Origin of the sequence: Natrinema sp. H-ect1 (assembly GCF_041821105.1) — an archaeon.
Classification (GTDB): Archaea; Halobacteriota; Halobacteria; order Halobacteriales; family Natrialbaceae; genus Natrinema; species Natrinema thermotolerans.
In genome coordinates, this window is sequence record NZ_JBGUBA010000001.1 from 279,796 (window position 1) to 335,062 (window position 55,267).

Annotated in this window: 56 protein-coding genes, 1 tRNA gene and 1 other RNA gene (2 of these 58 running past the window's edge); 23 read left to right on the forward strand and 35 right to left on the reverse strand. The window is 66.1% G+C overall.

The features are described from left to right. The 22 genes from ACERIM_RS01415 to ACERIM_RS01520 form a co-directional block, all read right to left on the reverse strand. Nucleotides 1–390, reverse strand: the 5' portion of a protein-coding gene (locus ACERIM_RS01415; protein ID WP_373630855.1) for a TOBE domain-containing protein. Its footprint begins 333 nt before the window's first position; the window shows 390 of its 723 coding nt (coding positions 1–390); its start codon is at nt 388–390; its stop codon lies off the left edge, out of view. 18 nt (nt 391–408) lie between these two features. After that, nucleotides 409–1,212 carry an ATP-binding cassette domain-containing protein gene (locus tag ACERIM_RS01420; RefSeq protein ID WP_373630857.1) on the reverse strand — a complete coding sequence of 268 codons (804 nt, stop codon included), beginning with the start codon at nt 1,210–1,212 and terminating at the stop codon, nt 409–411. A gap of 44 nt (nt 1,213–1,256) precedes the next feature. Next, nucleotides 1,257–1,928 carry an ABC transporter permease gene (locus ACERIM_RS01425; RefSeq protein ID WP_373630858.1) on the reverse strand — a complete coding sequence of 224 codons (672 nt, stop codon included), beginning with the start codon at nt 1,926–1,928 and terminating at the stop codon, nt 1,257–1,259. A 39-nt stretch (nt 1,929–1,967) separates the two neighbouring features. After that, nucleotides 1,968–2,891, reverse strand: a complete 924-nt coding sequence (locus tag ACERIM_RS01430) for a substrate-binding domain-containing protein (RefSeq protein ID WP_373630860.1) — start codon at nt 2,889–2,891, stop codon at nt 1,968–1,970. A gap of 196 nt (nt 2,892–3,087) precedes the next feature. Beyond that, a complete protein-coding gene (locus ACERIM_RS01435) occupies nt 3,088–3,903 on the reverse strand; it encodes a hypothetical protein (RefSeq protein ID WP_373630861.1) in 816 nt (271 codons plus the stop codon). Nucleotides 3,904–3,963: 60 nt separating this feature from the next. Next, nucleotides 3,964–4,749 carry a hypothetical protein gene (locus tag ACERIM_RS01440; protein WP_373630862.1) on the reverse strand — a complete coding sequence of 262 codons (786 nt, stop codon included), beginning with the start codon at nt 4,747–4,749 and terminating at the stop codon, nt 3,964–3,966. A 41-nt stretch (nt 4,750–4,790) separates the two neighbouring features. Next, complete coding sequence (locus tag ACERIM_RS01445; RefSeq protein WP_049964528.1) at nt 4,791–5,288, reverse strand: hypothetical protein; 498 nt, start codon at nt 5,286–5,288, stop codon at nt 4,791–4,793. Further along, nucleotides 5,285–6,397, reverse strand: a complete 1,113-nt coding sequence (locus tag ACERIM_RS01450; RefSeq protein WP_373630864.1) for a DNA primase — start codon at nt 6,395–6,397, stop codon at nt 5,285–5,287. Before ACERIM_RS01450 ends, ACERIM_RS01445 begins: the two co-directional genes overlap by 4 nt. Before the next feature lie 116 nt (nt 6,398–6,513). Next, nucleotides 6,514–7,791 (reverse strand): PQQ-binding-like beta-propeller repeat protein, encoded by a 1,278-nt coding sequence (locus ACERIM_RS01455; protein WP_373630866.1) that lies wholly within the window; start codon nt 7,789–7,791, stop codon nt 6,514–6,516. Nucleotides 7,792–7,793: 2 nt separating this feature from the next. Next, on the reverse strand, nt 7,794–8,165 hold the full coding sequence (locus ACERIM_RS01460; RefSeq protein WP_006649048.1) for a DUF3209 family protein: 372 nt from the start codon (nt 8,163–8,165) through the stop codon (nt 7,794–7,796). A 46-nt stretch (nt 8,166–8,211) separates the two neighbouring features. Beyond that, nucleotides 8,212–9,444, reverse strand: a complete 1,233-nt coding sequence (locus ACERIM_RS01465) for a CbiX/SirB N-terminal domain-containing protein (protein WP_373630868.1) — start codon at nt 9,442–9,444, stop codon at nt 8,212–8,214. A 1-nt stretch (nt 9,445) separates the two neighbouring features. Further along, a complete protein-coding gene (locus ACERIM_RS01470) occupies nt 9,446–10,150 on the reverse strand; it encodes a cobalamin biosynthesis protein (protein WP_373630870.1) in 705 nt (234 codons plus the stop codon). Continuing rightward, nucleotides 10,147–10,413 carry a ferredoxin gene (locus tag ACERIM_RS01475; protein ID WP_373630872.1) on the reverse strand — a complete coding sequence of 89 codons (267 nt, stop codon included), beginning with the start codon at nt 10,411–10,413 and terminating at the stop codon, nt 10,147–10,149. Before ACERIM_RS01475 ends, ACERIM_RS01470 begins: the two co-directional genes overlap by 4 nt. Before the next feature lie 25 nt (nt 10,414–10,438). Then, a complete protein-coding gene (gene cobJ / locus ACERIM_RS01480) occupies nt 10,439–11,473 on the reverse strand; it encodes a precorrin-3B C(17)-methyltransferase (RefSeq protein ID WP_373630873.1) in 1,035 nt (344 codons plus the stop codon). A 10-nt stretch (nt 11,474–11,483) separates the two neighbouring features. Further along, complete coding sequence (locus ACERIM_RS01485; protein ID WP_373630874.1) at nt 11,484–12,356, reverse strand: precorrin-3B C(17)-methyltransferase; 873 nt, start codon at nt 12,354–12,356, stop codon at nt 11,484–11,486. Next, on the reverse strand, nt 12,353–13,342 hold the full coding sequence (gene cbiG / locus ACERIM_RS01490) for a cobalt-precorrin 5A hydrolase (RefSeq protein ID WP_373630875.1): 990 nt from the start codon (nt 13,340–13,342) through the stop codon (nt 12,353–12,355). The genes ACERIM_RS01485 and cbiG overlap by 4 nt, the downstream gene beginning before the upstream one ends. 1 nt (nt 13,343) lies before the next feature. After that, a complete protein-coding gene (locus ACERIM_RS01495) occupies nt 13,344–14,264 on the reverse strand; it encodes a cobalt-precorrin-4/precorrin-4 C(11)-methyltransferase (protein WP_373630876.1) in 921 nt (306 codons plus the stop codon). Next, on the reverse strand, nt 14,261–15,064 hold the full coding sequence (locus ACERIM_RS01500) for a cobalt-factor II C(20)-methyltransferase (protein WP_006649056.1): 804 nt from the start codon (nt 15,062–15,064) through the stop codon (nt 14,261–14,263). The genes ACERIM_RS01495 and ACERIM_RS01500 overlap by 4 nt, the downstream gene beginning before the upstream one ends. Continuing rightward, nucleotides 15,061–15,666, reverse strand: coding sequence for a precorrin-6Y C5,15-methyltransferase (decarboxylating) subunit CbiT (cbiT, locus tag ACERIM_RS01505; protein ID WP_373630877.1), 606 nt, complete (start codon nt 15,664–15,666; stop codon nt 15,061–15,063). The genes ACERIM_RS01500 and cbiT overlap by 4 nt, the downstream gene beginning before the upstream one ends. A gap of 184 nt (nt 15,667–15,850) precedes the next feature. After that, entirely contained in the window at nt 15,851–16,633 is a 783-nt protein-coding gene (locus ACERIM_RS01510; RefSeq protein WP_373630878.1) for a 3-oxoacyl-ACP reductase family protein, read from the reverse strand. A gap of 117 nt (nt 16,634–16,750) precedes the next feature. Beyond that, nucleotides 16,751–18,139 (reverse strand): RDD family protein, encoded by a 1,389-nt coding sequence (locus tag ACERIM_RS01515; protein WP_373630879.1) that lies wholly within the window; start codon nt 18,137–18,139, stop codon nt 16,751–16,753. A gap of 202 nt (nt 18,140–18,341) precedes the next feature. Then, entirely contained in the window at nt 18,342–19,691 is a 1,350-nt protein-coding gene (locus ACERIM_RS01520) for a cobyrinic acid a,c-diamide synthase (protein ID WP_373630881.1), read from the reverse strand. A gap of 110 nt (nt 19,692–19,801) precedes the next feature. Here ACERIM_RS01520 and ACERIM_RS01525 point away from each other — a divergent pair, with 110 nt between their 5' ends. From ACERIM_RS01525 to ACERIM_RS01535, 3 genes are all read left to right on the forward strand, one after another. After that, complete coding sequence (locus ACERIM_RS01525; protein ID WP_373630882.1) at nt 19,802–20,368, forward strand: DUF1802 family protein; 567 nt, start codon at nt 19,802–19,804, stop codon at nt 20,366–20,368. A 57-nt stretch (nt 20,369–20,425) separates the two neighbouring features. After that, nucleotides 20,426–20,593: a hypothetical protein gene (locus ACERIM_RS01530; protein ID WP_162834884.1), complete on the forward strand. Its 168-nt coding sequence runs from the start codon at nt 20,426–20,428 to the stop codon at nt 20,591–20,593. A gap of 117 nt (nt 20,594–20,710) precedes the next feature. Beyond that, on the forward strand, nt 20,711–20,932 hold the full coding sequence (locus ACERIM_RS01535; RefSeq protein ID WP_006649062.1) for a hypothetical protein: 222 nt from the start codon (nt 20,711–20,713) through the stop codon (nt 20,930–20,932). 59 nt (nt 20,933–20,991) lie between these two features. On the opposite strand, the gene ACERIM_RS01540 is transcribed toward ACERIM_RS01535, so the two are convergent. The 3 genes from ACERIM_RS01540 to cobN all read right to left on the reverse strand — a co-directional run bounded on the left by ACERIM_RS01540 (nt 20,992) and on the right by cobN (nt 26,480). Next, nucleotides 20,992–21,783 (reverse strand): cobalt-precorrin-7 (C(5))-methyltransferase, encoded by a 792-nt coding sequence (locus tag ACERIM_RS01540; RefSeq protein ID WP_373630884.1) that lies wholly within the window; start codon nt 21,781–21,783, stop codon nt 20,992–20,994. Further along, complete coding sequence (locus tag ACERIM_RS01545) at nt 21,780–22,526, reverse strand: precorrin-8X methylmutase (protein WP_373630886.1); 747 nt, start codon at nt 22,524–22,526, stop codon at nt 21,780–21,782. Before ACERIM_RS01545 ends, ACERIM_RS01540 begins: the two co-directional genes overlap by 4 nt. Before the next feature lie 63 nt (nt 22,527–22,589). Then, nucleotides 22,590–26,480 carry a cobaltochelatase subunit CobN gene (cobN, locus tag ACERIM_RS01550; protein WP_373630887.1) on the reverse strand — a complete coding sequence of 1,297 codons (3,891 nt, stop codon included), beginning with the start codon at nt 26,478–26,480 and terminating at the stop codon, nt 22,590–22,592. Nucleotides 26,481–26,514: 34 nt separating this feature from the next. Here cobN and ACERIM_RS01555 point away from each other — a divergent pair, with 34 nt between their 5' ends. From ACERIM_RS01555 to ACERIM_RS01585, 7 genes are all read left to right on the forward strand, one after another. Continuing rightward, the gene (locus tag ACERIM_RS01555) at nt 26,515–28,740 is read left to right on the forward strand and encodes a VWA domain-containing protein (protein ID WP_373630888.1); all 2,226 of its coding nucleotides are present in this window, start codon (nt 26,515–26,517) and stop codon (nt 28,738–28,740) included. A 100-nt stretch (nt 28,741–28,840) separates the two neighbouring features. Then, a complete protein-coding gene (locus ACERIM_RS01560; RefSeq protein ID WP_373630890.1) occupies nt 28,841–30,394 on the forward strand; it encodes a uracil-xanthine permease family protein in 1,554 nt (517 codons plus the stop codon). Between the two features lie 111 nt (nt 30,395–30,505). Beyond that, nucleotides 30,506–31,330, forward strand: a complete 825-nt coding sequence (locus tag ACERIM_RS01565; RefSeq protein WP_373630892.1) for an alpha/beta fold hydrolase — start codon at nt 30,506–30,508, stop codon at nt 31,328–31,330. A 147-nt stretch (nt 31,331–31,477) separates the two neighbouring features. Continuing rightward, complete coding sequence (locus ACERIM_RS01570; protein ID WP_373630894.1) at nt 31,478–32,131, forward strand: MaoC family dehydratase; 654 nt, start codon at nt 31,478–31,480, stop codon at nt 32,129–32,131. Between the two features lie 127 nt (nt 32,132–32,258). Continuing rightward, a complete protein-coding gene (locus ACERIM_RS01575; protein WP_373630895.1) occupies nt 32,259–33,584 on the forward strand; it encodes a PQQ-binding-like beta-propeller repeat protein in 1,326 nt (441 codons plus the stop codon). Between the two features lie 170 nt (nt 33,585–33,754). Then, on the forward strand, nt 33,755–34,066 hold the full coding sequence (locus ACERIM_RS01580) for a hypothetical protein (protein ID WP_373630897.1): 312 nt from the start codon (nt 33,755–33,757) through the stop codon (nt 34,064–34,066). 371 nt (nt 34,067–34,437) lie between these two features. Next, a complete protein-coding gene (locus ACERIM_RS01585; protein WP_373630899.1) occupies nt 34,438–35,184 on the forward strand; it encodes a DUF429 domain-containing protein in 747 nt (248 codons plus the stop codon). 409 nt (nt 35,185–35,593) lie between these two features. On the opposite strand, the gene ACERIM_RS01590 is transcribed toward ACERIM_RS01585, so the two are convergent. After that, nucleotides 35,594–36,001, reverse strand: a complete 408-nt coding sequence (locus ACERIM_RS01590; RefSeq protein WP_373631393.1) for a hypothetical protein — start codon at nt 35,999–36,001, stop codon at nt 35,594–35,596. A 58-nt stretch (nt 36,002–36,059) separates the two neighbouring features. Beyond that, complete coding sequence (locus ACERIM_RS01595; protein ID WP_373630900.1) at nt 36,060–36,725, reverse strand: helix-turn-helix domain-containing protein; 666 nt, start codon at nt 36,723–36,725, stop codon at nt 36,060–36,062. A gap of 190 nt (nt 36,726–36,915) precedes the next feature. Between ACERIM_RS01595 and ACERIM_RS01600 the strand changes: the two genes are divergently transcribed. The 3 genes from ACERIM_RS01600 to ACERIM_RS01610 all read left to right on the forward strand — a co-directional run bounded on the left by ACERIM_RS01600 (nt 36,916) and on the right by ACERIM_RS01610 (nt 38,175). Continuing rightward, nucleotides 36,916–37,560: a helix-turn-helix domain-containing protein gene (locus ACERIM_RS01600; protein WP_373631395.1), complete on the forward strand. Its 645-nt coding sequence runs from the start codon at nt 36,916–36,918 to the stop codon at nt 37,558–37,560. Between the two features lie 82 nt (nt 37,561–37,642). Next, nucleotides 37,643–37,993, forward strand: coding sequence for a HalOD1 output domain-containing protein (locus tag ACERIM_RS01605; RefSeq protein ID WP_373630901.1), 351 nt, complete (start codon nt 37,643–37,645; stop codon nt 37,991–37,993). Continuing rightward, a complete protein-coding gene (locus tag ACERIM_RS01610; RefSeq protein WP_117595406.1) occupies nt 37,990–38,175 on the forward strand; it encodes a hypothetical protein in 186 nt (61 codons plus the stop codon). The genes ACERIM_RS01605 and ACERIM_RS01610 overlap by 4 nt, the downstream gene beginning before the upstream one ends. Nucleotides 38,176–39,006: 831 nt before the next feature. Here ACERIM_RS01610 and ACERIM_RS01615 read toward each other — a convergent pair. Next, nucleotides 39,007–39,081: transfer RNA gene (locus ACERIM_RS01615), tRNA-Arg, on the reverse strand. A gap of 149 nt (nt 39,082–39,230) precedes the next feature. On the opposite strand from ACERIM_RS01615, the gene ACERIM_RS01620 reads away from it, so the two are divergent. The 4 genes from ACERIM_RS01620 to ACERIM_RS01635 all read left to right on the forward strand — a co-directional run bounded on the left by ACERIM_RS01620 (nt 39,231) and on the right by ACERIM_RS01635 (nt 41,852). Beyond that, nucleotides 39,231–39,413, forward strand: coding sequence for a hypothetical protein (locus tag ACERIM_RS01620; protein WP_006181914.1), 183 nt, complete (start codon nt 39,231–39,233; stop codon nt 39,411–39,413). Between the two features lie 127 nt (nt 39,414–39,540). Continuing rightward, nucleotides 39,541–40,395 (forward strand): geranylgeranylglycerol-phosphate geranylgeranyltransferase, encoded by an 855-nt coding sequence (locus tag ACERIM_RS01625; RefSeq protein WP_373630904.1) that lies wholly within the window; start codon nt 39,541–39,543, stop codon nt 40,393–40,395. A gap of 278 nt (nt 40,396–40,673) precedes the next feature. After that, nucleotides 40,674–41,306, forward strand: coding sequence for a recombinase RecA (locus ACERIM_RS01630; RefSeq protein ID WP_049964572.1), 633 nt, complete (start codon nt 40,674–40,676; stop codon nt 41,304–41,306). Nucleotides 41,307–41,441: 135 nt separating this feature from the next. After that, on the forward strand, nt 41,442–41,852 hold the full coding sequence (locus tag ACERIM_RS01635) for a CoA-binding protein (protein WP_373630907.1): 411 nt from the start codon (nt 41,442–41,444) through the stop codon (nt 41,850–41,852). 20 nt (nt 41,853–41,872) lie between these two features. Here the strand turns inward: ACERIM_RS01635 and ACERIM_RS01640 are convergent, their stop codons facing one another. The 3 genes from ACERIM_RS01640 to ACERIM_RS01650 all read right to left on the reverse strand — a co-directional run bounded on the left by ACERIM_RS01640 (nt 41,873) and on the right by ACERIM_RS01650 (nt 44,643). Then, nucleotides 41,873–43,003 (reverse strand): hypothetical protein, encoded by a 1,131-nt coding sequence (locus tag ACERIM_RS01640; RefSeq protein WP_373630908.1) that lies wholly within the window; start codon nt 43,001–43,003, stop codon nt 41,873–41,875. Between the two features lie 73 nt (nt 43,004–43,076). Then, nucleotides 43,077–44,057 carry a PLP-dependent cysteine synthase family protein gene (locus ACERIM_RS01645; protein ID WP_373630910.1) on the reverse strand — a complete coding sequence of 327 codons (981 nt, stop codon included), beginning with the start codon at nt 44,055–44,057 and terminating at the stop codon, nt 43,077–43,079. A gap of 241 nt (nt 44,058–44,298) precedes the next feature. After that, nucleotides 44,299–44,643, reverse strand: a complete 345-nt coding sequence (locus ACERIM_RS01650; protein ID WP_006649124.1) for a DUF5798 family protein — start codon at nt 44,641–44,643, stop codon at nt 44,299–44,301. 187 nt (nt 44,644–44,830) lie between these two features. Here ACERIM_RS01650 and ACERIM_RS01655 point away from each other — a divergent pair, with 187 nt between their 5' ends. Then, nucleotides 44,831–46,123, forward strand: coding sequence for a PQQ-binding-like beta-propeller repeat protein (locus ACERIM_RS01655; protein ID WP_373630911.1), 1,293 nt, complete (start codon nt 44,831–44,833; stop codon nt 46,121–46,123). A gap of 71 nt (nt 46,124–46,194) precedes the next feature. Here ACERIM_RS01655 and nadE read toward each other — a convergent pair whose 3' ends face one another. Further along, entirely contained in the window at nt 46,195–47,046 is an 852-nt protein-coding gene (gene nadE, locus ACERIM_RS01660) for an NAD(+) synthase (protein ID WP_373630913.1), read from the reverse strand. A 396-nt stretch (nt 47,047–47,442) separates the two neighbouring features. Here nadE and ffs point away from each other — a divergent pair. Continuing rightward, nucleotides 47,443–47,754: signal recognition particle sRNA (ffs, locus tag ACERIM_RS01665), an RNA gene on the forward strand. 455 nt (nt 47,755–48,209) lie between these two features. After that, on the forward strand, nt 48,210–49,001 hold the full coding sequence (locus tag ACERIM_RS01670) for an outer membrane lipoprotein carrier protein LolA (RefSeq protein ID WP_373630914.1): 792 nt from the start codon (nt 48,210–48,212) through the stop codon (nt 48,999–49,001). Nucleotides 49,002–49,004: 3 nt separating this feature from the next. Here the strand turns inward: ACERIM_RS01670 and ACERIM_RS01675 are convergent, their stop codons facing one another. The 3 genes from ACERIM_RS01675 to ACERIM_RS01685 form a co-directional block, all read right to left on the reverse strand. Then, a complete protein-coding gene (locus tag ACERIM_RS01675; RefSeq protein WP_373630915.1) occupies nt 49,005–49,934 on the reverse strand; it encodes a mechanosensitive ion channel family protein in 930 nt (309 codons plus the stop codon). Beyond that, on the reverse strand, nt 49,931–50,179 hold the full coding sequence (locus ACERIM_RS01680; RefSeq protein WP_006181924.1) for a YhbY family RNA-binding protein: 249 nt from the start codon (nt 50,177–50,179) through the stop codon (nt 49,931–49,933). Before ACERIM_RS01680 ends, ACERIM_RS01675 begins: the two co-directional genes overlap by 4 nt. 80 nt (nt 50,180–50,259) lie before the next feature. Next, entirely contained in the window at nt 50,260–50,538 is a 279-nt protein-coding gene (locus ACERIM_RS01685) for a ribonuclease P protein component 4 (RefSeq protein WP_006181925.1), read from the reverse strand. Between the two features lie 200 nt (nt 50,539–50,738). Here ACERIM_RS01685 and ACERIM_RS01690 point away from each other — a divergent pair, with 200 nt between their 5' ends. From ACERIM_RS01690 to ACERIM_RS01700, 3 genes are all read left to right on the forward strand, one after another. After that, nucleotides 50,739–52,562 carry an ABC transporter substrate-binding protein gene (locus ACERIM_RS01690; RefSeq protein WP_373630916.1) on the forward strand — a complete coding sequence of 608 codons (1,824 nt, stop codon included), beginning with the start codon at nt 50,739–50,741 and terminating at the stop codon, nt 52,560–52,562. A 5-nt stretch (nt 52,563–52,567) separates the two neighbouring features. Beyond that, entirely contained in the window at nt 52,568–53,431 is an 864-nt protein-coding gene (locus ACERIM_RS01695; RefSeq protein WP_006649131.1) for a phosphatase PAP2 family protein, read from the forward strand. Nucleotides 53,432–53,528: 97 nt separating this feature from the next. Further along, on the forward strand, nt 53,529–55,267 hold the 5' portion of the coding sequence (locus ACERIM_RS01700) for an ABC transporter substrate-binding protein (protein WP_049905619.1). The gene runs 34 nt beyond the window's last position; only the first 1,739 of its 1,773 coding nucleotides appear in the window; its start codon is at nt 53,529–53,531; its stop codon lies off the right edge, out of view.

Genomic DNA, 55,267 nt, shown 5'->3' on the forward strand with positions numbered 1-55,267 from the left:
GACGACCGCCAGCACCTCGCCCGCGTCGGTCGCGACGGTCGCGAGTTCGCCGTCCCGGTTGACGACCGGTCCGGACAATACCGTCTCGTCCACGCGGGCAACCCCCTCGTAGGCCGCGACCAGCCGGTCGAACCGCGCCAGCAGGTCCCGAGCTTGGTCGGTCAAGGAACTCCCGCCACCGCCGGCACCACCGCGGGTGCGCTCGACCAGCGGGCCGATCGCGTCCTCGAGTTCGACCACGCGCTGCTGGAGGCGGGGATAGGACCGCTCGAGGGCCTCGGCGGCCCCGGACAGCGAGCCGCGGTCATCGATCGCGCGCAACATCGCGATGTCGCTCCGATCGACGGTCACGTCGTCGATCCGCAGGTAGGGGTCGAACTCCTTCTCCATTCGACTCGCCCTTTGCCGTCACGCGAGAAGTTCGTTTTCATCGTACAGCAGGTCGCCGCGGACGAACCGTGCGGTCCGCTCGTCTCGTGGGTTCTCGAAGACCCGCGCGGCCGGCCCGGTCTCGACCAGTTCGCCCTCGAGCAGGAACGCCACTCGGTCGGAGATCCGCTCGGCCTGGTGCATGTCGTGGGTCGCGAGCAGGACGCCGTGGCCGCGTTCGCGCGCGCGGTCGATCGCGCGCTCGAGGATGGCCGTGTTCCGCGGGTCGAGATCCGAGGTCGGCTCGTCGAGGACGAGCAGGTCCGGCTCGGTCGCGAGCGCGCGGGCGAACGACACCCGCTGGGCCTCGCCGCCGGACAGCGACCCCGCGTCGCGGTCCCACGCGTCCCCGAGGCCGACGAGTCCGAGGGCCTCGCGGGTGCGGTCGTCGACCGTGGTCGTCCCGCGGACCAGACGGTTGAGGGACCGAGCGAGGAAGTCGCCGACCCGTCGCCGCCACCCGCGGCGGATCCGCCGTCCGACGTCGACGTTGCGCGCCACCGAGGCCTCGAAGAGACTCGCCCGCTGAAACACCATCCCGATCCGCCGGCGGAGCGCGAGTCGCTCGTCCCGGGACAGCGCCCACGGATCGGTTCCGTCACAGCGGACCGCGCCGCCGGTCGGTCGCTCGAACAACGCGGCGAGGCGCAACAGCGTCGTCTTTCCCGCGCCCGACGGGCCGATCACCGTCACGACCTCGCCCGACCCGACCGACAGCGAGACGTCAGTCAGGATCGATGTGTCGTCGACACCGTAGGAGACGCGCTCGAGTTCGAGATCCACGAGCCGGTCACCTCTTCGGCGGCTCGAGAGGGACCCGCACATCGTCATCGCCCCCCGAGCCGCATCACGACCCCATTGACGAGCAAGACGAGGACGAGCAAGACCATGCCGAGTACTAGCGCCGTCTCGAACTCGCCGCGGCGCGTCTCGAGGGTGATCGCGGTCGTGATCGTGCGCGTCTTCGAAGTGCCGTCGGCATAGGCGATGTTACCCCCGACGATCAGGACCGAGCCGACCTCGCTGATGGCACGTCCGAAGCCGGCGAGGACGCCGGTGATGACGCCGTATCGCGCTTCTTTGAGGGTGATCAGGGCCACGTCGGCGCGGGTCCCGCCGACCCCGTAGGCGGCATCGCGAACGGCGTCGTCGACGCTCTCGACCGCCGACAGTGCGACGCCGGTGATCACCGGCGCGGCCAGAACGCACTGGGAGATGATCATCGCCTGGGGCGTGTAGACCAGTTCCAGCGAGCCGAAGGGACCGTCGCTCGAGAGCGCCATCAGGACGAGCAGTCCGACGACTACGCTCGGAAACCCCATCCCCGTGTTGATGGCCGCCGTGATCAGTCGTTTGCCCGGGAAGTCCGCGAACCCGACGGCGAACGCGATCGGCAGGCTCAGCGCCGTACTCAGTAGGACAGCGGTCAGACTGACCGTCAGCGAGACCCGGATGATACTCCGGAGATACGTCGGATCAGCGAGGGATTCGAATGGCATTTCGTGTGGGTCGTTTCGTGGGGATAGTGGGCCTGACGATCACTCGTCGTCGGAGTCCGGCTGCCACCCCTCGGGAACGTACTGCCGGAAGTCAGGATCCTCCGACAGCGCCTCAGGGTAAAACAGCTGTTGCCCGTTGGCGGTGTAGTTCGAGACCAGGTCTTGGCCGGCCGGGCTCGTGAAGAACCCGATGTATGCCATCGCCAGCTGGTAGTTGACGTTGTTGTGGATCTCCGGGTTGACCGCCATGATCCCGTAGGGGTTCGCCAGCAGCTCGGGCCCGCCCTCGATCGGCCCCTGGAGCAGGATCTCGAGGTCGAGGTTATCCTGCATCGAGAGATACGTGCCGCGATCGGAGAGCGTGTACGCGCCGGACTCGGTCGCGTTGTTCAGCGTGTCGCCCATCCCCTGGCCGAGTTCCTGGTACCACTCGCCGCCGGGTTCGACGCCCGCTTCGTCCCAGATGGCCAACTCCTTCGTGTTGGTTCCGGAGTCGTCGCCGCGCGAAACGAACGTCGCCTGCGCGTCCGCGATTGCCTCGAACGCCGCCGTCGCCTGCTCGGTGTCGCCGACGCCCGCGGGATCGTCGCTCGGCCCGACGATCACGAAGTCGTTGAACATCAGGTCCCGCCGGTTGACCCCGTGGCCGTCCCGCATGAACTCGTCCTCCTGTGATCGGGCGTGGACGAGGATGACGTCGGCGTTCCCGTTACGCGCCGACTCGATCGCGGCACCGGTCCCCTGTGCGTTCGCCGCGACCTGCGTTCCGAACCGCTCCTGGAACGCGGCGTTGATCTCGTCGAGCAGCCCCGTATCGTACGTACTCGTCGTCGTCGCAAGCGCGAGTTCCTCACCCGCGATCGACCCCTCCTCGTCGTCGCTTCCCAGGCCGAGACACCCGCTGACGGCCGTCGCGATCCCCGCCGCGCTCGCTCCGAGTACCTCCCGCCGTCGATATTCCATACTGGGAACAACGATGGCATACATTGGCATAAACGTACCGCATGAGGAACCGAAGATCGGGTGCGTGACACGTTTGAGAAGCGTCTCACGGCGGTATCGTACTTTCCGAACGGATATCTGGATAGGGTCGATGCAGTCCCGACGCGAGCCGGTCAAACGGAGTCGGCTCGCGCGGGATATCCCGTAGAACGGGCGTTTACCCGTGCTTGTCCGGCATCGTCGAGTGACGAGCAGTGCCTCGCATGTCCGCCCGCTTGGACGGCGGCGGTGCCATCGTGGAGTGGCGACTCGGCCCACCCGTAGCCGTGCCTCGCTCCCCATCGCCGCCGAGTCCCGGGTCCAACAGTCTCTCGTCTTCGTCCTCACGTTCGGCCACAGGCTCATCGCTTGCGGCCTCGTCGGCATCGCTCTCGGCCGCTCCGGCGCTTCGGCCCTCGAGTCGCGCCTTCAGTTGCGACACCTCGTCGCCGAAGTCGGCAAGCGAGTCACTCATCGCCGACCGGAGCCTGTCGCCGAGGTCGTCGGTCGTCGACTCGGCCTCGCCGGCCGCCGAGTCGTCCCTGTCGGACCCGGCCGGCGTCTCACCGTCGGCCGCCCCTTCACTATCGTCCGCGTCGACTGCGCTCTCTGCGGTGTCGGCTGCCGACTCGGCCCGTTCGCCGATAGCGTCCTGCAGGTCGTCGACGGCGTCCCCGAGTCCCCCGTCGTCCGCCCGGTCGGCGAGCCTCGAGAGCCGGAGCAATCGCTGGAGGTCCGCGACACGCTCCTGCTCGCCCCGGGCGATCGCCTCGGGGATCGAGTCCGGCTCCGAGCCGTCCTCGAGCGTGTCCAGGCCGAGCGCTCCAAGCAGGTCGTCGGGGTCGGCCGACTCGAGGATGTCGTCGGCCTCGCGTGCGGTCTCGAGCAGGTCGGAGTCGGCGTCTACGTCGTCGCCGGTAACGAGCGAGCCGCTGCGCTCGTCGGCGTCGTGCAGTACCTCGCGGACACGGTCCCGTAGTGATGAGTCGCTCATGGATGCTGGATCGCTTCGTGGGTCGTCGTTCCCGCGCGGGGCGCGATGCGGTGTGTTCGACTACTCGGCCTCGGCCGCTTCCGTCTCCGAGTCGTCCGACCCCTCGTCGGTCACCGTCTCGACGATTGCCGCGGTCATCTCCTCACGGCTGAGGTTGGCCTTCACGCCGACGTCTTTCGCGACCGACTGCAGATCGCTGTAGGACAGTACGCCGAGGAAGTCCTCGAGGGTGTCTTCCCGCAGGTCTTCGATCTCTTCGACGGACGGCTCGGCGTTGCCGTCCGAGTCCGCCGTTTCGTCGGTTTCCTCGCCGCCCTCGGTTTCCGACTCGGTCTCGGCACTGTCCTCGACGTCCTCGTCAGCCTCGTCGGAGTCCGCCTCCGCGTCGACCGACGGTTCTTCAGTGTCCGACGCTGCCTCGCCCTCCGATTCCGCGTCGTCGGTGTCCCCGCCTTCGTCGCCGCCTCCCTCGAGCAGGCCCTCGACGCCGCCGCCTTCGGTGACACCTTTCGCCATCGACTCGAGGGAGTCACGGCCCTCGATCCCCCCGAGGGACTCGCGGACGGCGTCCGCGACCGCCGTCCGCACCTCGGCCGGGAGTTCGCCGAGTTCCTTGTCCTCTTCGAGGTTCTCGGCGACCGTCTCGTGGACCTCACGACCGACAGCGGTCCCCAGTTGGCGGCCGAACTGCTCGCCGAACTGGCGGCCGACCGCGGCCCCGATCTCGCCGCCGTCGATACTGTCCTCGAGGCTGCCGTCTCCAAGCATGTCGGCCACGTCGACCTGTTCTTTCACCTCGTCGGCGACCATCCCCTTCAGCCCGGACTCGTCACTCACGCCGATCACCGCCGCTCGAGCGGGCGTCGTAGCGAAAACGTCTCACGGACTTACTCTTCCTCCTCGGCTTCGGCTTCCATTTCCTCCTCGGCGTCCTCGTCGGCCGCGTCGTCGCCCTCCGCCGACTCCTCGTCGCCGGCATCGGCGTCGCTTTCGGCCTCGTCTTCCGCCTCGGTTTCTTCTTCGGTGGCTTCGTCTTCGGACTCGGCACTCTCCTCGTCGGGCGACTCCTCGCCCTCGGATTCCGACTCGTCGGACGCCTCTTCGGTGGCTTCCTCCTCGGAGGCGCCGCTTTCCTCCTCGGCTTCCGACTCTGACTCGTCGCCGCTGAGCAGTTCCTCGACGACGATGGTCCCGATCGTCCGGCCCAGCGATTCGCCGACTTTGCGGCCGACGAGCGCGCCGATCTGGCCGCCCAGCGCCGCGCCGAGGGGCATGTCCCCGTCGATCTCGTCTTCCCACTGGGTCCCTTCGACGAGCTGGTCGACGTCGATGTTCTCCGTGATCGCCTCCGTGTCGATCCGCTGTGTGATGGATTCGTCGCTCATGATGTCGCCTCCGTTTCCGCTGCCGATTCCGGCTCGCCGCCGGACCTCTCTTCCTCGCGCTCGGGCTCGAGTTGCTCGATCAGTTGTTCGATCACCTGCGAGACGACGGCCGCGACGATCTCCTCGATGGGGAGGCTGGGGACGAGCCCGGAGAGTTTCTCCCGCAGCCAGCCGCCCACTCTGGCGAGCGGGCCGGGCGATTCCTCGTCCGCTTCGTCCGCGTCTCCCTCGCTGTCCGTCTCGTCGGCCGCGTCGCCTTCGTCCTCGCCCTCGGCCGCCTCATCGTCGGCTTCCGCCTCCTCGCCGCCGATACCGAAGAGACCGGTCAGCCACTCTTTGGGCTTGCTCACTAACCCGCTGAGGAACTCCGTGGGCTTCTCGAGCAGGGCACTGAGCGCCTCTTTGGCCTTTCCGGGGACCGTCTTGAGCAGCTCGAGCGGCTTTTTCAGCAGCGATTTCGCCTTGTCCAACATAGCCCCGGGGCCGTCGAGCAGCCCCGTCACCGCCGACAACAGGTTCCCGAGCAGGTTGTTCGATCCCGGCCGCGCCGAGACGTCCAACTGCACCGGGTTCAGGTTCACCTCGAGGCCGAGGACGTCGAGGAAGAGCCCGTCGAGATCGAGGTGGAGGACGCCGGCGGCGTCGTCGCCCTCGTAGACGTCCTCGGCGTCCGCAGCGTGGCCCTCTTCGCGGTCGTCCTCGACGAGGTCGCCGGTATCGGCCCGTTCGTCCCCGTCTTCGCCCGCTTCCGCAGCGTCCGCGCCGGCCGACATCTCGTCTCCGGCACCCTCTTTCGCGTCCTCGGCCGCTCCTTCATCGTCTTCCGCCGACTCCTTGCCCTCGTTTCCGTCGTCTTCCGTCGCTTCCTCGTCCGCCGTTTCCTCGTTCGGCACTTCACCGTCGTCTTCGGCCGCCCCGGTCCCTTCGCCACTCTCGGAGCCATCCCTCTCGTCGTCCGGGTCTTCCATCTCCGCCTGGCCGCCGTCGGTCAGCACTCGGCGCGGCGGCCCCGTCGGCCGCTCGTCCTCGCCGGGACGGCGCGCGGAGCGCTCGCCCCGTTCGGGATCCGAACGCTCGCTCGGGCCGCCGTGTTCGAACTCTGCGGTCATTGTACGGCAAAACGAACGGCAGTGAGCGTTGTGGGGGTTGGCCTTGCGTATGCGACACGGCGGGTTCAACGGCCGAATACGGGTAAAAATCGAACCGGGTGTCGACCCTCGATGCGTTACTCGAGCGAGCCGACTCGGAGCGCGTACTCGCCGCGGGTCTCGCCGTCGTCGTGGTAGGCGACGGGCTCCTCGATCGCGGCGAGCGTTCCATCCCTGACGGCGGCAGCCGTGGCGATTCCCTTGAGCCGTTCGACCCCGACCGGACCGGACTCGAGGTCGAACCGGCGGACGGCGTGGGTGTCGGGATCGCGGACCCGGAAGTTCTGGGCGCAGGGGGTGACGAGTCGGTCGCCGTCAGCGGCCAGGCCGTGGACGAAGCCCCGAACGTCGTCGTCCCACAGTGGGGTCCCGCCGGCGTCGAACGCCGCGACGCGGTGTTCGTTCGGGTGGCGGCTCTCGGTCTCGCGGCTCTCGACGGCGTAGGTGTTGCCGGTCACGAACGCGACCCGGCCATCGTCGGCGTAGACGTGGTTCGGATAGGCGTACAGGGTCTCGCCGTCGATCTCCGTTTCGACGGCGAGATCGACGCTCCAGCGCTCTGCCCCGCCGGGTCCGAGCAGGTAGCCCCGCTTGTCGCCGTGGCTCGAGACGGCGATCGAATCCCCGTCGAACGAGACGTCGCCGACGCGGCGGTCGCCCTCGGTGCCGGGGTCCCACGTCCACTCGAGGTCGCCAGTCTCGGCTCCGAGGACGACGAGCCCGGTGTCGTGGTCGCCCATACAGCGGTTGTAGCCGACCGCCAGCCGCTCGCCGTCGGCAGAGGGATCGAGCGCGATCGGCGAGGCGTCGGTCTCGTAGGTCCACCGGACCGACCCCGCGGAGTCGAACGCGTAGACGGTGCTGTGCCACTGTCGGGTCTCGCCGTCGCGTTCGTACCGTCGCGCGGCGGCGTAGAGCCGCTCGTTGCCGTCGGCGTCGGTCCCCGTCTCACAGGCGACGACGTAGGGCAGGTAGAAGACGGTGTCTTTGACCGCCTCGCCGACGTCGTCGGCGGTGTCGTAGCGCCACTGGCGCTCGCCCGTCGCGGCGTCGTAGGCCGCGACCGTCCCCGTCTCGCCGCGGCCGGCGACGACGATCGTCTCGTCGTCTTCGAGTGATGCGACCCCGACCGCGTGGTCCGGATGAGCGACCGTCCATCGGGTCTCGAGCGAGTCGGTCTCGCGGGCGGTGACCGTACCGTCCCACTCGCCGGTGACGACGAGATCACCGGACTCGGCGAGTCCGACCGCCGAGCGGGTCCACATGTGGCGGCTGCGGGCGGGCTCGATCTCGCCCAGCGAGGCGGTCCGAACGTCGAGGCCGTCCTCGCGTTCGGTGTCGACAGTCTCGGTCATCGTCATTCCTCTACCGGAAAGGTCTCGTGGAGGGTGTCGTGGGCGTCGCCGAGCCCGTCGACGATGCTCGATCCCTGTGTACGAAGCCGCTGGACCGCTCGCTCGGCGTTGCGGACCTCGAGCAACCGGCCGCGCGTGTAGTCGAATTCGGGGTCCTCGCTATCCAGCGCGGCGACCTCTTCCTCGAGGTCGACCAGCGCCGCGTCGAGGTGGCGTTCGATCTCCGTGAGGCTCTCGGCCTCCGCGAGGCCCTTGATCGGCCCCTCGAGATGGCCCTCGAGTTCCTTCTCCGCGTGATCGCGGGTGCTGTCGTCCCCGACGCCGAGGACGGTCATCAGTCCGAGTCGTAGTGCTTCGATTTCGTGGCAGCTCATTGGTGTGTCTGTATGACTTATCGGGTTCGTGTATTTCGAAACGGCGTTACAGCGTCTGATCGACGAGATCGCTGACGATGCGGTCCCGGTCTAAGTGGTCCGAGACGATCCGTTCGGCGTCGCCGTCGTCGACGCCGCCGTACCAGACCCCGTCCGGATAGACCGCGACCATCGGCCCGTCGCCACAGCGACCGAGACAGGACGATCGCGTGATGCGAGCGTCGCAGTGATCCGAATCCCGGACCTCCTGTCGAAGTCGCTCGAGGACCGCCGGCGACCCCATCTTCGCGCAGGTCTGGTTGGTACAGACCGCGACGTGTTTCTCGGGCGCATCGTGGCTGTCCGGCTCCGCGTCGACGTCGTCGCGGTCGGCGTGGGCCTCCTGGTGGGCAAGCGCCCGCAGCATGGCGCGAGCGCCGCCGACGTCTTCCTCGTAGCCCTCGAGGTCGACCTTGTACTTGCAGGTGTCACAGGACATCTCGACGCTGTCGGTCCGGGCCTCCTCCCAGCGGTCGGCGAAGACGTCCAGCAGCCGGGAGTCGGTCCCGAGCGGGTCGCCGGCCAGGGCGTCGACGTAGGGGTAGTCCTCGTCGAACTCGGCGGTCCAATCGCGCACCCGCTGGGTGAGGACGCCGTCGCCGAGCATATACGGCAGGACGACGACCGCGTCGGGGCGGTGCTTCGAGAGCCCGTGGAGGGTGTCCTCGAGCGTCGGCTCGGTAACGCCGATGAACGAGGCCTCCACGCGGTCGAACGCGCGCCCCTCGTAGAGCAGTCGCGCGAGCTTGTGGACGTCACCGTTGGCGTCCGGATCGCTCGATCCCCGGCCGCAGACGACGACAGCCACGTCGTCGTCTGCGCGGTCGACGCCGAGTTCGGCCTCGACTGCCGCGGCACGGTCGTCCAGCAGATCGAGGATAGCGGGATGGACCCCCAGATGCGAGCCGTTGTTGATCTCGATGTCGTGTTCGGCCCGTGCCTGCTCGATCGCCAGCGGCACGTCGTTTTTGACGTGGCTCGCGGCGAACAGCGAACAGTGGACGACCGTCACCTGCGAGGTGACGGGCGCGAGTTGGGCAAATGCCTCGTCGATCGCCGGCTCCGCGAGTTCGAGGAAGGCGGCATCGACTGGGATTCCCAGTCGGGACTCGAGGTCGGCGGCCAGTTCGCGGACCTGTTCGTTGGACTTCTCCCGTCTGGAGCCGTGGCCGATCAGGAGGACGGCCTCGTCGTCGAAGCCGGCAGCGGGCGCGGCCGTGGTGTCGTCGGGTGTACTCATATTACTCGTCGTAGGCGTCGGCCTGCTCGAGACTACGCTCTAACTTGCGTCGGCGACTCGGCGCGAACAGGCCCGTTTCCTCGCAGTCCTCGTAGAGCCACGTGCCAAAGTCAGGCGCGACGGCGTCGTCGACGCCGAACCAGTAGCCGCCCGACGAGGTCTCCGAGAGGTCGCCCGTCGGTGCGTCGACCGGACAGTCGGCGATCAGCTCTTGCGCGAACGCGAGCAGGTCCTGATCGTCGTGGACGAACGAGATCCCAACGGTGCCGCTCGAGGATTTGAAACAGACGGTGCCACAGCCCTCGAGCAGTCCCCGCAGGAGTTCGCGCTCGTGGCCCGCAAAGGCACCGAACCGGTAGTTGCTGCGGCCGTCGACGGGCAATCCGAGCGCGCCGCTGCGGCCGAGCAGCCCCGACTCGCCGTCGTCGGCGTTGATCGTCAGGACGTACTCGTCCTCGGTGCGCGTGATCGACGTGTCGTGGGCGTAGTCCCGGGTCGTCGTCTCGCGCTCGAGGTCGCCGCCCGCGACGGCGGCCAGCACCCCTGCGGACGCTTCGTCGTTGGCGACAACTTCGATCCGGTCGTCCGTGACGTCGCCGCTGCCGGCGACGTGGCCCCAGAAGTACGCCGTCGCAGCGTGGCCGGCCAGCGGGTCCGATGGGACCGACACCTCGAGGGCGTCGGCGTTCGATCGAGCGTCGCTCATTCGCCCACCTCCTCGACGATGATTGCGTCCGTCGGACAGGCCGCGGCCGCCTGCTGGGCCTCGTCGATGCGGTCGTCGTCGAACGTCGCGACGACGCGCTCGGCGTTGTCCGTGACCTCGCCCTCGCAGTCGTAGACCGGGTCCGCGGTCGGATCGATCGTCGCGAGGCCGTCCTCGCCCTCGATAAATCGCGGATCGCGGGTCAGACAGGCGAAGATGCCGTCGCAGGCGTCCTTCTCGATGGTGACTTCGTATCGTGGCATGGTGTTGGAATCCGGAAACCGCCGTTCAGTAGTCGTACTTCGTCTCGTAGCCCCGGGGCGTGACCATCCGGTCGTCCCAGACGTAGGTGTCCTCGGTGCCGACGACGATCGTCGTCGTCATGTCGATGATCTCGCTCTCGCCTAACTCCTCGAGTTCGCCGAGTTCGGTGATCATCACCTGCTCGTCCTCGCGGCCGGCGCCGTGGACGATGCCGACCGGCGTGTCGGGCTCACGGTGCGTGAGGAGGATCTCACAGGCCTTCTCGAAGTTCTCGCGGCGCTTGCGGCTCCAGGGGTTGTAGATGGTGATCGTGAAGTTCTCGCTGGCGACGGAGTGCAGTCGGGACTCGATCTCGGGCATCGGGACGAGGTGGTCCGACAGCGAGACCGAGACGGTGTCGTTCACGAGCGGTGCGCCGAGGCGGGCCGCACAGGACTGTGCCGCGGGGACGCCCGGCACCACTTCGAAGTCGACCATCGAGGCCGTCGCGCCCTTGGACTCGAGGATCTCGAGGGCGAGCCCGGACAGCGCGTAGACGTTGGGGTCGCCGCTGCCGACGATGGCCACGTCGTTGCCCGCCAGCGCGCGGTCGATCGACTCCTCGGTGCGGGAGACCTCGCCGCACATCGGTGTGTCGTAGATGTCCTCGGCCTCGTCGGTGATCTCGTCCGGAATGAGGTCGATGTAGGTCGTGTATCCGACGATGTGGTCGGCCTCGAGCAGCGCGGCCTTCGCGCGGTCGGTCATCCCCTCGGGATGGCCGGGACCGAGGCCGACGGCGATCAGCTGGCCGGGCTCGGCGTCGAAGTCGTCGACCGTCGCGCCGACCTCCTGTTCGTTCGAACTCTCGTCGTCGGAACTCGAGCCACCACAGCTCGAGGACGAGGAACTCGAACTCGAGGACCCACCGCACGTGGAGCTGCTCGAGTCGTCGGTACTGCTCGAGGCACCGCATTTCGAACTCGAGCTGTCGGTGCTGGCCTCGCTACTGTCGCTCGAGGAGGCACCGCAGTTGGAAGTCGATTCCGCGTCAGCGTCCGCGTCGGTGTCAGTACTCATGGTTGTGGGTTCAGAAATCGTCGACGTCACGCCCGCCGCGCGGGGTGACGAGGTACGTTCGGTCGTCGTTGCGCCAGGTCTCGGTCTCGTGGTTGCCGATGATCAGCGAAGTGCCCATGCCGGAGACCTTGTCGTCGTGGTCGGCGGCCTCGCCCAGCGTGGTGATGAACTGGCTCTCGCCGTTGCGGCCGGCGTCTTCCCGGCCGGCGTCGTTGACGATGGCTACGTAGGCGTCGTCGGTCCGCTCCTCGCGGACGATCTCGACCGCCTCCTCGTAGTTGCGCCAGCAGTTGTAGAGGACGATCACGAAATCGGAGATCGCCGCCGCCCGAAGCTTCTCCTCGATCTCGTCCCAGCCGCGCCACTTGTCCGACAGCGAGACCGTACAGAAGTCGTTACACAGCGGCGCGCCGACGTTCGCCGACCCGCCCAGCGCCGCGGTGAGGCCGGGGACGATCTCGATCGGAATATCCGTCGCGTCGTCCTCCTCTGCCATCTTGAAGATGAGGTCGGACTTGCCGTAGACTGACGGATCGCCGCCGGAGACGTGGGCCACGTCTTTCCCCTCGCGGACGTGGTCGAACGCCGCGCGGGCGAGTTCGATCTGGCGGCCCATCGTCGAGCGGACGATCTCCTGTTCGAAGCCGTCCTCGCGGGTCGCGGTCCCGTCCTCGTCGGTTCGTTCCTCCGAGGGAATCGTGCCGTCGTCCCGCAGGAACTCCTGATAGAGGCTCGAGGCGATGACCACGTCCGCGGACTCGATGACCTCCTTGGCCCGCTTGGTCATGTGGTCGGGCAGGCCGGGGCCGATGCCGACGACGTAGAGGGTGCCGTGGTCGTCGGGGGTGCCGTCGCCGCTGGGAGCTGCGTCCTCCACGCTCATCGGCCGATCGCCACCGTGACCTCGTTCTCGTAGCCCATCTTCTCGAGGACCAGTTCCTGCTCGCGCCCGCCGGCGATCGCGCTGGCCTCGGAGACGCCCGGCCAGCCGATCAGTTCCTTGGACTTCGAGGGGGTCGGCCCCTCGTGGTCGAGCAGTGTCTCCTTGTCGAAGGCGACGACGCCGAGGTCGAGTTCCTGGGCCGCCTCGAGCAGCCCTTCCTCGTCTTCTTTCCGGGTCGCAGTGCCGACGAACTCGACGTCGTCGAAGTCGTAGTCGGTCTGCTCGAGGGCTTCCTCCCACGCTGCGAGGAAGGCCTCCTTGCTGGCCCCCGAAACGCTACCGGTCCCGAGGACGACGCCGTCGTCCTTGTTCCGTTTGAGGACCGTCACGTCGTCACCGACGAGGACGGCCTTCGGACCGTCGAGTCGGGCGACGGGCCCGAGGTTCTCGTCGAGGACGGCGAGGTTCGTTTTGACGGTCGAGTCGCCGTTGACGACGTGGGTGTCCATCGCCTTCGCGCGGGACTCGACGCCCTGCTTACCTGCGGCCTCGCTGGCGGTGGTCATCGCCGGGACGGCGCCCATCGTCGCCAGGTCCTGTGCGACCTGGTTCGCGCCGTGGTGGCCGCCCGTGATCGGGATGGCCCACGTCAGCTCCTCGTCGACCACACAGATCGCGGGGTCGTCCCACTTGTCGTCGAGCAGGTGGGCTGTCTTGCGCATCGCGATCCCCGAGGCCATCAGGCCGATGAAGCAGTCGTACTCGCCCCAGTGTTCCTCGAAGACGTCGCCGTGGTACTCGATGATGTCGATCGCCTCGTAGCGATCGCCGATCTCGGCTTTGATCTCCTCGGCGGTGTCCATCTTCCGTCCGAAGGAGATGATCGCGATCTCCTCGGCGACCTCGCCGTCCGAGTCCGCGGTCGAACAGTGGCCGCCGTCGGATCCCGACTCGTCGTTCGCATTGTCAGCGTTGTCCGTACTCATATCAATCGTCTCCCGCTTGCGTTTCGTTCGCCTGTGCGTCCGATTCGTTCCCGTCGCTCGAGTCGGGGCCACGGTTGGCCCAGTCCCCGTAGAGGAACGAGCGCTCGTAGCCCGCACCGGTCACCGCGTCGCCGATGACGACCAGTGCCGAGGCGCGATAGCCCGCCTCCTCGACCTTGTCCGCGATGTCGCCGATCGAGCCGATAATAACGTCCTCGTCCGGCCACGAGGCGTGGTAGATCACCGCGACCGGCGTCTCGGGGTCGTGGTCGTCCGCGAGCAGGCGGTCCATCGTGTCCCGGACCGCGTGAGTCCCGAGGTAGATGCAGGTGGTCACGTCGCCCATCTCGACGAAGTCGGAGATGTGGTCCTCCTCCGGCGTCAGGGTCTTGCCCTGTGGCCGGGTGAACGCGACGTGATTCGACACTTCGTTGAGCGTCAGTTGCGTCCGCAGCGTCGCGCTGGCCGCGAAGGCCGACGTGACGCCCGGCACGAAGTAAGTCGGGACGCCCTCGTGTTCGAGCGCGTCCATCTGCTCGAGGGCCGCGCCATAGATGGCGGGATCGCCGCTATGGAGCCGCACGACGTTGTCACCGTCCTCGTAGGCGTCCCGCATCAGCGGGATCAGTTCCTCGAGGTCCTTCCCGACCGAATTCACGAGTTCCGCGTGGCCGCAGTACTCGTCCAGCAGTTCGCTGTTGACCAGCGAGCCCGCGTGGACGACGAGGTCGGCCTCCTCGAGCAGTTCCTTGCCCGCGACGGTCAGCAGACGCGGGTTTCCGGGGCCGGCACCGACGAAGGGGACTCCCTCCTGGTCGTCGCCGGCGCTGTGGTCGAAAATTCGGTCGTCCAGCTCCTCGCGGCGGCGCTCGCCTTCGGAGTCGATCGCGTCCTGCGGGTCGTTCGGTGTGTCGTCAGTCATCGGTGTCCTCCACAGTCGCCGCCCTCACGGCCCTCGGCGCGCTCGAGGTCGACCAGCGTTCCCCCGTCGGTCACCGGCTCCCCGTCCGTCGTCGCGTCCTCCGACCCGGACTCGTCGTCGGCGAAGGCGGCCGTCGCCTGCTCGACCTCGAGATCTTCCTTCTCGGCATAGGCGAGCGTGTAGTAATCGCGCTCGTCGATGTCTTCGGGGTCGTCGGTGACGAGGGTCTCACCCTGTTCCATGAAGAGTCGGCGGCCGTAGGTAACGTCATAGCCGGCCTCGACGAGTCCCTCGTGGGTGGCCGGTGCGTCGGTGACCTTGAACAGGATCATCCGATCCGGTCCCGTCGGGCTCGCACCGCTCGCGGCCTCTCGCAGCGAGAGGCCCGCGCCGGCCTCGATCTCGACCCCCATCGCGGTCGCGAAGGCCGTCACCGCGCTCACACCGGGGACGATCTCCAACTCGACCTCGGGGTGGAACGCGTCGATCGTCCGGCGCAGATGGCCGAACGTCGAGTAGACGTTGGGGTCGCCAAGCGTCACGAAGGCGACGTCGCCGTCGCGGGCGTTCGGGGCGATCTCCGCGGCGGCCTCCTTCCAGGCCGCCCGGAGCTTCTCCTCGTCTTTCGTCATCGGGAAATCGAGGTCCCCGATCTTCGACTCGTCGACGTGGTTCAAAGCGACGGTCCGGGAGAGCCGGCCCGGCGAGTAGACCACGTCGGCGTTCTGGAGGACCTCCTTCCCGCGAACGGTCACGAGGTCGGCCTCGCCGGGACCGAGTCCGACGCCGTACAGCGTCATCGGTCCACCTCGCCGCCGTCCGCTGCAATCTCGTCGCCGTTTTCGTCCGTCTCCGGCGTTGCACTTCCGACCAGCATGTAGACCGGGTTGTCCGAATCGAAGCTCGTCGCCCCGGCGAGTTCGTAGCCGTGGCTCACCTGAAACTGGACGACTTCCTCGAGCAGGTCCCGCTCGCGGAAGGCTTCGGTGGCCTCGCCGGCGACCTCGAGCCGCGAGACGTTCATGACGACGCGGTCGATCTCGGTCTCGACGGCGTGGTCGAGGACGGCCTCGAAGTTCCGACTGCCGCCCAGAAACAGGGCGTCGGCGTCGTCGGGCAGTCCCTCGGGCGCTTCCGCGTTGCGCAGTTCGACATCGGCGCGGACGGACGCCTCGTTTGCCGCGAGGTTTTTCTCCGTCGTCTCGAGGCGTTCGGGTTTCCGTTCGAGGGCGGTCACCCGCCCGGCTCGCTGTGCGGCGTCGATGGTGACGGCCCCCGTACAGGAGCCGACCTCCGCGAAGTGGTCGTCCGGCCCGAGCGCGAGCTTCGAGCCGACGACGGCCCGGACCTCCGACTTGGTCGGGCCGGCCTTCGCGTCGTGTGGAAGCGCGATGGGTGGCATCATCCGTTGGAACAGAGTCCGTCCCTAAAACAATTTTGTTTGGGATAGGACAACTGCGTTTGCCCAGTTGGAGTTGTAGTAGGACAACGAAAATTGTCGACGGTGAGTGGAGTATCCACTCGTCGTGAACGCGACCGAAAACGGATGGTCTCGAGAACCGATTGTCAGCGACGACTCGCCGTCCTCACCATTCCATCCCGCCGTTGATGCCGAGTACCTGTCCGGTCATGTACTCGGCCTGATCGCTGGCGAGAAACCGGACCATCCCGACGATGTCCTCCGGTTCGGCGAACCGGTCCAGCGGGATGTCCTCGCAAATCTTGTCCTGTACCCGGTCGGGTACCTTCTCTAACATGTCCGTCTCGGTGAAGCCGGGGGCGACGCAGTTGGCCGTCGAGTCATGGCTGGCCAGTTCCAGCGCCAGCGTCCGGGTGAACGCGAAGAGTCCGCCCTTCGAGGTGGCGTAGTTGGCCTGCCCGTAGTTGCCTTGCTGGCCGACCACGCTCGAGATGTTGATCAGGCGGCCGTGATCGGAGGACTTGATGTCCTCGTAGAAGGCCTTCGTGCAGTTGAACGTGCCGTGGAGGTTGACGTCGATGACCGTCCGCCAGTCCTCGTAGGTCATGTCCTCGAAGGTCCGGTCGATGGTGATTCCCGCGTTGTTGACGAGGACGTCGATCTCGCCGAGATCCTCGCGGACCTCGGCGGCCATCCGTTCGACGGCCGCCGGGTCCGAAACGTCGGCCTGTACCGGGACGGCCGTCTCGCCGTTGTCCTCGATCGTCTCGGTCACTGTCAGCGCGCGGTCCTCCGAGGAGCGGTAGTTGACCGCCACGTCGGCCCCACACCGGGCGAGTTCGAACGCGATCTCGCGACCGATCCCCCGCGAGGAACCGGTGACGAGACAGGTTCGGTCGGTCAGCGGGCGACGCTCCAGGGGCTCGAGCCGTTGGACGGATTCGGACATACAGTTGACCCAACCACGGAGTCTGGTAATTAACTGAGTACTTGTTGCGAGAGCTGAATGTATTCGGAAAGTACTAGACCGAGACGGGTACGTCCGGACGCTGTCGGGAGGTTCGGGTCACCGGTCGTTCGTCGGCGTCCGCCCAGCCTCACCGGCTTCGACCGGCGGATCGACAGCGGCCGAATCGCGTCGACCGGCGGCCGCACCCGTATCGTCCGCCATCCGGTCGTCGGGAGGAGCCTCGAGTTTCACGACGGTCGTTCCGGCCGCGAGGTCTCCGAGCCGCTGGCCGTAGTCGGTCGTGGCGGCGACGATACCGCCGAGGAGGTAGCAGGCTGGAAGGAAATCGAGCGGGTGTACCGCCGTTCGAACGACAGCGTGGCGGAACGTACACGGCGAGCCGTCGATCCGAACGACGGTCAGATCGAGGAGCGATTTCCCGACGGTCTGGCCGAACGCCGTCTCGCCGATCACGTAGTACGCCGGCGGCGATAGTAGCATCCAGAGCAGCGTGAGGGCGCCGAGACTCGCGTCACTGCCGATCGACCGCGCCGAATCGATACCGACGAGGGCCGCCGGAACGGAAAGCGCGAGCAGGACGATCACGAGCCAGTCGATCACCGTCGCCACGGCCCGCCTCCCGAGGACGTCGCCGGCCGTTTCCACGCGCGGCCGAACGTCCCGGTCGTCGGATTCCAACAGCGTGTCGGGATCGGCCCACTCGCCCGACGCTCGCCACCGCGGTTTGAACACGTCTCCCGTCGTCAGCCCGTACGCCGACGCGCGTTCGACCATTCCCGGGAGGTGGGCGTATCCAGTCGCGAGACAGAGTCGCTCGTGGTCGTGGGTCGTCGCCAGCGAGGCGACCTCCTCGAGCATCGCCTCGTTTCGCGCCTCGAGGGTAAGCCTGAGGAGAACGAGCCCTCCCACGGGATAGAGGAGACCGACGAAACTCGCCCCGATATCGGTTCGGAAGAGGTCGACGACGAGCAATCCACAGGCGATCGCGGTCAGTACCACCGCCGCGACGATCGTCGGACGACGAATTCCATATCGGAACCGGGTCGTCAGGACCACCAGCAGACCGACGGCGAGCCCCGTTGCGACGAGCGTTTCGGCGGGGAACGCGACCGCGAGGGCGAGAAACGTGAGCCAGTTGCCGACGATCCACAACGGACTGCGCCCGGACAGGATCTCGAGCGGATGTCGGTCGACTTCGTGGACCGGCCGTTCCCCCGCCACCGCTCGAGCGGCGAGGAATTCGGCTGACAGCAGGTCGCGGTTGAACAGTACGTACAGCGGCATCTGGAGGACGAAGATCGACTGGAGACCGACGAAGAAAAACGGATACCGGAGGACGAGCCCGACCGCCGAGCGAACGGTCTCCCCCAGTCGCGGCTGCTCGACCGCGATCGCGTCCGCTCCCTTCGAAAACGCTCGGAGGTCGTCTTCGACGACGCTCCGCGTATTGACGTGGATCGATCCGAAGATTCTGACCTTCGCCATCAATAGTCACATTCCTAACTAGACGGCCATAAATTCAGCCGGTCCCCCCTCACGAACCCCTCCCTCTCGAGCCTCGAAGATCGGCTGCGATTTCGACTCGTCTCCGACGGACGTTCGTCGTCCTCGGTGACCGTCCCGACCGACAGCAGTTCCCCGACGGACGAACTGCGGAGCCGACCGCTTTCGAGCGACTCGCTCGGCGCTACTCGAGGCGTGCGAGGAACCGATCGAACGCCCCGCTTTCGGGGTGGACGTGGACGTACGTGCCCAGTGACTCGTACTCGGTCAGGCCGTCGTGATTGCCGTCGATGCCGTCGCCACGGACCGTTTCGAAGGCGAAACGGGCGTCGGCGTCGACGGCGGCGCTCGAGTAGTGAAACTCGTGGCCCCGGATCGTCTCGCCGGCGTCGGCCGTCAGCGTGTCGTCGACGGCCTCGAGTTCGACGTGATCGAGGGCCTGATAGCGGTCGTGCATCGTCACGTCGGCGGGGAGGATCCCGGCCATCTCGTGGCGCTCGCCATCGGCGGTCGTCAGGGATCGACTCATCGCCATCAGGCCGCCGCACTCGCCGAGGACGGGCAGCCCGTCCGCGGCCAGGTCGCCCAGTTCCGCGAGGGTGTCGGCGGACTCGAGTGCGTCGGCGTGGAGTTCGGGGTAGCCGCCGGGGAGATAGACCCCGTCGCAGTCCGGCACGGGATCGCCAGCGACCGGCGAGAACGTGACCAGTTCGGCGCGCTCGCGGAACCGCTCGAGCGTCGCCGGATACCGGAAACAGAAGGCGGCGTCGCTGGCGACGGCGACGGTAGCGTCGACCGGCTCGGCGGGTTCGATCGGTTCGCGGGGAGCGGACGGTTCGCTGGCCACGTCCGCTAACCGCTCGGCCGCGAGCGACTCGGCCGCCTCCCGGAGCGCCTCTCTCGGTAACGCGGCCTCCCCGCCCATCTCGAGCCCCAGATGCCGGTCGGGAATCTCGAGGTCGTCGTTCGGCGGGATCCGTCCGAAGTACTCGAGGCCCTCGGGCAGGGCGTCACGAATTCCCTGCTCGTGGCGGCCGCCGTGGGCCCGCTGGGCGACCACGCCGGCCACATCGATATCGCGGCCGATCTCGGCGGCATACTCCCGGAAGCCCAGCGCGGTCGCCGCGACGCTTTCCATCCCCGCCTTGGCGTCGACGACGAGGACGACCGGGAGGTCGAGCGCCTCGGCGACCATCGCGGTACTCGAGCCGTCGCCGTCGTAGAGCCCCATCACGCCCTCGACGACGCAGATGGCGGGGGACGACGTCCCCCGAACAGACGGGTGTGACCCGTCGATGTCGCCCTCGCCGCGGCGGTAGTTCCGTCGGAGGCCGTCCTCGCCGCAGAGCCACAGGTCGAGAGTGCGGGAGGGCCGGCCCGCGATCGCCTCGTGATGGCTCGGGTCGATGAAGTCCGGGCCCGCCTTGGCGGGCTGGACCTCGTGGCCGGCGTCCTCGAGTGCTTGGATGATCGACAGCGTCGCGACCGTCTTCCCGACGCCGGAGCTGACGCCGCCGAGGACGAATCCGTTCATCGTCAGTTTCGTTCGCACAACTGTACTTGAATCCGTCGGTGAGGGAGGCGTCCGGCCACGAGCGACCGAAACCGAATTGGGTCGCCGCGACGATCGAGTACCCGAGACCGATGAGCGACCACACTACTGGGACCGCCGCGGAGTCGGGACCGGCGCTGAAGGAACGCGCCGGCGTCGTCAACGCCCTGCTCGACGGCGCACAGACCGTCCTCGTCCGCCACCCGACGCTCGATCCGGGGACGATCGACGAGCGGTTCGCGCTCTATCCCGCGTACAGCCATCAGGAGCCGAGCCGGTACCGATCACGATACGAGGCGTACTACCACCGCTCGAGTGCGAAGCCCGAGGCGGGCGTCCCGATCCGCGCCGTCGCCGACGTCCGCGAGGAATACGCCGTCTCGACGGACGACCTCGAGGCCCTCGCCGACCACTATGTCTACACGCCCGACGGGTTGCGGGACAAGTACGACCCCGACGGGGAGTTGCGGGTGCTGTTGCTCCGCGTCGCCGAACTCGACTCGCCGGCACTGATCACCGAACGCGGCAGTTACCGGGGCTGTCGCGCCTGGATCGACCTCGCCGACGACGCGCCGATCGAGCCCGACGCGGCGACGCCGGTCCTCGACGACGCGACGTTCGCTGAACGCCGCGCGGCCGTCCGGGATGCCCTCGAGTGAGTGCGGACCACCGACGAACTTAACCGCTCGAGTCAGTTACGCTTCGGCGCTCGAATCATGAGTGACAACCCAGGATCCGACACCGAACGGCACCTCCGCGAGGCGCTCCGTCACCTCGGCGCGGCACAGGACGACGACGACCTCCGGAAGACCCACGCCGTCGCGCTCGAGGAAGTGTCGAACACCGTGTCGTCCGTCCTGCGCGAGTACGAAGACGACGGGTAACGGCCGTTCAGCTCCGTTTTTCGACGAACACAACCTCGTCTCGAGGCCCCGATCTCGAGTGCTGCTCACTCTATCATGGTATGTTTTAACTCACCACAGGTCGTAGTCACGACCGTGATGAGGCCCGAAACCGACCAGCCGTCGATCGCGGACGAGCTGCGGAACAAAAACGAGACCGAACTCCCGATCGGCGAGGCCCGGGAGCCCGAGAGACGCGGATACACCATGTGGCGCTGCGGGTCCTGCGGCGAGATGGGACGGTTCGAAGACGAGTTGCCGGAGGCGTGTCCCGACTGCCTGGCACCGCGGGAGGAACTGTTCTACTGGGAAGAGGACTGAGATCGCGACGGCCCCCGTCTCGGGCCCGCTCGGTTCGCGATGAGAACGCAGCGGGACCGTTAAACCGGCTGCCGTACCGCGAGGACGACCAGATCGGAGAACGGGGTGTCCTCCGTCCCGTCTCCGCCGGCGTGGTCCGCCAACTCCTCGAGCGTGAACCGGTGGATCTCCTCCGCGTCGTGGGTCAGCTTCTCACAGACCAGCGCCTCGAGGTCGGGGTCGGCCCCTTCCTCGAGCAGGAAGGCAGCGAGATCGCCGGGCATCCGGTCGTACGGTCGGGGGAGGACGAGCAGATGTCGCTCGTCGGTCGTTGCCGCGGCCGCGAGGCGGTCCATGTCCGACTCGAGGTCGCCGCTTTTGTGCAGCGTGACGAACTCGGTGTCCTCCATGGGCGTCCGGGCGCGGCTGGCGGCCAGTTGGATCGAGGAGATGCCGGGAACGACGCGAACTGGGATCGTAGAATCGTGTCGCTCCACCGTATCCTGCACCTTCCCGACGAACTGATACCCCGAGTGGTTCGGGTCGCCCATCGCGACGGCAGTCCCGGACTCGCCGGCCGCGACGCGCTCGCCGAACGTCTCGAGGGCCTCGGCCTCGTCCTTGTAGCCGCAGGTCAGCAGGTCGGCGTCGGTCAGGTCCGCGACGAACTCGACGACGGTCGTGAAGCCGACGACGACGTCGGCCTCGCGGATCGCGCGCTCGCCCCGCGGAGTGAGACACTCCTGATTCCCGGGGCCGACGCCGACGGCGTAGACCGGATCGTCGGCAGCTTCATCGATGTCCGGCTCCGCCGCTCCGGCGGCGAACGTCGCCGGATCCGGTCCCGCGTCGAGGTCGTACTCGCCGCTCATCGGTTCTCGCCGGTTTCGGCCCGCGTCTCGGCGTCGATCTCGAGGTCGATCTCGTCGGTCCGGACGTCCTTCGCGACGTGGATCAGTTCGTTCGTCAGCGCGGCGGCGAGGCCGCTCCCGCCGCGACGACCGACGTGGGTGATCGCCGGGACGCCGAACTCCTCGCTGACCTCGCGGATCCGCCCGCGGCTCTCCTCGGCCTTGACGAAGCCGACCGGGTTCGCGACGACGACCGCCGGTCGGGTCCCCTGCTCGATACAGTCGGCCAGCGCCAGCGCCGCCGTCGGCGCGTTCCCGATCGTGACGATCGATCCCTCGAAGGCGTCTTCCTTGTCGAGTTCGAGCATCGCCGCGGCGGTCCGGGTCATCCCGGTCTCGGCGGCGAGTTCCTTGCCGTGACCGATGGCCTTGGAGACCTCGCAGTCGTGGCCCCGGCCCGTGATGCCGGCTTTCACCATCGTGATATCGGTGAAGATATCGGCCTCCTCGAGGACGGCCCGCGCGCCGGCCCGAACTGGCGCGTCCTCGTCGTCGCCGAGGTCGTCGCCGCCGGTGAACTCGACGAGGTGCTGGAACTCGATGTCGCCCATCGAGTGGACCGACTTCTGGCGGACGCGATCGGCCAGCGTCTCGTCCGGCGTGAACTGCCTGACGATATCGAGGCTCGTCTCGGCGATGTCCATGGCGTTCTGTGTCGTTGCTCCCAGATCGGCGTACTCCTCCTCGAACTCCTGATCAGTCATTGCGTATCACACTCATCGTGGCTGCTATCGTTCGTCGGTCGACCTCGATCGGTCATCGGTTCGTCAGTCATCAGTCGCCGCCCCCACGGCCTCGTTGGTCGTCCGTGCCTCGAGGTCACCCTCGACCTCGAGGTTCAGATCGCGCAGGCGGTCGACCGTCTCGTCGTCGGCATCCCACAGATCGCGTTCGACGGCCTCGAGCAGCGTGTCCGTGATCGACTCGAGGGCCCACGGGTTCACGTCGCGCATCCAGTCCTGCCGGTCCTCGTCGAAGGCGAACTTCTCGGCGACCTCCTCCCAGAGGGTGTCGCTGACGACGCCTGTCGTGGCGTCCCAGCCCAACGTCACGTCGACCGTCGTCGAGAGGTCGCCCGCGCCCTTGTAGCCGTGGTCCTCCATGGACTCGAGCCAGTCGGGGTTCAGGACCCGCGAGCGCATGGCCTTGCGGACCTTCTCCTCGTTCGTGTAGACGTCGACGTTGTCCGGGTCCGAGGAGTCACCGACGTAGGAGGCCGGCTCCGCGCCCGATATTTCCGAGACGGCGGAGATGAAGCCGCCGTGGAAGGCGTACCAGTCCGAGGAGTCGAACTCGTCTTGCTCCATCGTGTCCTCGATCTTGACCGTCGCGTCGACGGACGAGAGGCGACGTTCGAACGCGTCGTGGGCGTCGGAGACGCGCCCTCTCGAGCCCATGGCGTAGCCGCCCCACTGGACGTAGACGGAGGCGAGGTCGGAGCGGTCGTCCCAGTTGCCCTCGTCGACGGCCTTGTTCGTCCCGGCACCGTAGCCGCCGGGCCGGGTCGTGAAGACGCGGTGTTTGGCAGCCTTGCGGGCGTCCGATTCGTCGAGGCCCTCTTCTTCCTCGAGTTCCGCCTGCTCTTCCTCGACGTGCTTTTTGACGTAATTCATCTCGTGGGGCTCGTCGAGGTCGACGACCGCGTCGACGGCGTCGTGGATAACCCCCGCCGCGGCCGGGAAGGCGTCGCGGAAGAGCCCGGAGACGCGGGTCGTCACGTCGACTCGCGGCCGGTCGAGGTCCTCGAGCGGGATCGGCTCGACGTCATCGATGCGGCCGGCATCGGTCCACTGCGGTTCGACGCCCATCATGGCCAGCACCTGGGCGATCGTCTCGCCGCGAGTGCGGACGGTCGGGGTCCCCCACGCGACGACGCCGATCTCCTCGGGGTACTCGTCGTTCTCGTCGTAGTGGCGCTCGAGGACGCCCTCCGCGACCTCGCTGCCGACCTGCCAAGCGGCCTTCGCGGGCACCTTGCGCGGATCGAGCGTGTAGAAGTTCCGCGCCGTCGGCAGCAGGTCGACGCCGCCGCGGGTCGGCGCACCGGAGCCGCCCGGCGGGATGTACTCGCCCGAGAGGGCGTCCGCGGTGCGGGGGATCTCGTCTTCGGCCCCCTGCACGCGGGGTTGGGCCTCCTCGCAGACGTAGGCCAGCGCCTTCCGGAGGTCGTCGTGGGCGCGGGATTTGGCCCGTGCGTCGCCGATCGTCTCGAGGTCGACGACGAGCAGGTTCATATTGACCTCGTCGTCCGGCCCGCCCTCGAGTTCCGACTCGGGCACGTCGAAGTCGTGTTCGGCGAGTGTTTCGATCAACGCGACGCTCGTCTCGTAGACCTCGTCGGCGGCCTCGGCGTAGGTCATTCCCAGCGCCTCGTCGTACTCGCCGGGCGCGTTCAGCATTTTCTCGTAGTCGACGCCCAGGACGCCGGCCACGCTCTCGCGCAGGCTCGGCGCGCCGGGGTTCTCGAGGCGCGTGAGGGCAACGAGGTACTCCACTAGCCGTTCGTCGGCCGGCGGCTCGGACATCGTATGGAGCCCGAGCCGGATCTGGGTCGTCTTGACGTCGGTGAGGTACTCGTGGATCCGCTCGACGAGTTCGTCGATGTCGACCTCGTCGCCCGAAACCTCGCCCTCCGCGAGGGTCGAGCCGGCTTCGTCCGGACCGCGGACCTCGGCCTGCTCGTCGATGGTGCCCTCGATCCCCAACTCGACGGCGAGGTCGAGTTCCGCGACCTTCTCGCGCATGAGGTCCTCGAGGTGCTGGCCGTCGTCGGCGCGGGCGTCTTCCATCCCGGCCTCGCGGTACTGGTTCGCGAGTTCCTCGAGTTCCGAGAGTTCGTCGTACGTCCCGGCGTTGCGCATCACGGGCGTCAGGTAGTCCACGATGGCGGCATAGGAGCGGCGTTTGGCCTGGGTCCCCTCGCCGGGGTTGTTGACGATGTAGGGGTAGACGTTCGGGATGTCGTCGATCAACTGGTCGGGCGCGCTCTCGCCGTTCAGGCCGACGGTCTTGCCGGGGAGCCACTCGAGGCTGCCGTGGGTCCCGAGATGGACCACCGCGTCGGTCTCGAACGTGTTCCGGAGCCAGCCGTAGAACGCGAAGTAGTCGTGTGGCGGCTGCAGGTCGGAGTCGTGGTAGACCTTCGAGGGGTCCATCCCGAACCCGCGCGGGGGTTGAACGGTGACGAGGACGTTCCCGAACTCGACACCCGGAATCGCGAACGGGCGGTCGGGGACCTCGCCCCACTCCTCGATGATGTTCTCCTGAAAGCGCTCGTCGGTGTCGGCGAACCACTCCGCGTAGGTGTCCGGCGAGACCACGTCGACCGAGAGATCACGGACGTCTTCGGGGGCGACCCACCGGTCCTCGAGCGTGAGTTGGGCGGTCAGTTTCTCGACGAGGGACTGCCCGCTGTCCGGCATGTCGTCGCCGAGATCGTAGCCGCGGGCCTCGAGTTCCTCGAGCAGGTTGACGGTCGATTCGGGACTGTCGAGGCCGAACGCGGTGCCGATCCCGTCGTCGCTCGGCGGGTAGTTGTGGAGGACGACGGCGACTTGCTTGTCCTCGTTCGGCGTGTGGCGCAGTTCGGCCCAGTTGACCGCGAGCCGGGTCGCGTGATCGATCCGGTCCTCGATCGGGAAGTGGTGTTTCGGCGCGGAGCCGATACCGGCCTCGTCGTCGGTCCGTTCCTTGCCCGAAATCGGATGGGTGATGACGTTGCCGTCGAACTCCGGCAGCGCGACCGAGAGCGCGAGTTCGAAGCCCATCACGCCCGTGTCGCTGGACTCGTAGCGCGACCGCGAGCGCATCGTGGTGACCGTCTGGAGAACCGGCACGCCGAGACGATCGAGGAAGACGTCCTCCGCGCTCGAGCCCTCGTCGTCGGCGCTGCGGCCGCGCTCGTCCATCGAGAGCGAGAACATGAACGAAGAGAGGACGGCGTCGACGGTAGACTGGCCGTTGTCATCGACGAGCCAGTTGTCGGTCACCCACTCCGCGTCTTCCTGCTCGTCGGTGTCGGTCGCGGGGTTACAGAAGATCGGCAGGGCGTTTGCCCCCTGTGCCTCGAGCGCCCGGACCTGTGCGTCCACGTATCTGGTGTTCTCGTGGGTCCAGTGGGACTCGTAGAACCAGACCGCGACCGTCGGCTTGTCCGGATCGTGGGTCTCGAGAAGTTCCTCGTACTCGATCCCCGGATGGTCAGGGTGGTAGACCCCCTCCGTGGGGAGTTCGGTGGGCTCGTCGAACTCGATATCGCGGCCCTCGTACTCGGCGGCGAGGAACCGACAGAGGTTCGCGACGTTGATCGTGCCGCCCTTCTCGAGGTAGTCGTAGACCCGGTCTCGATGATCGTCCGAGACCGTCGTGTCCTCGAAGGCGAAGGCGTCGCCGGTCGCCTTGACGATCAGCGGGACGCCCGCCTCCGCGAGCGCGTCCGTCGCGTAGTCGTAGCCCGGCATGCTGTCTTCGGCCCCGTGCAGCCAGAAGATCGCCGCCGCGGCGTCGTCCAATTCGTCGACGAACGACTCGACGTCGGCCTCCTCGTCGAGGTCGCTCTCCGAGCGCACCACGAGGTCGATGTCCTCGAGGCGCTCGGCGGCCCGCCCGATCGAGCCGAGTTCGTTCTCCGTCGCGGTATAGATCCCGATGCGTGTCATCGTGTTTTTAAACCTCTGTTGTATTAGCTCAAGTATGGTTGCAAACGCCGGGGGCAAAAAGCTGTCGTCACTCCCCTTTCCGGCGATCGTCGGACAGGACGAGTTGAAGCGCGTGTTGCTCACCGTCGCGGCCAACGACGGCCTCGACGGGGCCCTGATCGTCGGCGAGAAAGGCACCGCGAAGTCGACCGCCGTCCGGGCGCTCGTCGATCTGCTGCCCGAACAGCGAGCCGTCGCCGACTGCCCGTACGGCTGTTCGCCCGACGACCCCGACCAGCAGTGTGCCGACTGTCGCGACCGCGATGCCGACGATCTGCCGGTCGAAACCCGGCCCGTTCCGCTCGTGACGCTGCCGCTGGGCGCGACTCGAGATCGGGTCGTCGGCACCCTCTCGGTCGAGGACGCGCTGGCGGGCGAGGCCGACTTCGACCCCGGCCTGCTGGCCCGCGCCCACCGGGGGATCCTCTACGTCGACGAAGTTAATCTGCTCGACGATCACCTCGTGGACGTCATCTTAGACGCCGCCGCAAGCGGCGTCAACACCGTCGAGCGCGACGGGATCAGCGTCTCCCACCCCGCCGAGTTCACCCTGATCGGCACGATGAACCCCGAGGAAGGCGATCTGCGACCGCAGTTGCGGGACCGCTTCGCGCTGCAGGCCAGCGTCGAGGGCTGCCGGGAGATCGACGACCGCGTCGAGATCATCGACCGCGCGCTCGAGGCCGACGGCGGCGCGTCCGATCCGCGATCCGAGTACGCCGACGCGGTCGACGCCCTGCGCGACGACCTGGCCGCGGCTCGAGAGCGCCTCTCGCGGGTCGACCTCCCGACCGATTTCAAGGCCGAGATCGCCGACCTCTGTCTCGAGGCCGGCGTCGACGGCCACCGGGGCGACGTGGCCACCGCCCGGACCGCGATGACCATCGCGGCGCTCGAGGGCCGCGAGACGGTGATCGAGTCCGACGTCCACGAGGCGGCGACCTACGCGCTCCCCCATCGCCTCCGGAGTACGCCCTTCGAGGACGAACCCGACCTCGATGATCTGCTCGAGGACCGGTTCGACGAGGAGTCTCCAGACGCGGAAGACAGCGACGCCGAGAGCGACGCGGACGACGGTGACGGCACGGAAGAGGCGGACAGCGAGGACGGCGACGCCGAGTCCGAACCCGGCGATGGGGACGAAGGCGGTGATCGCGGTGAGGGAAGCGGGAACGGGAGCGACGGCGGAGACGGTGAGGAAAACGACGAAGAAGGGGGCAACGACGAGGACAGCGCCGACACTGACGACGGGCCCGAGCGCCGCCCCGACGACGGCGAGCGACCCGAATCGGCGAACCAGTCGCCCGCCGAAGCCGGCGACGGCGGGTCCGACGACGGCTCGAGCGACGGGGAGTCGGATTCGGAGGAGTCGCCGGACGACGGGGACGACGAAACCGCCCAGCCGCTCGTGCCCGGACAGCAGCGGGCCGAAATCGGCGAGGCGGCCGCGCCCGACCTCGAGTCGCCGACCGTCGACGGCGGCGAGACGGCGGCCGCGACCGGATCGCGCGCGAACACGGCTCCGAGTACGGCCAATCGAGGCGCTCGCGTCCGCACCGAACCAGCCTCGAGCGGGGGGTCGATCGACGCCGCGGCGTCGGTCCGGTCGGCCGCCGCCCGCGGCGAGTCCCGCGTCGGTGAGGACGACCTCCGGCAGTCGGTCCGCACCGGCGACACCTCGGTGACGATCGTCTTCGCCGTCGACGCCAGCGCCTCGATGCGGCCGGCGATGCGAACTGCGAAGGGCGTCGTCCTCGAGCTGTTGCGTGACAGCTACGAACACCGCGATCGGGTCGCGTTCGTCGCCTTCGCCGGCGAGGACGCCGACGTCTTGCTCCCGCCGACAGACAGCGTCTCGCTGGCCGCCCGCCACCTCAAGGACCTCCCCTCCGGCGACCGGACGCCGCTGCCGGCCGGCCTCGAGACCTCACGTCGCGTCCTCGAGCGGGCCGACACCGACGCCTCGGTGGTCGTCCTCGTCACGGACGGCCGGGCGAACGTCGCCGACGGGAGTCCCACCGAGGCGACGCGGCAGGCCGCTCGCGCCCTCGCCGACGGCGACACGCAGGTGGTCGTCGTCGACGCGGGGGACGACTCTCGGGCCGGGCTCTCGGAACTGGTCGCCGGCGAAACCGAGGGAGAGCTGGTCGATCTCGAGTCGCTGTCGGTCGAAACGATCCGTGCCGCCGCGGAGACGGCGGCCGACGAGACGCAGCGGTAGGGAGAAACGCAACGCCGAAAGCGGGACGGGACACCGACCCACGACGGGGCGGAGATCAACACCCCTTTCCCCCCCCTCGCGCGTTATCCGACGAGAATCGATGACGGGGGACGAGGCAGTCGCCGACGAGGCCGTCGGCGACGATATCGAATACGGAATCGACGAACAGCCGCCGCTGGGCGAGTCGGTGGTGCTGGGGATCCAGCACTACCTGACGATGGTCGGCGCGAACATCGCGGTCCCGCTGATACTGGCCGGGGCGATGGGGATGCCGCCGGACGTGACCGCGCGGTTCGTCGGGACCTTCTTCGTGGTCTCGGGGATCGCGACGCTGGCCCAGACGACGTTCGGGAACCGGTATCCGATCGTGCAGGGCGCGCCGTTCTCGATGCTCGCGCCGGCGCTGGCGATCGTCGGCGTCGTCACCGCCGGCGGCGTCTCGGGCGGGTCGGGCTGGGAGACCGCACTGGTGCAGTTACAGGGGGCGATCATCGTCGCCGCGATCGTCGAGGTCGCGATGGGCTATTTCGGACTGGTCGGGAAACTCCGCCGGTTCCTCTCGCCGGTCGTCGTCGCCCCGACGATCGCCCTGATCGGGCTCTCGCTGTTCAACGCGCCCCAGATCACGACGCCCGATCAGAGCTGGTGGCTGCTCGGACTCACGCTCGGCCTCATCCTGCTGTTCTCGCAGTATCTCGACGTCAAACACAAGGCGTTCCGCCTGTATCCCGTTATTCTGGCACTGGTCATCGCCTGGGTTGCCGCGGCCACGCTGTCGGTCGCCGGTATCATCGGCGGGAGCCATCCGGGCTACGTCGACCTCGGTCAGGTCGCGAACACGCGGCCGCTGCTGCCGATCTACCCCTTCCAGTGGGGCATGCCACAGGTGACGACCGCGTTCGTCGTCGGGATGTTCGCCGGCGTGCTGGCCTCGATCGTCGAGAGCATCGGCGACTACTACGCGGTGGCCAACATCACCGGCTCGGGCGCGCCCAGCGAGCGCCGGATCAACCACGGTATCGGCATGGAGGGGCTGATGAACGTCTTCTCGGGCATCATGGGTACCGGGGGCTCGACCTCCTACTCCGAGAACATCGGCGCGATCGGGCTGACCGGCGTCGCCTCGCGGTACGTCGTCCAGCTCGGGGCCGCGGTCATGCTCGTCGTCGGCTTCGTCGGCTACTTCGGCCAGCTGATCGCGACCATTCCGGACCCGATCGTCGGCGGCCTCTTCATCGCCATGTTCGGCCAGATCGTCGCCGTCGGGATCTCGAACTTGCGCCACGTCGATCTCGACTCCTCGCGCAACACCTTCGTCATCGGCTTCGCCCTGTTCGTCGGGCTGGCGATCCCGGCCTACATGGGCAACTTCGAGAGTACGATCGCGTTCCGCGAGGTCGTCGGCCTCGAGGCCTTCCTCGCAGAGGCGGGCGTCGCGACGCCGATCGAAGCCGCCGCACAGGCCGTCGTCGACACCGTCTACATCATCGGCTCGACGGGCATGGCCGTCGGCGGCCTCGCCGCACTCATCTTGGACAACACCATCCCGGGTTCCCGTGAGGAACGCGGGCTCGCGGCGTGGGACCGCATCACCGAGGACGACGCCGACTTCGAATCGTTCCGGGACCGCTGGCTCGCCCGCGACGACGACTGATCCGTCCGTCCGCGGACTGACCGCTCACCGTTTTCCCGGTTTTGGACCCCGTTCACAGCCCGTGCCAACGCAACCCGGCGTTCTAATAGCTGCCGAGCCCCAATGGGATGCATGGCGGAACTCCGACTCGCAGACGGGGAGATCTGGTACGAAACGACGGGTGTGACCGACGGCGACCCGCTGGTGTTCATCCACGGCGGCTGGATGACCGGCGACGCCTGGGCCCCCCAGATCGAGCGCTTCGCCGAGGACTACCGCGTCGTCACGCTCGACGTTCGGGGCCACGGCCGGACCGGCGCGACCGACGTCGACGAGTACTCGATCGAACTCTTCACCGACGATCTCGAGGCCTTGCTCGCCGCCCTCGAGATCGAGCGGCCGGTCCTCTGTGGGCTCTCGCTGGGGTCGATGGTCGTCCAGGAGTACATGGACCGCCATCCCGACGGCGCGAGGGCGGCGGTTCTCGGCGGCGCGGTCCGCTCGATGCCGCCGGTCGAGATCCCCGGCGGCCTGAAGTCGTTCTGGTCGCCGCTGCCGGCCCTGTCGGCGACGCTGTCGGTCTCCGGTTCGGCGGGGACCTTCCGGTCGATGCTGTACTCGATTCGGGCGACGACCGGCGAGCAGTGGCTGTCGGTCGACGCCGAAACCAGGGCCGCGGCGATCGACGCTGCCGGCGAGATCCCCACCGGCGAGTTCCGCAAGATCTTCGACGCGCTCTACCGGTACGACCCGCCCGCACTGACCGGCCTCGAGATTCCGACGCTCGTGGTCCACGGCGACCAGGAGGCCCCGCTCGTCAAACGACAGGGGGAACAGATCGTCTCGGCAGTCACCGACGGCGAGCGCCTGTTGCTGTCCGACTCGGGCCACCTCGTCAATCAGGACCGCTCGGGTGCGTTCAACGCGGCGACGGCCGAGTTCATTCCCGCCGCGTAGGTTCGATCGGTCGGGACGCCACGTCGACGGCCTCCACTGTCGGCGCCGGTTTCCCAACGTACTTTGGCGATACCCCGAAGGGGATCTCCGTTCTAGGTACGTCCGGAATCGACCGACCGACCGATCGGACCCCTGCTATCCAAACCAATGAGTAGTCACCCTTCGGACGTCGACGACGCTCGCTCCGCCCCGCCGGACGACCACTGGTCCAGCGTCTCGAGACACGTTCTCAACAGCTACCGAGAGGCGAACAACGCATTGCTGGCCGCGATGGGCTTTCGGCCCACGGCCGGTTCGGACGCGGCGCGACCGACCGCGGGCACGACGGTCGAAACCGCCGCCGCCGAGGTCACGTTCGGCGACGAGGCCTGGGTCATGGAGCGCTCGACCGACGATCACGACTCGCTCGGTGTCGGCGACTACGTCCGCTTTAGCAAGCCGATCGCCGACACCGACGTCACTGCCTTCGCGCAGGTCTCCGGCGATACCAACCGACTCCACCTCGAGAGCGAGTTTGCCGACGACACCCAGTTCGGCGGCCGGATCGCCCACGGGACCCTCGTCGCCGGGACGATCAGCGCCGCACTGGCCCGGCTCCCCGGACTGACCGTCTATCTCTCGCAGAACCTCGAGTTCACCGGCCCGGTCGAGATCGGCGAGACGGTCACCGCCGAGTGCGAGATCGTCGAGGACCTCGGGGGCGATCGCTACCGCCTGCACACGACGGTCGTCGACGAGGATGACGACCCCGTCATCGACGGCGAGGCCGTCGTCATCATCAACGACCATCCCGACGAGTAGTCGGGTCCGACGCATCGACGGTGGCGTCTCCCGGCGGGACGTGACGGACGATCGGCATCGCCCGATAGCTCGATCGATACGTTTGCTAACACAAAACCTGTATCGCTCGAGCGCAAGCGTCGGGACGATGACTGACGACTCGCACCCCGCCCGCGACCACCGCACGTACGGACGGCGCCGAGTACTGCGGACGGTCGGAGGCGCGACGGCGGCGACGATCGCACTCGCGGGCTGTCTCGGCGACGGCGAAGACGACCTGATTCCCGAGACGGAGACCGATCGCGAAGGGACCGTACCGGACGGCGTCGCCCAGTTCAGACGCTCGCTCGAGCGGTGGGGCTACTATCCGGACGCGTCGGTTCCCGACGCCGTCGAGCAGGACTGGCGGCTCGACCGACTCAACACGGGCACCCACAGCGCGGCCAAGGCCAGTGCCGCCCCCCTTCCCGACGGCGGCGTCGTCTTTCCGGGCGACACCGGCTATCTCGTGGCGCTCGACGCAGACGGCGAGGAGCGATGGCGAACCGGGACCGACACCGGACCCGATGCCCGAGGAATCCACGGGACGCCGGCGGTCGCCGACGGCCGAGTCTACGTTGGCGCGTACGACGGCGTCCTCTACGCCGTCGACGCCGAGACCGGCGACGTCGACTGGGAGACGAAACTCGGCGGTTCCATCGGCTCGAGCCCGCTCTATCACGACGGTCGACTCGTCATGGCGGTCGAATACCCCCATCCGGAAGGGAGTACCTTCGTCGTGAACGCGGAAGACGGCGAGATCGTCTGGGAGGACCCCGAGGGCCGGCCGACCGACCACCCACACTCGACGCCCGCCGTCGACCTCGAGGCCGGCCGCCTCGTCTGCGGGTCGAACGACGGCATCCTCTATGGCTGGTCGTACCCCGACCCCGAGTTCGAATGGTCGTTCGAGACCGAGAGCAACGACAACGACGGCGAGATCAAGGGCCCGATCGCGACCTACGACGGCGGCGCGTACTTCGGCTCGTGGGATCACCACGTGTATCGGGTGAACCTCGAGGACGGCAGCGAGGACTGGTCGTTCGAGACCGGCAGTCTGGTGATGTCCGGTCCCGCGATCGACCCGACGCTCGACACGGTCTTCGTCGGCAGCCACGACGGGAACCTGTACGCGCTCGACGCGGCCTCGGGTGACCGCCACTGGTCGTTCCCGACCGACCGCCCGATCACCGGCTGTCCGACGGTCTACGACGATCGCGTCCTCGTCGGCTCGAAGGACGGCGGCCTCTACGCGCTCGAGAAACGCAGCGGCGATCTCGTCTGGGAGGTCGACAACGACGGCGTAGTCACGAGTACGCCGCGGGTCATCGACGGGGCCATCTATTACGCCGAACGGGCACCGAACCCGGACCCGGAGGACGGCGGAGAGACCGACACCGACGGCGGCGGCTACAAGCTCGTCGCCGCCGAGTGATACGGTTTGCTGTACCGATCCCGGTGGGACCGCGACGCTCTTCGGTCCCACCGGCAATGACGTACAGCAAACCGTATGAGTGCCCGACGATCGGTCGCTCGCCGATACCGTCCCGCGTCCACGACTACCATCAAACCTATTACGTCCGAACTCACACCCAGCGGTCGACGATGACTGATCGACCGCCCTCGCCGCCGACCCCCACTCCCGCAAGCGACGATCCCCTCGAGGACCGCGTCGTCGCCACAACCGCACAGCTCTCCGAATCGATCGCGGACGCGCTCGGCTGTCGGCTCGCCGACGCCACCCTCGAGACGCTCCTCCTCGAACTGGACCGCCACGAGTTCGTCGACTGGGTGACCGTCACCCGAACCGGCGACTACGTCTGGGACCTCTCCGAGACGCCCGACCGGCTCGGCGACGCCATCGCCGACGCTCTCGTCGCTCGGCTCGAGACCTGGCTCGTAGCGTCCGACCGGTAATCAGTCGGCTTCGGGCTCGGCGTGGGTCCGTTACCCTGACGAGACGCCGGCAGCGCTGTCTACTGCAACGGGAACAGCACTCGACGACGGCTATCGCTCGACGATGATGATCTCGTCCGACTCCTCCTCTTCCTCGAGCTGTCGAATCGCTTTCGTTACTTCGTCCTGCGTCGCTTCGTCCATCGACGATCCCCTTACCAACCGTATCGGAGACGGCTACCTTAAGGGGGTTTAGCGTATTCAGATCGAGAAAATACCGTCCGCTGCCGTTGGTGACCGCTCGCGGGCGTTCCGGATAGCTGCGAAGTACGGACCGACCGTTTTCGTATCGGAACTTGAACTTTCAATAGTCGGAGAGACGAGGGGAAAATATGTACATCGGTGTCGATGGTTGCTCGGCCGGCTGGATCGCTGTTCAGTATGGGGAGGACGGTTACGAAGACGCTGCGCTGTACGACGATATCGGCGAACTCTGGGCGGCCCACCACGAGACGGCCGAACGGATCCTGATCGATATCCCGATCGGTCTCCGGGAACACTCGAACGCGAAGCGTCCGTGTGACGACGCTGCCCGAACGAAACTCAGTCCGAACCGCCACTCCAGCGTCTTTTCCGTACCAGTGCGGGCTACCGTTTACGAGGAAAGCTACGAGGACGCAAAGGAGACGCAAGAGAGGCGTACCGATGGCAGTCTCGGCGTTCAGTCGTGGGGCATCGCTGGCAAGATCGCCGAACTCGACACCTTCCTCCGTGAAATGGAGCCGGACGCCGTTGGAACGATTCGTGAGGCTCACCCCGAGGTCTGCTTCTGGGCGCTGAACGGCGACTCCGCCACGAAGTACTCGAAGACGGGACAACCGGCTGCCGCCTTCTGGGAACGGATCGAGATACTCGAGGCCATCGACGGGGCGATCGTCGAGAACGTCCGTGGCGCGTCGACCGATCTCGATGCCAAGGTCGGAACCGACGACGTCATCGACGCGTTCGTGTTAGCGCTTACTGCCAGTCCGATAACCGGACGGCTCCGCACGCTTCCGGAGGAGTGGCCGGAAGGCGATCGTGGGGACCCGACCGACGAACTTCCAATGGAGATGGTCTACGCCTCTCAATCGGGTTGATCGTCTGAACTGAAGGGGATCACATCGCACGAAAGGAACCCGTTCGGCTACTGAACGAACCCAGACCGACGAGGTCCCCAGCAGTGTATATGAAACACGACGCCTTCTGTCGAATTCAGAACGTTCGGAAAACGAACGGGCGCTGCAGGCCCCGGTTCGACTATCGAACGAATCTACCTTTCAGGCGTGAGGGGGCTGAAATCAGGCATTTGAGAATGGGAGAATATGTCTGGTTCTGAATGTGTATGCTAACCCGTGCTGAATAGAGTGCGCGAATACAGTATTGGACCAACTTTCAATTCGGGTCAGTCAAATCGGTCAGTACAGAGAATGAAGACGACGAACAATACATATTCGTACAATACGGCTGATTTAGGTCGAACGGAGGAGAAGTCGATCCGATATTCTGTCACTCGTAGGCCTCGTACGGCTCGACCAACGTCAGGAGATCTTGTTCCAGTTCACCGCCAACAAACCGGACGTGCCCCGTTTCAGCCTCGTAGTCGATTATCCGAGCCTCCTCCAGTTTTGGAAGATGAGTATGGTGAAGTGCGATTCGGACGCGTTGTTGGTGTTCGTCTGACTCCCGTCTCGGGTCTTCGTTCCGAACCCGGTCTGCAACGCGATCTACGAGCGCATCGTATTCCAGCGTCTTCTCAGAAGCGTTGTCCAACGCGTTGAGGGTGGCGCGTCGGTGTTCGTTCGCTACTGCCGACAGAATCGTATCGGGGGAGATCGATCTCTCACGCCCCGAAGAACTGGAAGCCTCTTTAGTTGACTGGATATCACGTGTCCCCAGCTTTCGACTCTCATCCATACTCACCTAGTGTAGACCCAACTGTCTGGTCCTGTCCCATGGTGTATAATGGAAACAGTCAGTCCATTTCCGCAGTTGACTCGGGCGTGAGAAGTGCGTACCTCCCGAACGTCCCAATGGCACGACGCAGTCGCTCCGTCACTGCCTGATCGGAAATTCCGAGTTCGTCAGCTAACTCTGCGGTCGTACACCCTCGTGGAATGTCGTAGTATCCCCTGCGAATGGCAAGCGTCAACGCTTCTTGTTGGAGGTCACTCAGGCCGTACCACGGACCGGCCTCAGGGTCCGTCGGATTATATATGCGGGTTAAATCCAAGGAGATGTGCGCGTCCTCACAACAGGTCTGGCACTGACTCATTGCTTCGCGGTCTGAGAATCGGATCTCGAAATTCCACCCTTCCGGTGATCCAGTAGCACCCAGTATTTGCCCGTCGTGTTCCAAAATGCACTGAAAAAGGTGGTCCTGGCTCGCATCCCAGTCGAGTCTGATGAGCGTCCGGTCCTCAAACACGTCCACCTCCCTAACGCTGTTGACTGTTGGATAGCGCTCGACCGTATCGAGAAAGTCGTTTTCGACCGGTTCGTAGACCCAGAAGAGCGGCACGGTGACGTCCCCACTCGGGACGAGCGTTTCGAGTTCGATTGCCGACGCATCCTCTAGACTGAGGATTTGCCCGAGTTCAAAAGCATCGGATGGAACGCGAATCTCCGTTATTACACTCATGCTCGCTTGTACGACTAGACTGCCCGGTCGTACAAAAGGAGAAGACATGGTGTACCATGTCTTTCCGGGTGTCAAGCGGACTCCCCGCTCGTAGCACACACTATCCCGGCCAACAACTGTGCGTTGGCTCGCCTCGAAGCCATGATACACCACCCATGCCGGTTATTTGTCTGCTAGACGACGGTTCCGTATGGCAACTGTGATGGAGTTTACGAGTCCGACAGCGGAGTTCCCACTGGGGAGTGTGTTCGAAAACTTGCCGGGTGTGACGGTCGAACTGGAGCGGCTGATTCCACACCAGACGCTGATTATCCCGTACTTCTGGGTACGCGATGTGGAAACGGGGGATATCGAAGCTGAGTTCGAACAACACGCCGGCGTGAGCAACATCCGAGTGGTCGATAGCGTCGAAGACGAGTATCTCATGCGTGCCGAGTGGAAACAAGAGTACTTCGGCATCCTGAGTGCGTTGGCCAAGGCCAACGTCGTCGTGCTCTCCGGAATCGGTACGAAAGACGAGTGGCGATTCGAGGTGCGCGGCGAGAGTCAGGAGACAATCGCCGAGTTTCGAGAGTACTGCCAGGAAAACGACATTCCGATAACAATCACCGCCGTCCACGCGATGCTTCCGATCCAGGGAGAGGGCTACGAGTTGACCGAGACCCAACGCGAGGCGCTGGTACTAGCCTACGAACGGGGCTACTTCGACTCCCCACGCGAGGCGTCGCTCGAAGAGATCGCTGACGAACTCAACATCACCCAGCAATCGCTCTCCTCACGCCTTCGACGCGGGCATCGACGCCTCATTGGTGCGACACTCAGCAGTTCGTCGTGACCGTTCGGATAGTTCGCCTCTTAAACCCTCTGTATTATCAGTATCCCTGTTGAACCGACTCAGACAGCTAGAATCAGGCTAGATGGGTACAACGATATCTGGGGTTGGAGTAGAAGCGGTCGAGTACGCTCAGGAATCTGAGACTGTTCGCACCCAGTTCGATCAGGAGAAGACACCAGCGAGCATGGCTGTTGTCGCAACGCTGGCGGACGTAATGGACACTGATCCTGTAGAACTCGACCCGCTCCATTCCACTGTTGACGCCGACGAATTAGATGCGCTCGTCCGTGTTCGCAACGGGACAAACGGGGATACCCACGCTGCATTCACGCACGAGGGGCACGCAATAACCGTACACAGCTACGGTGTGATCACTATCACACCAGAACACGAACTCACAGTGGAGAAACACGAAAGGGGGGCGGGAAGATGACGTCTGAGGAGGCCTCGCTTACATCGAAGGAGGAATTGAACGCGGAGCTGAAAGCCCTCCTTCGCAGGGCCTACGAGAGTGGAATCGATGTGGAAGGCGGATTCGAATGTCGGAATGGGGTCGAACATCCGGACTGGGACGTGATCGTCACGGAAGTCGAAAAGAACGAGCATTCGGAGTGAACGACTTCGAGCGTGGCCGGATCGGTAGCAACTACTTGACCTGTGAGTGACGAACGCTGTAACCAAGATCGCATCAAACGGGTACTCTCAGCGCAACAACAGCGAGTATTACGTGCGCTCCTCGATGAGAGTTCGATATCTGCTGACCCGATTCTTCGTAAGGGAGAGACTCTCAACTCCGGGGAGTACCTCACGATTTGTTACGAACTCCATCACGTCCTACTTCCCGAATTATCGGATGAGGGGTTCGTCGAGTTCGACAGGTTCGAAGACAAGGTACGGCGAGGAATAAAATTCAACGAGGTACGTCGGTTTCTTGAACAGATTGATGACGACCATGACGAGTAACCTGGTCCTGTAATCGATTTGCTGCTGAATGCGTACTTTGGGCTTGCACGACTACTTGAACAACTATCAGAATTGGCAGAACCCTCAGCGATCGATACGCACGCATACATAACGGATGCTTTGTCGTTGAGTGTCTGAAACGAACCTGTTCTGCTGCATCCACCCTCTACATTCAGCACACGGATTCTGACAGAAAATGAAGGAGTCGTGTCAATCAGCGATTGATTTTCTTCCCTCCGACCAGTTAGGTTGTACGCGAATTCCCGTGGACACCACTCGCCTCACCAGCTATCGAACGAAAGCAACGGCCTTGCGTTCGTTCGGTGATGTACCCCGCCGCAGTCCGGCGATTAATCCCCGAAAATTGTCTATGGGCGCTGCAGGCTTTAGTTCGAGTGTCGAACGAAATCAAATTCGGCAGCCAAAGTCACTTTATAAGTGACCCACCGCCGTCTGTCGGATGTTGATCGTTCGGAAAACGAATGGGCGCTGCAGGATTTGAACCCGCGGCAGCTTGGTCCGAAGCCAAGTACTCTGTCCAGGCTGAGCTAAGCGCCCGCACGAGTTCATTTCCGATGTATCCATATAAGTCACTCGATTCGGGCCGGTTTCGATAGACACCACCACGCTCGCCGCTCGAGAGTTTTCAGTCGGTGACAATCAGCGGCGGGGGTCTTTGTTTTGTAGCTGCAACGGCTACGTATAGCATGAGCGAGACCGAAGCCCCCGTCCCAGACGAGGTCGAATCCGGCGCGACGCCCCTCGAGTTGCTCTCGGACGACGAGGGGAGCTGGACGGCCGTGCCGGCCGACGCGAGCGGCGACGACCGGGTGAGCAAATGGCTCGAGATCGATGCTGACGTCCTCTGTGATCTCGAGGAGTGGCGCTGAGACGCGAGCCGTGACGCCTTCTCTCCCGTCACCGATCGCGTGAGCGATGCGTGCGATCGTCTCCGGGATGATCCGTCGCCGGGACCGGACCGGACCGTTTAACCAGCCCGCATGACCACTCGAGCGTATGACTGTCGGAGAGACGGGTCGCGGGTTGCTCGAGTTGACGCGGCCGGTAAACGTGATCGCGGCGAGTGCCCTGACGTTCATCGGAGCGTTCGTCGCCGGTGGGGTGGCGGAGGAGCCGCTCGCGGTCGCTGCGGCGGTCGCGGCCACGGGGCTGGCGGTCGGTGCGGGAAACGCGATCAACGACTACTTCGATCGAGAGATCGACCGAATCAACCAGCCCGGGCGGGCGATCCCCCGTGGTGCGGTGAGCCCGCGCGGTGCGCTCGCGTTCAGTGGCCTGCTCTTTGCCGGCGCGGTCGCGCTCGCGGTGACGCTTCCGGCGACGGCGATCGCCATCGCGGGCGTTAACCTCCTCGCGTTGGTCGCATACACCGAGTTCTTCAAGGGGCTGCCGGGTCTCGGGAACGCGCTCGTCGCTTATCTCGTCGGAAGCACGTTCCTCTTCGGCGCTGCGGCAGTCGGCGAGATCGCACCGGCCGTGGTTCTCTTCGTATTGGCGGCGATCGCCACGCTGACTCGCGAGATCATCAAAGACGTCGAGGACATCGAAGGAGACCGTGAGGAGGGGTTGAACACGCTCCCGATCGCGATCGGGGAGCGGAAAGCGTTGATCGTCGCCGCCGTCCTGCTGGTCGTCGCCGTCGTCGCCAGCCCGATTCCGTTCCTCCGTGGCTACTTCGGCGTCGCGTACCTGCTCGTCGTCGCACCGGCCGATGCCGTCATGCTGCTTGCCGCCTACGAAAGTTTCGCGAATCCGACGATCGGCCAGTCGCGTCTCAAGTACGGGATGTTCTTGGCCGCGCTGGCGTTTATCGTCGGTCGAGCCGCCCTCGAGGTCCCCCTGTTGGTGTAGGACACGCCGACGGTATCGAGCAGCGCGCTGTAGTCTCGGCCGGCGGGCCGTCGGATACACATCGTATACGCGGGCCGATTGACCGGAGCCGGTTCGCCCAGCGAGTGGTGGGACCGACCCGTCGACGGCCCCGTTCAGCGTGCGAAGACAGTGCGAGACGCCAGCTACGTTATCAAAAGTACTATAAGCTGCTTCGCGTATCTTCATACCATACGCCGGCAGTCGGAGTGGGCTGTGGTACCAGCTCGTCGTTACGGCGATGGATGTGAGTATTCCGTATGTATGACCTCGCAGATGTCCTTCCGGACGTCGAAATCGATCCGGGAACGAACGTACTCGTCGCGGGTCCGCCACTGACGGGGAAACGGCGGATCGCCTTCGATATCCTCGCGAGCGGTGCGGCCCGTGGTGACGGTTCGATCGTCGTCACTACCAAAGACAGTGCCGACAAGGTCCTCGAGAGCCTCGACGACCACGTCGGCGAGGGCGTCGAGCCGGATATCGGCGTCGTCGACTGTGTCACCAAACAACGCGGTATCGGAACGATCGACGACGACCCACGGATCAAGTACGCCTCCTCCCCGGTCGACATGACCGGCATCGGGATCAAGCTCTCGGAGTTCCTGCAGGACTTCTACGAGACCCGCGGGCTGACTCGGAATCGCGTCCTCTTGCACTCGGTGTCGACACTGCTGATGTACTCCGATCTCCAGACGGTCTTTCGGTTCCTCCACGTCTTCACGGGCCGGATCCAGAGTGCTGACGCAATGGGCGTCTACGTCATCGACTCGACTGCCCACGACGACCAGACCATGAACACGCTCAAACAGCTGTTCGACGCCGTCATCGAACTCGAGGAGACGGCCGACGGCGAGGAGCCCGAGATCCGGACCGCCGGCTTCTCGGCGTAACCGGTTCCGAACTCCCGGCTCCGTTCGCGTCCACTGGCTTCGGTTTTCCGTGACGATCGATCGACTCGAGTCCGGTCGGTCCCCAACCGATCGACCCCGAAACGTTTCAGCGAGGACCGCGTACCTTCGGGTACTATGCCAGTCGACACCGCAGCGGAGATCGAGGAGATCCTGGAGTCCGACACCATCGCCGTCGTCGGCTGCTCGAGTACGCCCGGCAAGGCGGCCCACGACGTGCCGAAGTACCTGCTGGATCACGGCTACGACGTGATCCCGGTCAACCCCTACGCCGAGGAGATCTTCGGCCGCGAGGTCCCCGACTCGCTGGCCGACGTCGAGGACGAGATCGACGTCGTCTGTATCTTCCGGCCCAGCGAAGAGGTGAGTGGGATCGTCGACGCGGCCCTCGAGCGCGACGACGTCGACGTCATCTGGACGCAGCAGGGAATCCGCGACGACGAGGCGGCGGCCCGCGCGGAGACGGCGGGGCGGGCCGTCGTCCAGGATCGGTGTATGAAGGTCCAGCACCGCCGGCTCGTCGCCTGAGCCGACGGTTGAGTGGGTCCTTACGAGGCCGGCGTCGATGCAGTACGAAGGTCCGCGAGCGCGTCCTCGACCGTCGTATGCATGCGGTCGTCGACGACTGACTCGAGGTGTTCGAGTCGGATCGCCGTCCGGACGAGCGGTTCGTCGGGGAGGCCGGCGAGGGTTCCCGCGATCGCGTCGGGGTCGATCGCGACGGGGGCGTCGGCGGCACGCTCGGCGACGAACTGCCGCGTCGACGCCTCCCCACCGGATACCCCCTCGCGGATCGCCTCACGACGGGTCTGCGGGACCGTCTCGGCGACCGGGACCGAACAGACCGTCTCGCAGTACCACTGGAGCGCGAGTGCGGCGGCCTCGAGCAGTGTCTCATCGGAGTAGTCGAGCGACGCGTGGAGGTCGGTAGCCGCCGCATCGATCGCGGCCCGGCGACGGTCAACGAGGGCCTCGAGCCGGTCGGGAACGTCGGACGCGAGGAGATCGTCGACCAGGGCGGTCGTCGACCGGTACGCGTCGGGATCGCCCTCGAACAGGACGACCGGAAGCGTCGCGACGCCGTTGTCGACGTCCTCCGGGAGATCCGCCAGATCGTCGATGACGGTCAACACGAACAGGCCGTCCGTCGCGATGGTTCGGATCGACGCGAGTTGTGCGGCCGTGTAGCCGCCGGTGGCCGCGACGAGTTCGACCGCGAGATCGCCCCAGCGGCCGCCGCGTTCGTCGACTCGCGCGATCGCGTCGTCGACGGTCGCCGCCGCGGCGTCGAACGACTCTTCGGCGAGCTGGCCCGCGCCGATCTCGCGGACGGTCTCGAGGGTGTGGCCTAGATCGACGTCGGCCGGCGCATCGGCGACGGCGGCGGCGACGTTCGCGAAGACGAGGTCGCCGGTCGTGACGTGTTCGTTCAGCCGTCGCTTGCGATCGTCCCAGGCGTCGATCTCGTCGATCGCGTCGTCGTGGAGCGCGCTCGTCACGAACAGGTCCGTCGGGATCGACGCGAGCGTTTCTGCGAGGACCTCGTCGCGGGTCTCGAGATAGGTAAAGAAGTAGGTGAACGCCCCGAGCAGTCCCCCCTGGTCGGCGTAGGCCTCGAGCGTCGGGTGGAGGGCCGACGGGAGTGCGTCGTCCGGGAGGGCCTCGGGCAGCCGGCTCATATCCCCAGTGGTTTCGGGGACCGCAAAGAGTGTACTGGTTACCGGCGGCCCAGGGCCCGACGACGGTGTCGGCCTACGACGTCCACTCCTCGAACGACCGATAGATGCCCTTCGAGAGGTAGCGCTCGCTCGAGTCCGGGAAGATCGTAGCGACGGTCTCGTGGGGGACGTCGAGGTCGCCGTCGGCGATCCGTTCGGCGACCCGTTTCGAGGCCACGCTCGCGGCACCCGCACTCGAGGCGACCAGATGGCCCTCCTCGCGGGCGAGCCGGACGAGTTCGTCGTGGGCGTCCTGATCCGAGACAGCACTGACGTCGTCGACCAGTTCGGGATCGAACAGTTCGTTGGTCGTGGTGTCGTGCGTGCCGATCCCCTCGATCTTGTACTCGTCTTCCTCGCGCTCGTCGCCGAGGAGTTCCCCGTAGACCGAGCCCTCGGGTTCGACCGCGACGACGTGTGTCTCTGGGTCCTGTTCGAGCGCGTAGCGGGCGATTCCCATGAGCGTCCCCGCCGTTCCACAGCCGACGACGACGGCACCGACCCGTCCATCCAGCGCGTCGTAGATCTCGGGGGCGGTCGTCTCGTAGTGTGCTTCGGCGTTTAGCGGGTTCGAGAACTGCTGGGGGACGACGGCGTCGTCCAGCTCGTCGGCCAACTGCTGTGCCCGGGCGATGGCACCGTTCATGCCGTCCTCGGTCGGCGTGTTGATGACTTCCGCATCGAGTGCGGCCATCAACTGCTGTTTCTCCACGCTGAACCGCTCGGGAACGACGAAGACCGCCTCGAGTCCCAGCTGCTTGGCCGCGATCGCCAGCCCGATCCCGGTGTTGCCGGCCGTCGGCTCGACGATCGTCCCGCCGGCGGGAACGTCGCCACGCTCGAGCATTCGCTCGAGCATGTACTTCCCGATGCGGTCTTTGATGCTGGCACCGGGGTTGAACGACTCGAGTTTGGCGTAGATCGATACGTCTCCGGCCCCGCCTCGGAGGCGGACGAGCGGCGTTCGACCGATCGTCTCGAGGACCGAATCCACCGGCTGCTCGTGGGTCGTCATCGTGCTGGCAAATGTTGCTTCCGTTGTTAGCTCTTATTATTACGACCGGTACGGCGGATATCCGAGGGTGCCGGTGAGAAACGATTACGATCGACCGGACAGCGAAGGTGAGCCGCCACTATCGGACTCCGGTGGCGTCGACGCTGCCGTCCCGGCGGCTCTCCAACGCAGTCGTTGGGTCACCTCGAGCCGGAGAAATACGTTTGCGATGGAGACACCGCGTGACAGCCGTCTCACCGTTTCACTCGGCGGTTGTGTCCGTGGGTTCGCTCGCCGTGTTCGCCGTCGACTCGGATGCGTCGCTCGCTGTCGATTCGTCGGTCTCCTCGGCCGCGAGTTCGGCCTCGTCGATGGCCGCCTCGGCGAGGATTTCCTCGCCGTCGATCCCCTGCTCCTCGGCGATCGCCAGCAACAGTGCGCGCTGCTCGGTGAGTTGGTGGTCCATGCGCGTGACCGTGTCGTGGGTCTCGTCCATTTCCTCCTCGAGTCCCGTTATCCGGTTCTGGAGCTTCTGTACCTGCTTGTACATCGCTTCGGCGCGGTCCGAGAGGCCCTGAATCTTCTTTGCAGTGCTGCCAAGTCCCATAACCGGACGATGTGTCGGAGCGCTAATGGGCCTTTTCCTCCGTCGGACGATGAGTTCGTCCTTCCGATCGACATGCCGGGCTCGAGGCCGGGATCGAAGCGGAGTGACCGGTCCCCCCGCGGTCTCGCTTCGTCACGGCCGGCTGACAGCACCCGTATATATGTAACTCCGAGACACAACACCGTGCATGAATTCCACGAGGGGATCGCAGACGGACGGCCGGCGTCGGCGAGACCTCCTCTCCGCGGCGGGAGTGGCGACCGTGACCGGACTGGCCGGCTGTCTCGGCGTTCTCGACGACGAGCGAGACGCCGCGGCGTCGACGACTGAGAACGCGTCGACCGACGCGATCGCCGAGTTGCGCGACGCGCTGACCGACGCCGACCCATACCGCATGCACCAGTACGGCCCGACCCACGTCGGTCGCACGGCTCGCGCCGGCCCGGTCGACGACGTCGACGCCGTCTGGACGTTCCACGAGGGGGCCGACGACCCGTCCTACAATATCGGCCCGCCGGCGGTCGTCGACGGAACGGTCTACGTCGCCGAAGGCCACTCTGTCGGTGACGACGGCACGGAGACGGTCGTCTACGCCCTCGACGGCGCGACCGGTGATATCGAGTGGGAACGGTCCTATTCCGGGACCAACGTCGCCGGCCCGGTCGCGGTCGTCGGCGGAACGGCCGTCCTCTCGATCGGAGGAACGGTCGTCACGATCGCGACAGATTCGGGGGACGAACGCTGGCGGGTCGGCCACGACTTCGCCGACAGGATCACGGTCGCCGACGGGACGGTGTACGCGATCGAGACCACGTACGCCGACCCGCCGACGCTCGTCGCCCTCGCCCTCGAGACGGGGCGCGAGCGCTGGACCGCTCCCCTCGCTGACGACGGGGGATTCTTGCCGATGCCGCCGGCGGTCGGTGGTGGGACGGTCTATCAGGGCGGAACCGAACTCGTCGCGCTGTCGGCGGCCGACGGCGAGCGGCAGTGGACGCGGGACCTCGAGGCCGATATCACCGGTTCGCCGACCGTCGTCGACGGAGCCGTCTACGCCCCCGTCGGCGACGGAACCGTCGCCGCGTTCGACCGAGACGGAACGCTTCGATGGCGAGAACCGATCGAACACGGCGGTCAGGGATCCGGGTCGGACCCCGTTTCCTCACCGGCGGTCGCCGGGGGATCGCTATACGTCACGAACGGCTGGCAACTGACCGCGCTCGACGCCGAGACCGGATCGGAACGGTGGACGACTCCCACCGAAGAACCCGATCCGCCGGTCGTCGCCGACGGGACCGTCTACGTGAGCGGTCTAGACACGGTATCGGCCTACGACGGCGCGGACGGGAGCCACCTATGGCGACACCGATCGAGCGCGACGAGCAGCACCGGAATCGGTATCGCGCCCGTCGTCGGCGGCACCGTCTTCTTCGCGAGTGCGGGCCTGCACGCGCTTCGCGAAACCGATACCACGACCTAAGCGGTCGCCGCGAGCGGTCGAGAGGCCGTCCCGAAACTGCCTCATCGGCGGCAGCCCCGCTCGAGTCGGCGTCAGACCCCCGTTGACGGCCGTACCGGCCGGCGACGCTTGTGACGCGTCCGCTCGACCCACGCCGCGAGTCGCTCGACGGTCTCGGTCTCGACGCCGGTCCGGTCCGCGACGGTTCCCGCGTCGACGCCCTCGTCGATTCTCCGCCGGAGGATCCGATCGACGGTTTCGGGGTCGGCATCGAGTCCCGTCGCCGGCGACCCGCCGGGATGTAACGGCGAGCCCGCCGCTTCGACCGTCAGATCCTCCGGGATCCCGACGGCTCGAGCGAGGGCCTCGAGTTCGGCCCGGTAGAGGTCGGCGAAGGGGAGACAGTCGGCCCCCGTTTCGCCGTGTTTCGCGACCGAGCCGAGCAGGTACTGGGTGCGGTTGATCGGGCCCACGACGAGCGCGTCCGTCGCGTTCGCGACGTAGTAGGCGCAGGTCATCCGGAGCCGCGACAGCGCGTTGGTGGTCGCGACCAGGTCGTCGGCCGGCCCGGACGACCCGCCGATCGTCTCCTGAAACGCCGCCAGGACCGGTTGCAGTTGCAGGCGACTGTGGTCGATGCCCAGCGACGTCGCAACTGCTTCCGCGTTGCGCGACACCGCCTCGTGGCTCAGAAACGCCGGCATCACGAGCCCCGTCACGCGGTCCTGTCCCACCGCATCGACGGCGAACGTCGCCGCCAGCGCCGTCTCGACGCCGCCGTCGAGCGGCACGACGACTCCCTCCGCGCCGGCGTCGGCCACCATCCGCTCGAGAAACGTCGGCAGCCGTTCGCGGAGCCGCGACAGCGCGTCGTCGGTCGTCGCGAGGCCGTCGGAGCCGCGAGGCAGGTCCGCGATCGGCGACTCGAAGCCGGACACCGTCATCGCACCCCTCGGATCACGAACGGCAGGGACGGGCTCGAGGGGCTGTCGATACCGCTCCGTCGATCTCCCGACCACGGACCGGCTATCGGTCGGCCGTCGGTCGGGCGGCGGGACTGGGATTTCATCGGTTACTCGAGTGAGCTCTTTCACACGATATAACTGTTTCTTGGCACAACATTCCCTAATTGAAACCCATACGTGGCCGTTGGGTGAATATATATCGTGAAAGGACCCTGGAACTCGATTGGATACCAACCCGGGTTCGGACCGACCCGGCAACCGGTCGGGAGCGGGTACGACGATCGGACAGCACCCACCGCGTTGCGACGGGCGGCCGCCGTCACCGGACTCGAGCGATGGAGACGAAAGGTCCTTAAGTTCCCACCCCCTACGTAGGAGTGGACTAGGTCGGGCAGTTTGGCCCTGCTCGTTACCCGCGCTATGGTCATTAGCGGGGACCGAACGCCGCGGGCGTCCGGTCAGACCGACCGGGGCCCCGGGAGCCAACATGGAAGCCTCGTCCGTCGGGGACAGCGGTCCACGATGGCCGTCCGCAGGGACGTCCCATCGTGGTTAGCCGGCGACAGCCCATCAGGCGCGGAAGCGAGCAGTGGACCGCCGGACACCTGTCGCTCGCCGGGTCGCGGGGTGGAGAAGGCAACCGGGATTCCCCCGGTCGGAACGCCGGGCAACCGCGGTCGTCCGCATTCATACTCACCGACCTTTTACGCTGCGTGAGCGGCGGCGCTGCGCGCCTTGCTCACTCGGTAAAAGGTCGATCAAAAGCACTCCTCCTTCCCCTCCACTCGCTGACTCGCGGTTTCACCGCTCGTCCGTTCGCGGCGCGTAGCGCCGCGCAGCCGCTCGCTCCGGATCAGTCGTCGGCCCGCTCGCGCCTCCGGCGCTCGCGGTCGTATCGGGTAGCCGCCTGCCCTCCCTCGCTGAGCGGACGCGCAGCGTCCGGGAGGTCGTCGGCGCGTAGCGCCGACTGCTCGAGGGACCGCGGTCCCTCGCTGCTCGGAAGAGCTTGCTCTTCCGTAGAGTCGGACGGCTCTCACTGTCGTTCGAGCCGTCCTCCCGGCCGTTTTCCGATAGACGGTCGTTATCTCAAACCGGATTACAGAAGGGTAAAGATTACTACTACGGTCCGAGTGACTACGGTAATGACAAGTCGCCGACTCGCGGCCGTCCTCGGCGTCCTGGTCGTCAGCGTCCTGCTGACCGGCTGTGTGGCGTTCGAGGACCCCGAACGCGAGACCGACGATCCCGACCCCGAAGCGGTCTTCGAGGGCGCGTACGTCCACAGCGAGGACCTCGAGGATCTCCGAGGCGTGCGACGGGTCGAGATGACCGACGGGAACCGAACCGTGACGGAAGTCCTCCGGATCGAGAGACGACCCTACGTCGACGAGCGAAGCGAAGTCGTCGAGGCCTCCGACCCGGTCGTGGTCGGAAACCTGTACGTGTCGAACGCCACCGACAACTGGCTCTACTATTCCGACGCGCACGTCGTGAAACACTTCGAGGCGCCCGACGGGTTCGATAGCGAGGCGGTCCGGTCGAGTCGTGCCGAGATGGCGGCGAACGTCAGCAGCCTCTACGACCTCGAGTATCGGGGCACCGACCGGGTCGCGGACCGGAAGGCCCACGTCCTCGCCGTCGAGGCGAAAAACGAGACCGTCGAACGCGACGTGTCCCTGATCGTCGGCAACACCGAGTTCGTCTACCCGTTGGAGACGGGCGACCCGACGGACGAGATCGACGTCGTGGAGCAGCGTCTCTGGATCGATACGGAGTACGACTACCCGCTGAAAGAGCGACTGGTGTACGAAACCCCGAGCGGCGACCGCTACGAGTTGCGTATGGAGTACGAGTCGATCGCGTTCAACGTCGGCCTCGAGGACGAGCGGTTCGCGTTCGAGCCGCCGGAAAACACGACTGTCGAGGAGTGGTGAGTCCTATTCGGCCGGCTGGACGACGCTTTGCCCGTCGCCGGCCTCGAAGCGGAGCCCACCCTCGAGGGTGCGAACGGGGTAGGGGATGTCGATGCCCTCCTCGTCGAAGCGGCGTTTGACGGCGGTGACGTACTCCCCGCGGATGCGGACGAAGTCCGCGCGCGAGGGGTCGGCGATCCAGAACCGCGACTGGAGGCCAACGTCGGAGTCGCCGAGTTCCGTCAGTCGGACCGAGGGCTCGGGGTCGTCCATGATATCGGGGTGGCGCTCGGCCTCGTCGACGATGATCTCGGTCGCGCGGTCGATGTTGTCGCCGTAGCCGATCCCGAAGACGAACTTCAGGCGGAGCTTGTCGGCGTCGACGGGGTTTTTGAGGACGCCGTCGGTCAGCGCCGAGTTGGGGACGGTAAGCAGTTCGTTGTCGAACGTTCGTACGCGGGTGACCCGGAGGCTGATGTCCTCGACGACGCCCGAGTAATCACCGTTATCCCACTCGATCCAGTCGCCGATCCGGAACGGCTTGTCGGTGTAGATGAACACGCCCGCCACGAAGTTCGAGATCACGTCCTGCATCGCCAGTCCGATCGCGAGCGCACCGGCGGCGGCGATGCCGGCCATCGATACCAGAAAGTTTCCGAAGCCGGCGAAGCCGAAGGCGACCGCGAACGCGAGAAACCCGACCCCGAACCGCGTGAGCATCAACAGCGGGTTCTTGGCGTGTTCGTCCAGTTCACGCCGGTCGAGGGCACGACCGACCAGCGGAACGAAAACGAGCCGCCCGACGAACCAGATCGCGGCGAGCGCGGCCAGAAATCGGATGCCACTCTCGGCGACCCCGGCTTGCGCTGCCGTGAGTCCTGCATCCTCGAGCGTCTCACCGATCACGCCCAGGACGATCCCGGACAGCGATGCGCCGACCGCACCACCGGTCATCGGTACAGCACCGCGGTATGACCGCGCGTCTCGACGAGATCGGCGTTGACGCGGTCCGCGAGGTCGGCGGCCTTCTCCGCGGTCGAACTGCCGGCACGGGCCGCACGCAGGAACTTCACCTTCACGAGGTCTCTATCGTCCAATTGGTCGTTGAGTTCGTCGACGACGGCGTCGACACCGCTCTTGCCGACCCAGACGGTAACATCGAGATCGTGTGCGCGGCGCTTGCGTTCTGCTGTATCCATGGCCCCGTGTAACGAAGCGAGCCGTTTCAATCTTCGCGATTCGGATGGGGATGCGCCCGCGCGAACGCGTCGACATCGGGTCACTCCTCGTAGGGGTATCTGGCGTGGGCACCACAGTCACAGGTGATGACCACGTGGCCGTCCTGTAGCCTGACGCGAGCGTTGGTCCCCGGCCGGAGATATGCGTCGCACCGATCGCAGGTGAACCGGCGAAACCGCCGTGGGAGCGACAGTCGGTTTCGCTCCGCGACTCGTCGGGCGAGTCGGACGTAGTACCGAGCCCGGTCGTCCTCACCGTCCGCGGCCGCCGCTCGAGCGAGGTCGTGGAGGCGCTCGATCCGCTCGGCCGCGATGTCCATACGCGTGTGTTCGTCGGTCGACGTATCCATGTTGCGCTCCGGACCGACCGCCCGGAACCCATGTCCCCTGGGAACGAGAACCAAGCCCTCGATTACGGCGAATGTACCGTCGATTGAAAAGATTCTTTACCCGTCCACGTATTCGGTAGTAGTACGCAGTACTGTTATATATCGCATACAAAGAGGTGCAAGAGAACGGAATGAATTGGTCCCCATCTTCGCCCGACGACGGCGTTAGCAGGCGCTCATTTCTGGCCGCCGGCGCTGCCGCCGGCGCGGTGACGGCAAGCGGCTGTATCGATAGCGTCCGAAACGTCGTCGAACAGGCGGGAGACAACCAGATGACACTCTCGATCACGACGCTGCCGGCCGACGCCGACCGGCAAAACGTCCAGATCGCCCGCCGGCTCGAGGCGAATCTCGAGGCCGTCGGTATCGACGTCGCATTGGACATGCGTTCGCCATCGGAGCTACTGAAGACCGTCCTGATCGACCAGGAGTTCGATCTCTACGTCGGCCGCCACCCCGCCGACTACGACCCCGACTTCCTCTACGACGCCCTCCACTCTACGTTCGCCAACGAACGGGGGTGGCAGAACCCGTTCGGGTTCGCCAACATGTACTTCGATACCCTCCTCGAGGAACAGCGTCGGGTCGATGGCGAGCAACGAAAGCAACGCCTCGGGTCGGTCCTACACGGACTGGCCCAGGAGAAACCGTTCGAACCGATCTGTTTCCCCGACGAACACCGCATCGCACGGACCGACGGATTCGAGGGCTGGGACGAGGGAACGCTCGGCAGTCGACACGGCTATCTCGGGCTCGAGGGCGATGGCCAGCTCCATGCCCTCGCAACCGACAGTCGCATGACGCGGAACCTCAATCCCCTCTCGGCGACGGCACGAGAGCGGGAGACGATGATCGACCTGCTCTACGACTCGCTGTTGAGCGAGCGCAACGGCGAACTCGTCCCCTGGCTCGCCGAGTCGGTCGAGTGGTCCGCGACGCCGTCCGAAACAGCATCGGGCGACGACACGAACGGCGAGAAAGACGACGCGAACGCCGACGAACGCGGCGACGAGCGGCGGACCGTCTCGATCACGCTCCGGGAGGACTGTCGGTTCCACGACGGCGAGCCACTGACTGCCTCCGACGTGGCCTTTACCTACCGGTTCCTCGAGGACACGTCGCTCGGACGAGCGCCCGAATCGCCGGCACCGAGGTATCGAGGGCAGGTCGAGATGGTCGAATCGGTCGAGACCGAAGACGACCGCCGACTGACGATCTCCCTACGGGGCGAAACGCCGGCCGGGCAACGGGCACTGACCGTGCCGATCCTCCCCAAACACGTATGGCAGGAGCTGATCGATCAACGGGCAGCAAGCGGCGAGTTCTCCGCGCCACAGGGCCGGTGGGTGGCCGTCACCGGGGATCACATCCCGCCGGTCGGGAGCGGTCCCTACCGGTACGAGAGCCACACCGAGGACGAACAGTTGGTCCTCGAGCGATACGACGATCACTTCACGCTGCGGGAGGACGTCGACCTCGGCGAGCCGGTCGCAGCGGGGCTCCGGTTCACTATCGAGCCCGGGAGCGCGGCGGCGGTCAGACGAGTCTCCGACGGCAGCGGTGACCTGACAGCCTCGATTCTCGACGCGTACGCCATTGGCGGAATTCCCGATTCGTCGGATATCACGGAACTGACCGCCACCCACCGGAGCTTCTATCATATCGGATTCAACGTCCGTAACGCCCCGCTCAGTAATCCCCACTTCCGGCGGGCGATCACGCAACTGATCGACAAGGAAACGATCGTCGACGAGGTCTTTTACGACTACGCGACGCCGACCGCGACGCCGGTGGCCGACGGTTGGGTTCCGTCGCGCCTCGAGTGGAGTGGAGAAGACCCAGTGACGCCGTTCGTCGGCTCGAACGGTCGTCTCAACGTCGAAGCCGCGAAGTCCGCTTTCGAAACGGCCGGCTTCCGATACGATGATAACGGACGGTTGCTTGGAGGCTACTAACAGCGATGCTCGCCGAGGTGCTGACACAGGTCGCCCTCGTTATCGGGATCTTGCTCCCGGTTTCGGTCCTCGTCTTTATCGGCCGTGAGCGACTCGTCCGGACTCGAGCCGAGTGGCGTGACCGCTTGCGGACGAACGCGCCGGTCATCGCCGTCTTGCTCGTCGTTCTCCTGATAAACCGCGTCGCCAGACAGACGGCACCGAAACTCTCTCGGGAGATCGGGATCCATCTGACCGCGACGTTTTACAACGTCGAGGGGGAGTTCATCCTCCTGTTCAAGTCAGTCGAGACGCCGGAGCTGACGGCATACTTCGCGTCCGTCTACGTCTTCGGCTACACGTTCCTGTTGATCTTTCCGGTCATCGCGTACTTCATGCTCTCTGATACGCGGATCTTCCGTCGGCTGTTGACCGCCTACGCCCTCAACTACGCGATCGGGCTCGTCCTGTATATCCTCATCATCGCGTACGGGCCACGGAACGTGATGCCGGCCGAACTCACCGAGCGGATGCTGTACGACACGAACCCCCAGTACCAGTATCTTACCCGCGAGGTAAACACCAACACCAACGTCTTCCCGTCGCTGCATACCTCGCTGTCGGCGACCGTCGCGGCGTTTGCGTCGATGACGCGCTCGGCGTACCCCAAGTGGTTCCCCATCGCGGTCGTGTTGGGCGCAAGCGTCGCGCTCTCGACGATGTATCTGGGGATCCACTGGGGGATCGACGTCGCTGCAGGGCTGGTCCTCGCAGCGACCTGTGTCGTCCTCTCGGACAAACTGGTCGACCGCTGGTCGCTGTCCGACCTGTTCGGGGACCGCCTCGAGCGGCTCAGCGACCGACTGCCCTGGCTTCACCGGGAAGAGTGACCAGCGGCAGCCGGCCGAAGCCGTCCGGCGATCGTCGGCCGTTGACTGAGCGCAATACTGTTATATCGTGGCTCTTCAACTATGATAAACGAACGAAATGAACGGAGGATCAGCCGCACCGAACCGAACGGACCCCGGTGATGGCGGCCTGAGCGTCAGTCGGCGGGGCGCCTTGGCGGCGGCGGCCGGCCTGACGGTTTCGACCAGCGGATGCATTCGGCAAGTTCGGGACATTCTCATGCCGGACAACATCCATCAACTCTCGCTGACGATCACGACCCTCCCCACGGACAGCGACAGAGAGAGCATTCGGCTCTCCCGGGAGTTGGCCGACGTCTTCGAGGCGGTCGGCATCGACGTCTCGTTCGATATCCGATCCCCGGTCGATTTCCGCCGGACGGTGCTGTACGATCACGAGTTCGACATCTGTATCGTCGAGCATCCGGGCGGAACCGATCCGGATTTCCTCTACGAGGCGTTGCATTCGGTCTATACCGACGAATCGGGCTGGCAGAACCCCTTCGGGTACACCAACCTGACCGTCGATGACTCCCTCGAAACCCAGCGCCAACTCGAGGGTGAAAAGCGCCGCGAGGCCGTCACGGACGTCCTCGAGGCAGTCGCGATCGAACAGCCGTTCGTTCCGATCTGTATTCCGGACCAACACCGCGCGGTCAGGACCGATCGGTTCGACTGGGACGAACGCGCGCTTGCGACCCCGCAGGGCTATCTCGACCTCGACCCGACACCGGACGTCTCGACGCTGCGGGTCACGCATACCGACTCCCGGCCGACGACGAACCTCAATCCGCTTGCGGTCGACTATCGGGGCCAAGGTCCGTTCGTCGATTTACTGTATGACTCGCTGGCGACCGAAACCGCCGACGGCGAGATCGAACCCTGGTTTGCCCGCTCGTGGGAGTGGGACGCCGGGACGATCGACGTGCGACTCCGGACCGACTGTCCGTTCCACGACGGCGAGCCCATGACGGCCGAAGACGTCGCCTTTACCTATCGGTTCCTCGCGGACATGCACCCCGACGACGCCGAGACTTCTGCTCCCGCGCCCCGATACCGCGGGCTGGTCGAAGCCGTCGACTCGGTCGACGTCGTCCACCGCGATCGGCTCGAGTTGCGGATCGACGCCGGCCGGCCGGTCGGTGAACGGGCGCTACTAGTCCCGATCCTCCCCGCACATATCTGGCGCGAGCGGGCCAGCGACGCGAACGGACCGGGAGGCGCGACCATCGCGCAGGGAACCACGGAAGCGGTCGTGACGGACAATATCGAACCGATCGGGAGCGGGCCGTTCCAGTTCGTGAGTCGGACCGAAGGCGACGGACTCACGCTCGAGCGGTTCGACGGCCACTTCACGCTGCGATCGGGTGTCGCCCTCCCGGCACCGAGCGTCGACGAACTGACCGTCAGTATCGATCCACCAGGGTCGGCCGTCCAGCGGGTCATCGACGACACCGCTGACGTGACGGCATCACCCCTCGAGACGAACGTCGTCGGCAGCGTCGATCAGTCCGGCAGTACTCGCGTCCTCGAGTCACCGTCGTGGTCGTTTTACTGTCTCGGGTTCAACGCGCGGGACGCGCCGTTCAGCAATCCCCGATTCCGCCGTGTCATCGCACAGTTGATCGACAAGGAGTGGTTGGTCGACGAGGTGTTCCGGGGCTACGCGCGTCCCATCGCTACGCCCGTGACCGAGGAGTGGGTTCCCGAGAGCCTCGAGTGGAACGGCACCGATCCGGAAACGCCGTTCCTCGGCACGGACGGCGAGGTCGACGAGGACGCGGTCGAGGCGGCCTTCGAGTCGGCCGGCTTCCGCTA

Bases quoted from the DNA above. Each gene is read 5' to 3' on its own strand.
- ACERIM_RS01425 (WP_373630858.1), bottom strand. From the start codon at position 1,928: ATGCCATTCGAATCCCTCGCTGATCCGACGTATCTCCGGAGTATCATC.
- ACERIM_RS01430 (WP_373630860.1), bottom strand. From the start codon at position 2,891: ATGGAATATCGACGGCGGGAGGTACTCGGAGCGAGCGCGGCGGGGATC.
- ACERIM_RS01435 (WP_373630861.1), bottom strand. From the start codon at position 3,903: ATGAGCGACTCATCACTACGGGACCGTGTCCGCGAGGTACTGCACGAC.
- ACERIM_RS01445 (WP_049964528.1), bottom strand. From the start codon at position 5,288: ATGAGCGACGAATCCATCACACAGCGGATCGACACGGAGGCGATCACG.
- ACERIM_RS01450 (WP_373630864.1), bottom strand. From the start codon at position 6,397: ATGACCGCAGAGTTCGAACACGGCGGCCCGAGCGAGCGTTCGGATCCC.
- ACERIM_RS01455 (WP_373630866.1), bottom strand. From the start codon at position 7,791: ATGACCGAGACTGTCGACACCGAACGCGAGGACGGCCTCGACGTTCGG.
- ACERIM_RS01460 (WP_006649048.1), bottom strand. From the start codon at position 8,165: ATGAGCTGCCACGAAATCGAAGCACTACGACTCGGACTGATGACCGTC.
- ACERIM_RS01465 (WP_373630868.1), bottom strand. From the start codon at position 9,444: ATGAGTACACCCGACGACACCACGGCCGCGCCCGCTGCCGGCTTCGAC.
- ACERIM_RS01470 (WP_373630870.1), bottom strand. From the start codon at position 10,150: ATGAGCGACGCTCGATCGAACGCCGACGCCCTCGAGGTGTCGGTCCCA.
- ACERIM_RS01475 (WP_373630872.1), bottom strand. From the start codon at position 10,413: ATGCCACGATACGAAGTCACCATCGAGAAGGACGCCTGCGACGGCATC.
- cobJ (WP_373630873.1), bottom strand. From the start codon at position 11,473: ATGAGTACTGACACCGACGCGGACGCTGACGCGGAATCGACTTCCAAC.
- ACERIM_RS01485 (WP_373630874.1), bottom strand. From the start codon at position 12,356: ATGAGCGTGGAGGACGCAGCTCCCAGCGGCGACGGCACCCCCGACGAC.
- cbiG (WP_373630875.1), bottom strand. From the start codon at position 13,342: ATGAGTACGGACAACGCTGACAATGCGAACGACGAGTCGGGATCCGAC.
- ACERIM_RS01495 (WP_373630876.1), bottom strand. From the start codon at position 14,264: ATGACTGACGACACACCGAACGACCCGCAGGACGCGATCGACTCCGAA.
- ACERIM_RS01500 (WP_006649056.1), bottom strand. From the start codon at position 15,064: ATGACGCTGTACGGCGTCGGACTCGGTCCCGGCGAGGCCGACCTCGTG.
- cbiT (WP_373630877.1), bottom strand. From the start codon at position 15,666: ATGCCACCCATCGCGCTTCCACACGACGCGAAGGCCGGCCCGACCAAG.
- ACERIM_RS01510 (WP_373630878.1), bottom strand. From the start codon at position 16,633: ATGTCCGAATCCGTCCAACGGCTCGAGCCCCTGGAGCGTCGCCCGCTG.
- ACERIM_RS01515 (WP_373630879.1), bottom strand. From the start codon at position 18,139: ATGGCGAAGGTCAGAATCTTCGGATCGATCCACGTCAATACGCGGAGC.
- ACERIM_RS01520 (WP_373630881.1), bottom strand. From the start codon at position 19,691: ATGAACGGATTCGTCCTCGGCGGCGTCAGCTCCGGCGTCGGGAAGACG.
- ACERIM_RS01525 (WP_373630882.1), top strand. From the start codon at position 19,802: ATGAGCGACCACACTACTGGGACCGCCGCGGAGTCGGGACCGGCGCTG.
- ACERIM_RS01530 (WP_162834884.1), top strand. From the start codon at position 20,426: ATGAGTGACAACCCAGGATCCGACACCGAACGGCACCTCCGCGAGGCG.
- ACERIM_RS01535 (WP_006649062.1), top strand. From the start codon at position 20,711: ATGAGGCCCGAAACCGACCAGCCGTCGATCGCGGACGAGCTGCGGAAC.
- ACERIM_RS01540 (WP_373630884.1), bottom strand. From the start codon at position 21,783: ATGAGCGGCGAGTACGACCTCGACGCGGGACCGGATCCGGCGACGTTC.
- ACERIM_RS01545 (WP_373630886.1), bottom strand. From the start codon at position 22,526: ATGACTGATCAGGAGTTCGAGGAGGAGTACGCCGATCTGGGAGCAACG.
- cobN (WP_373630887.1), bottom strand. From the start codon at position 26,480: ATGACACGCATCGGGATCTATACCGCGACGGAGAACGAACTCGGCTCG.
- ACERIM_RS01555 (WP_373630888.1), top strand. From the start codon at position 26,515: ATGGTTGCAAACGCCGGGGGCAAAAAGCTGTCGTCACTCCCCTTTCCG.
- ACERIM_RS01560 (WP_373630890.1), top strand. From the start codon at position 28,841: ATGACGGGGGACGAGGCAGTCGCCGACGAGGCCGTCGGCGACGATATC.
- ACERIM_RS01565 (WP_373630892.1), top strand. From the start codon at position 30,506: ATGGCGGAACTCCGACTCGCAGACGGGGAGATCTGGTACGAAACGACG.
- ACERIM_RS01570 (WP_373630894.1), top strand. From the start codon at position 31,478: ATGAGTAGTCACCCTTCGGACGTCGACGACGCTCGCTCCGCCCCGCCG.
- ACERIM_RS01575 (WP_373630895.1), top strand. From the start codon at position 32,259: ATGACTGACGACTCGCACCCCGCCCGCGACCACCGCACGTACGGACGG.
- ACERIM_RS01580 (WP_373630897.1), top strand. From the start codon at position 33,755: ATGACTGATCGACCGCCCTCGCCGCCGACCCCCACTCCCGCAAGCGAC.
- ACERIM_RS01585 (WP_373630899.1), top strand. From the start codon at position 34,438: ATGTACATCGGTGTCGATGGTTGCTCGGCCGGCTGGATCGCTGTTCAG.
- ACERIM_RS01590 (WP_373631393.1), bottom strand. From the start codon at position 36,001: ATGGATGAGAGTCGAAAGCTGGGGACACGTGATATCCAGTCAACTAAA.
- ACERIM_RS01595 (WP_373630900.1), bottom strand. From the start codon at position 36,725: ATGAGTGTAATAACGGAGATTCGCGTTCCATCCGATGCTTTTGAACTC.
- ACERIM_RS01600 (WP_373631395.1), top strand. From the start codon at position 36,916: ATGGCAACTGTGATGGAGTTTACGAGTCCGACAGCGGAGTTCCCACTG.
- ACERIM_RS01605 (WP_373630901.1), top strand. From the start codon at position 37,643: ATGGGTACAACGATATCTGGGGTTGGAGTAGAAGCGGTCGAGTACGCT.
- ACERIM_RS01610 (WP_117595406.1), top strand. From the start codon at position 37,990: ATGACGTCTGAGGAGGCCTCGCTTACATCGAAGGAGGAATTGAACGCG.
- ACERIM_RS01620 (WP_006181914.1), top strand. From the start codon at position 39,231: ATGAGCGAGACCGAAGCCCCCGTCCCAGACGAGGTCGAATCCGGCGCG.
- ACERIM_RS01625 (WP_373630904.1), top strand. From the start codon at position 39,541: ATGACTGTCGGAGAGACGGGTCGCGGGTTGCTCGAGTTGACGCGGCCG.
- ACERIM_RS01630 (WP_049964572.1), top strand. From the start codon at position 40,674: ATGTATGACCTCGCAGATGTCCTTCCGGACGTCGAAATCGATCCGGGA.
- ACERIM_RS01635 (WP_373630907.1), top strand. From the start codon at position 41,442: ATGCCAGTCGACACCGCAGCGGAGATCGAGGAGATCCTGGAGTCCGAC.
- ACERIM_RS01640 (WP_373630908.1), bottom strand. From the start codon at position 43,003: ATGAGCCGGCTGCCCGAGGCCCTCCCGGACGACGCACTCCCGTCGGCC.
- ACERIM_RS01645 (WP_373630910.1), bottom strand. From the start codon at position 44,057: ATGACGACCCACGAGCAGCCGGTGGATTCGGTCCTCGAGACGATCGGT.
- ACERIM_RS01650 (WP_006649124.1), bottom strand. From the start codon at position 44,643: ATGGGACTTGGCAGCACTGCAAAGAAGATTCAGGGCCTCTCGGACCGC.
- ACERIM_RS01655 (WP_373630911.1), top strand. From the start codon at position 44,831: ATGAATTCCACGAGGGGATCGCAGACGGACGGCCGGCGTCGGCGAGAC.
- nadE (WP_373630913.1), bottom strand. From the start codon at position 47,046: ATGACGGTGTCCGGCTTCGAGTCGCCGATCGCGGACCTGCCTCGCGGC.
- ACERIM_RS01670 (WP_373630914.1), top strand. From the start codon at position 48,210: ATGACAAGTCGCCGACTCGCGGCCGTCCTCGGCGTCCTGGTCGTCAGC.
- ACERIM_RS01675 (WP_373630915.1), bottom strand. From the start codon at position 49,934: ATGACCGGTGGTGCGGTCGGCGCATCGCTGTCCGGGATCGTCCTGGGC.
- ACERIM_RS01680 (WP_006181924.1), bottom strand. From the start codon at position 50,179: ATGGATACAGCAGAACGCAAGCGCCGCGCACACGATCTCGATGTTACC.
- ACERIM_RS01685 (WP_006181925.1), bottom strand. From the start codon at position 50,538: ATGGACATCGCGGCCGAGCGGATCGAGCGCCTCCACGACCTCGCTCGA.
- ACERIM_RS01690 (WP_373630916.1), top strand. From the start codon at position 50,739: ATGAATTGGTCCCCATCTTCGCCCGACGACGGCGTTAGCAGGCGCTCA.
- ACERIM_RS01695 (WP_006649131.1), top strand. From the start codon at position 52,568: ATGCTCGCCGAGGTGCTGACACAGGTCGCCCTCGTTATCGGGATCTTG.